The 57671-nt window shown below is 59.5% G+C and carries 34 protein-coding genes, 2 tRNA genes and 13 pseudogenes (2 of these 49 only partly in view); 15 read left to right on the top strand and 34 right to left on the bottom strand.

Translation table 11 applies throughout. The annotated features are described in order from the left end of the window. The 6 genes and pseudogenes from AB4N76_RS16850 to amaB all read right to left on the bottom strand — a co-directional run. Nucleotides 1-764 (bottom strand): annotated as a pseudogene (locus AB4N76_RS16850) (ATP-binding cassette domain-containing protein); it reaches 109 nt to the left of the window's first position. Further along, entirely contained in the window at nt 761-2044 is a 1284-nt protein-coding gene (livM, locus tag AB4N76_RS16845) for a high-affinity branched-chain amino acid ABC transporter permease LivM (RefSeq protein WP_046028439.1), read from the bottom strand. The pseudogene AB4N76_RS16850 and the gene livM overlap by 4 nt, the downstream one beginning before the upstream one ends. 3 nt (nt 2045-2047) lie before the next feature. Further along, nucleotides 2048-2962: pseudogene (locus AB4N76_RS16840) on the bottom strand (ABC transporter permease subunit). Between the two features lie 239 nt (nt 2963-3201). Next, a pseudogene (locus AB4N76_RS16835) lies at nt 3202-4334 on the bottom strand (branched-chain amino acid ABC transporter substrate-binding protein). 363 nt (nt 4335-4697) lie between these two features. Continuing rightward, nucleotides 4698-5982: pseudogene (gene amaA / locus AB4N76_RS16830) on the bottom strand (L-pipecolate oxidase). Between the two features lie 156 nt (nt 5983-6138). Beyond that, entirely contained in the window at nt 6139-7629 is a 1491-nt protein-coding gene (gene amaB, locus AB4N76_RS16825) for an L-piperidine-6-carboxylate dehydrogenase (protein WP_460163269.1), read from the bottom strand. A 175-nt stretch (nt 7630-7804) separates the two neighbouring features. Here amaB and AB4N76_RS16820 point away from each other — a divergent pair. The 3 genes and pseudogenes from AB4N76_RS16820 to nadE all read left to right on the top strand — a co-directional run bounded on the left by AB4N76_RS16820 (nt 7805) and on the right by nadE (nt 10838). Then, nucleotides 7805-8710 (top strand): annotated as a pseudogene (locus AB4N76_RS16820) (LysR substrate-binding domain-containing protein). Between the two features lie 69 nt (nt 8711-8779). Next, complete coding sequence (gene pncB / locus AB4N76_RS16815) at nt 8780-10006, top strand: nicotinate phosphoribosyltransferase (protein WP_046028433.1); 1227 nt, start codon at nt 8780-8782, stop codon at nt 10004-10006. Between the two features lie 4 nt (nt 10007-10010). Further along, nucleotides 10011-10838 carry an ammonia-dependent NAD(+) synthetase gene (gene nadE, locus AB4N76_RS16810; RefSeq protein WP_046028432.1) on the top strand — a complete coding sequence of 276 codons (828 nt, stop codon included), beginning with the start codon at nt 10011-10013 and terminating at the stop codon, nt 10836-10838. Between the two features lie 178 nt (nt 10839-11016). On the opposite strand, the gene azu is transcribed toward nadE, so the two are convergent. After that, entirely contained in the window at nt 11017-11463 is a 447-nt protein-coding gene (gene azu / locus AB4N76_RS16805) for an azurin (protein WP_046028431.1), read from the bottom strand. A gap of 343 nt (nt 11464-11806) precedes the next feature. Here azu and AB4N76_RS16800 point away from each other — a divergent pair, with 343 nt between their 5' ends. Together AB4N76_RS16800 and AB4N76_RS16795 are read left to right on the top strand one after the other, a co-directional pair. Next, complete coding sequence (locus AB4N76_RS16800) at nt 11807-12394, top strand: LOG family protein (RefSeq protein WP_109785448.1); 588 nt, start codon at nt 11807-11809, stop codon at nt 12392-12394. A gap of 68 nt (nt 12395-12462) precedes the next feature. Further along, a complete protein-coding gene (locus tag AB4N76_RS16795) occupies nt 12463-12651 on the top strand; it encodes a hypothetical protein (protein ID WP_046028429.1) in 189 nt (62 codons plus the stop codon). Nucleotides 12652-12889: 238 nt separating this feature from the next. On the opposite strand, the pseudogene AB4N76_RS16790 reads toward AB4N76_RS16795, so the two are convergent. The 11 genes and pseudogenes from AB4N76_RS16790 to rnr form a co-directional block, all read right to left on the bottom strand. Continuing rightward, a pseudogene (locus tag AB4N76_RS16790) lies at nt 12890-13781 on the bottom strand (transglutaminase family protein). Then, nucleotides 13781-16267, bottom strand: coding sequence for a circularly permuted type 2 ATP-grasp protein (locus AB4N76_RS16785; protein ID WP_077432376.1), 2487 nt, complete (start codon nt 16265-16267; stop codon nt 13781-13783). The pseudogene AB4N76_RS16790 and the gene AB4N76_RS16785 overlap by 1 nt, the downstream one beginning before the upstream one ends. Nucleotides 16268-16355: 88 nt before the next feature. Continuing rightward, nucleotides 16356-19631 (bottom strand): transglutaminase family protein, encoded by a 3276-nt coding sequence (locus AB4N76_RS16780; protein WP_046028425.1) that lies wholly within the window; start codon nt 19629-19631, stop codon nt 16356-16358. 308 nt (nt 19632-19939) lie between these two features. Then, nucleotides 19940-22243, bottom strand: a complete 2304-nt coding sequence (locus AB4N76_RS16775) for a YgiQ family radical SAM protein (RefSeq protein WP_046028449.1) — start codon at nt 22241-22243, stop codon at nt 19940-19942. Between the two features lie 185 nt (nt 22244-22428). Beyond that, nucleotides 22429-23823, bottom strand: coding sequence for a replicative DNA helicase (gene dnaB, locus AB4N76_RS16770; protein WP_007947521.1), 1395 nt, complete (start codon nt 23821-23823; stop codon nt 22429-22431). A 123-nt stretch (nt 23824-23946) separates the two neighbouring features. Then, nucleotides 23947-24393, bottom strand: coding sequence for a 50S ribosomal protein L9 (gene rplI, locus AB4N76_RS16765; RefSeq protein WP_046028423.1), 447 nt, complete (start codon nt 24391-24393; stop codon nt 23947-23949). A 19-nt stretch (nt 24394-24412) separates the two neighbouring features. Further along, nucleotides 24413-25306, bottom strand: a complete 894-nt coding sequence (locus AB4N76_RS16760; protein WP_046028422.1) for a YybS family protein — start codon at nt 25304-25306, stop codon at nt 24413-24415. 36 nt (nt 25307-25342) lie between these two features. Next, entirely contained in the window at nt 25343-25573 is a 231-nt protein-coding gene (rpsR, locus tag AB4N76_RS16755; RefSeq protein ID WP_002551829.1) for a 30S ribosomal protein S18, read from the bottom strand. 28 nt (nt 25574-25601) lie between these two features. Beyond that, nucleotides 25602-26024, bottom strand: a complete 423-nt coding sequence (rpsF, locus tag AB4N76_RS16750) for a 30S ribosomal protein S6 (protein ID WP_008035342.1) — start codon at nt 26022-26024, stop codon at nt 25602-25604. Between the two features lie 318 nt (nt 26025-26342). Continuing rightward, the gene (gene rlmB, locus AB4N76_RS16745) at nt 26343-27110 is read right to left on the bottom strand and encodes a 23S rRNA (guanosine(2251)-2'-O)-methyltransferase RlmB (protein ID WP_046028418.1); all 768 of its coding nucleotides are present in this window, start codon (nt 27108-27110) and stop codon (nt 26343-26345) included. Continuing rightward, nucleotides 27107-29741: pseudogene (rnr, locus tag AB4N76_RS16740) on the bottom strand (ribonuclease R). The gene rlmB and the pseudogene rnr overlap by 4 nt, the downstream one beginning before the upstream one ends. 226 nt (nt 29742-29967) lie before the next feature. On the opposite strand from rnr, the gene AB4N76_RS16735 reads away from it, so the two are divergent. From AB4N76_RS16735 to AB4N76_RS16720, 4 genes and pseudogenes are all read left to right on the top strand, one after another. Beyond that, a tRNA-Leu gene (locus AB4N76_RS16735) sits at nt 29968-30054 on the top strand. A 166-nt stretch (nt 30055-30220) separates the two neighbouring features. After that, nucleotides 30221-30307: transfer RNA gene (locus tag AB4N76_RS16730), tRNA-Leu, on the top strand. Between the two features lie 348 nt (nt 30308-30655). Continuing rightward, nucleotides 30656-31666: an extracellular solute-binding protein gene (locus tag AB4N76_RS16725; RefSeq protein WP_046028415.1), complete on the top strand. Its 1011-nt coding sequence runs from the start codon at nt 30656-30658 to the stop codon at nt 31664-31666. Next, a pseudogene (locus AB4N76_RS16720) lies at nt 31666-33227 on the top strand (ABC transporter permease). The gene AB4N76_RS16725 and the pseudogene AB4N76_RS16720 overlap by 1 nt, the downstream one beginning before the upstream one ends. A gap of 118 nt (nt 33228-33345) precedes the next feature. On the opposite strand, the gene AB4N76_RS16715 reads toward AB4N76_RS16720, so the two are convergent. The 12 genes and pseudogenes from AB4N76_RS16715 to AB4N76_RS16660 all read right to left on the bottom strand — a co-directional run bounded on the left by AB4N76_RS16715 (nt 33346) and on the right by AB4N76_RS16660 (nt 48357). Next, complete coding sequence (locus tag AB4N76_RS16715) at nt 33346-35280, bottom strand: methyl-accepting chemotaxis protein (protein ID WP_077432373.1); 1935 nt, start codon at nt 35278-35280, stop codon at nt 33346-33348. Nucleotides 35281-35430: 150 nt separating this feature from the next. Next, nucleotides 35431-36723 carry an adenylosuccinate synthase gene (locus AB4N76_RS16710; RefSeq protein WP_010464193.1) on the bottom strand — a complete coding sequence of 431 codons (1293 nt, stop codon included), beginning with the start codon at nt 36721-36723 and terminating at the stop codon, nt 35431-35433. 52 nt (nt 36724-36775) lie between these two features. After that, on the bottom strand, nt 36776-37963 hold the full coding sequence (locus AB4N76_RS16705; RefSeq protein WP_460163268.1) for an ATP phosphoribosyltransferase regulatory subunit: 1188 nt from the start codon (nt 37961-37963) through the stop codon (nt 36776-36778). A 314-nt stretch (nt 37964-38277) separates the two neighbouring features. Then, a pseudogene (hflC, locus tag AB4N76_RS16700) lies at nt 38278-39146 on the bottom strand (protease modulator HflC). Then, nucleotides 39146-40315, bottom strand: coding sequence for an FtsH protease activity modulator HflK (hflK, locus tag AB4N76_RS16695; protein WP_460163267.1), 1170 nt, complete (start codon nt 40313-40315; stop codon nt 39146-39148). Before hflK ends, hflC begins: the two are co-directional and overlap by 1 nt. 96 nt (nt 40316-40411) lie before the next feature. Next, a complete protein-coding gene (hflX, locus tag AB4N76_RS16690) occupies nt 40412-41713 on the bottom strand; it encodes a ribosome rescue GTPase HflX (RefSeq protein WP_046028404.1) in 1302 nt (433 codons plus the stop codon). A 12-nt stretch (nt 41714-41725) separates the two neighbouring features. Then, a complete protein-coding gene (gene hfq, locus AB4N76_RS16685) occupies nt 41726-41986 on the bottom strand; it encodes an RNA chaperone Hfq (RefSeq protein WP_007902656.1) in 261 nt (86 codons plus the stop codon). Nucleotides 41987-42079: 93 nt separating this feature from the next. Continuing rightward, nucleotides 42080-43050: pseudogene (miaA, locus tag AB4N76_RS16680) on the bottom strand (tRNA (adenosine(37)-N6)-dimethylallyltransferase MiaA). Continuing rightward, on the bottom strand, nt 43050-44960 hold the full coding sequence (mutL, locus tag AB4N76_RS16675) for a DNA mismatch repair endonuclease MutL (RefSeq protein WP_460163266.1): 1911 nt from the start codon (nt 44958-44960) through the stop codon (nt 43050-43052). Before mutL ends, miaA begins: the two are co-directional and overlap by 1 nt. Then, the gene (locus AB4N76_RS16670; RefSeq protein WP_046028399.1) at nt 44957-46399 is read right to left on the bottom strand and encodes an N-acetylmuramoyl-L-alanine amidase; all 1443 of its coding nucleotides are present in this window, start codon (nt 46397-46399) and stop codon (nt 44957-44959) included. Before AB4N76_RS16670 ends, mutL begins: the two co-directional genes overlap by 4 nt. Then, entirely contained in the window at nt 46400-46870 is a 471-nt protein-coding gene (tsaE, locus tag AB4N76_RS16665) for a tRNA (adenosine(37)-N6)-threonylcarbamoyltransferase complex ATPase subunit type 1 TsaE (protein ID WP_077432369.1), read from the bottom strand. It abuts the gene before it with no gap. Continuing rightward, on the bottom strand, nt 46858-48357 hold the full coding sequence (locus tag AB4N76_RS16660; protein WP_460163265.1) for an NAD(P)H-hydrate dehydratase: 1500 nt from the start codon (nt 48355-48357) through the stop codon (nt 46858-46860). The genes tsaE and AB4N76_RS16660 overlap by 13 nt, the downstream gene beginning before the upstream one ends. A gap of 63 nt (nt 48358-48420) precedes the next feature. Between AB4N76_RS16660 and queG the strand changes: the two genes are divergently transcribed. Then, a complete protein-coding gene (gene queG, locus AB4N76_RS16655) occupies nt 48421-49515 on the top strand; it encodes a tRNA epoxyqueuosine(34) reductase QueG (protein WP_460163264.1) in 1095 nt (364 codons plus the stop codon). A 76-nt stretch (nt 49516-49591) separates the two neighbouring features. On the opposite strand, the gene AB4N76_RS16650 is transcribed toward queG, so the two are convergent. Both AB4N76_RS16650 and orn read right to left on the bottom strand, forming a co-directional pair. Beyond that, on the bottom strand, nt 49592-50203 hold the full coding sequence (locus tag AB4N76_RS16650; RefSeq protein ID WP_027921991.1) for a trimeric intracellular cation channel family protein: 612 nt from the start codon (nt 50201-50203) through the stop codon (nt 49592-49594). Between the two features lie 181 nt (nt 50204-50384). Beyond that, nucleotides 50385-50927, bottom strand: a complete 543-nt coding sequence (gene orn / locus AB4N76_RS16645; RefSeq protein WP_046028395.1) for an oligoribonuclease — start codon at nt 50925-50927, stop codon at nt 50385-50387. 108 nt (nt 50928-51035) lie between these two features. On the opposite strand from orn, the pseudogene rsgA reads away from it, so the two are divergent. The 4 genes and pseudogenes from rsgA (at nt 51036) to AB4N76_RS16625 (ending at nt 54134) form a co-directional block, all read left to right on the top strand. Continuing rightward, nucleotides 51036-52066: pseudogene (gene rsgA, locus AB4N76_RS16640) on the top strand (small ribosomal subunit biogenesis GTPase RsgA). A gap of 213 nt (nt 52067-52279) precedes the next feature. Then, the gene (locus AB4N76_RS16635) at nt 52280-52687 is read left to right on the top strand and encodes a TIR domain-containing protein (RefSeq protein ID WP_046028393.1); all 408 of its coding nucleotides are present in this window, start codon (nt 52280-52282) and stop codon (nt 52685-52687) included. 2 nt (nt 52688-52689) lie between these two features. Beyond that, a complete protein-coding gene (locus tag AB4N76_RS16630) occupies nt 52690-53649 on the top strand; it encodes a caspase family protein (protein WP_046028392.1) in 960 nt (319 codons plus the stop codon). Continuing rightward, a complete protein-coding gene (locus tag AB4N76_RS16625) occupies nt 53649-54134 on the top strand; it encodes a toll/interleukin-1 receptor domain-containing protein (RefSeq protein WP_077432365.1) in 486 nt (161 codons plus the stop codon). Before AB4N76_RS16630 ends, AB4N76_RS16625 begins: the two co-directional genes overlap by 1 nt. Before the next feature lie 43 nt (nt 54135-54177). On the opposite strand, the pseudogene motB reads toward AB4N76_RS16625, so the two are convergent. Together motB and motA are read right to left on the bottom strand one after the other, a co-directional pair. Further along, nucleotides 54178-55214: pseudogene (gene motB / locus AB4N76_RS16620) on the bottom strand (flagellar motor protein MotB). Nucleotides 55215-55217: 3 nt separating this feature from the next. After that, nucleotides 55218-56070 (bottom strand): annotated as a pseudogene (gene motA / locus AB4N76_RS16615) (flagellar motor stator protein MotA). Between the two features lie 166 nt (nt 56071-56236). On the opposite strand from motA, the gene AB4N76_RS16610 reads away from it, so the two are divergent. Then, nucleotides 56237-57671: the 5' portion of an HDOD domain-containing protein gene (locus AB4N76_RS16610; protein ID WP_460163263.1), read on the top strand. 104 nt of this gene lie beyond the right edge of the window; only the first 1435 of its 1539 coding nucleotides appear in the window; it begins with the start codon at nt 56237-56239; the stop codon falls past the right edge of the window.

The following is a 57671-nucleotide window of genomic DNA, read 5'->3' as shown; positions in this document are numbered from 1 at the left end:
ACGATGTGGTCGGAAATACTCATCACCATGCCCATGTCGTGTTCAATCAGCACCACGGTCAGATCGTGCTCGTCACGCAGCAGCCGGATCATCGCGCTCAGCGCTTCGGTTTCCTGAGGGTTGAGGCCGGCGGCCGGTTCGTCGAGGCAGATAATTTGCGGACGGGTGCACATGGCCCGGGCAATTTCCAGGCGACGTTGCTGACCGTACGACAGTTCACCGGCCAGACGGTTGGCGCAATCCACCAGATCCACCACTTCCAGCCAGTAGAAGGCGTGGTCCAGCGCATCGCTTTCAGCCTTGCGGTAGCCCTTGGTATTGAGGATGCCGGCCAGCATGCTGCGGTTGACCCACATGTGCTGGGCCACCAGCAGGTTTTCCAGCACCGACATTTCCTTGAACAGGCGAATGTTCTGGAAGGTCCGCGCCAGACCGGCACGGTTCACCAAGTGGGTGCCGCCGAACGCCTTGTAGAACAGCCGACTGGCAAACGATCTAGGTGAGACGAAATCCGTCGGTTTGAATGATTCGCCGAGCAATTTGATGACGTTGGTCTGTTGCCCACGCACGTTGAGTTCGATCTTGCCGCCGGAGGCCTCTGTAGAAACCGGTCAGGCAGTTGAACACGGTGGTTTTGCCGGCGCCGTTGGGGCCGATCAGGGCGAAGATCGAGTTGCGGTGCACCTTCAGGCTGACATCGTTCAGCGCCTTGATGCCGCCAAAGTGCATCATCAGCTTCTCGACCGAGGTACGACTTCGCTCATGGCGCTACTCCTTTACGCGGGGTCACACCGGTACGGCTGATCCGGATCAGGCCGCGCGGTCGCCAGATCATCATCAACACCATCAGGATGCCGAACAGCAGCACGCGATACTCCGCGAAACCACGCAGCAGTTCCGGGGCGACGGTCAGCACGAAGGCTGCAATCACCACGCCGATGGTCGAACCCATACCGCCCAGTACCACAATGGCGAGGATCAGGGCCGATTCGAAGAAGGTGAATGAAGTCGGGTTGACGAAACCCTGGTAGGTGGCGAAGAACACACCGGCCAGACCGGCCGTCGATGCGCCGATGGTGAAGGCCGAGAGCTTCACCAGCACGTGGTTCAGGCCCATGGAGCGGCAGGCGATTTCGTCTTCACGCAGGGCTTCCCAGGCGCGGCCGACCGGCATACGGGTCAAGCGGTGCTTGATGTACAACACGGCCAGCACGACCATGAACAACACCGCGTAGATGAAGTAGTACTTCACGTCAGGGTTGTAGGCGATGCCGAAGAACTCGTGGAATGGTACCCCGCCGTCTTTCGCCCGTTTGCCGAACTCCAGACCGAAGAACGTCGGCAGCGGCGCCGGCATGCCGTTCGGGCCACCGGTCAGCGACAGCCAGTTGTTGAGGATCAAGCGGATGATTTCACCGAAGCCCAACGTCACGATTGCCAGGTAGTCACCGTGCAGACGCAACACCGGGAAGCCCAGGATGCAACCGGCAAGGCCTGCCGTAATTGCCGCCAGTGGCAGCACCGTCCAGAAGCCCAGGCCGAGGTACTGGTAACCGAGCGCCAAACCGTAGGCACCGATGGCGTAGAACGCCACGTAACCCAGGTCGAGCAGGCCGGCCAAGCCGACCACGATGTTCAGCCCCAGACCGAGCAACACGTAGATCAACCCGAGGATGACCACGCCCAGCAGGTAGGAGTTGGAGAAAAACGGAAACACCACGGCAATGACGACCATCAGCGGGATGATCCAGCGCAACCGTGATTTGTAATCGGGTGGCAGTACATGAACCCCGGAGCCCGTGGTTTCAAACCCTTCGAGAATTCTCAAACCCTTGGGTGTTTGCAGGAACAGGCTCAAAGCAAAGCGACCAGCCATGACGATGGCGACAATCCACGCCACGCGTGTTGGTTGCAGGTTGAAGCCATAGCCGTCGAGGACAATGCCAACAATCGGACCAAACACGATGAGCGCTACAAGGCCGGCAAGAATCGCGTCAACCAGGCTTCTTTTGATATCAATGGTTTTTTTAGTGGTTGAAGACATCGCTTACACCTTCGACACAAGAGGACGGCCGAGCAGGCCTTGAGGCCGAAGACCAGAACGAGAACAAGCAGCGAGAAGCTGAAAACGTCTTTGTAGTCGGAGTTGACCAGACCGGAAAACAGCGACTCGGAGATCCCCAGAATGATCCCGCCAAGCATCGCACCCGGCAGCGAGCCGATCCCGCCCAGTACCGCTGCGGTGAACGCTTTGATGCCGATGACGAAACCTGCGTAGAAGTCGAACGTGCCGTAGTTCATGGTGATCAGCACGCCGGCCAGGGCCGCCATCGCTGCACCGATGATGAACACGTAGGAAATGACGCGGTCGGTGTTGATCCCCAGGATTGAGGCCATCTTGCGGTCTTGCTGGGTCGCGCGGCACATACTGGCCGAGCTTGGTGTACTTGATGATGTAGGTCAGCAGGCCCATCCCGACAAACGCGGCGACCAGAATGAAGATCTTGGTGTAGGTGAGCTGGACGAAACCAGTCCCGACATCAACTCGCCATGCACCGGTCAGCAGTGTCGGAACGCCTTGTTGGCGGGCGCCCTGAGCGATCTGTGCATAGTTTTGCAGAATCAGGGAAATACCGATGGCGCTGATCAGCGGTGCCAGTCGGGTGGAGTTACGCAGCGGTTTGTAAGCGACTCGCTCGATGACCCAGCCATACACCGCTGTAACGACGATGGTGAAGATCAGTGTGCCGAGCATCAGCAGAGGGAAGGATTCGATACCGAAGTAAGCCAGCAGAGCCAGACTGATTGCCGCGAGGTAAGCGGAAATCATGTAAACCTCGCCGTGGGCGAAGTTGATCATGCCGATGATGCCATAGACCATTGTGTAGCCGATGGCGATCAGGCCATAGACCGACCCGAGGGTCAGGCCGTTGACCAGTTGCTGCAGGAAAATACCATCCATAACGCAATCTCACGCAATGAGAACCTGTACACCTGTGGGTGTGCGGCTCTTCTAAGGAAAATACAGATTTACGTCGGAGCAATGTCAGCCACGATCAGCCGACACCACCGCTCCCTGCAGGAGCGAGCCTGATCGCGATTGCGGTTCAACATTCAACAAATGTGTTGCCTGTCAGTCCGTCATCGCGAGCGGGCTCGCGCCTACAGGGAAACTGTGGGGTCAGCCGATTGGGTCAGCCCTTACTTCTGTTTTTCCAGCTGATGGTATTTGCCGTCCTTGTCCCACTGGTAAACCACGTAGTCGGAGACTTTCAGGTCGCCTTTGGCGTCCCAGGTCTTCTCGCCCATCACGGTTTTGACCGGGTTCTTTTTCAGCCAAGCAGCGGCTTCTTCGCCCTTGTTGGACTTGGCGCCATTGAAGCCAGCGGCCAGGGCCTGGACCGTTGCGTAAGCGTAGAGGGTGTAGCCTTCAGGCTCGGTGCCGGCCTTGCGGAATGCGTCTACCACGGTCTTGCTGTCTGGCAGCAGGCGTGGGTCGGCGCCGAAGGTCATCAGCACGCCATCGACGTATTGTGGGCCGCCAGCGGTGGTCACCAGTTCGTCGGTCACGATGCCGTCATCGGACATGAATTTCACGTCTTTCAGGCCTTCGGTACGCAGTTGTTTAACCAAGGGACCGGCTTCTGGGTGCAAGCCGCCGAAGTAGACCACGTCGGCACCGGCCGCACGGATCTTGGTGACCACGGCGCTGAAGTCTTTCTCGCCACGTGTCAGGCCTTCATACAGCACTGGCGTTACGCCGCGCTTGACCAGTTGAGCCTTGGTGGCGTCAGCCAGGCCTTGGCCGTAGGTGTCCTTGTCGTGCAGCACGGCAACTTTCTTGCCCTTGAGCACGTCGACGATGTAGTCGCCGGCCACGATGCCTTGCTGGTCGTCACGCCCGCACATACGGAACATGGCGCTCAGGCCGCGCTCGGTAACGGCCGGGTTGGTGGAACCTGGAGTCATTACGATGATGCCCGCTTCGTCGTAGATCTCGGAGGCCGGGATCGTCGACGAGGAGCAGAAGTGACCGACCACGCCAGCGACCTTCTGGTTGGTCAGGTCCTTGGCGACCGTCACAGCCTGTTTCGGTTCGCAGGCGTCATCGCCCTTGATAAGTACGATTTTTTCCCCGTTAACGCCGCCCGCCGCGTTGACCGCGTCGGCTGCAGCCTGTGCACCCTTCATGTACTGCAAGCCAAATGCCGCGTTGGCGCCTGTCATCGGGCCCGCCACACCGATTTTCACATCAGCTGAGCAAACGCAGAAACACCCAACGCAGCTGCCACTGCGAGGGCCAGAAAGCCTTTCTTGTAAAACGTCTGGGACATGAGGTGGTGCTCCAAGGTTTTTTTAGTTGGCACTGCGACTTCACTGAATGCTCAGAGCAAGGGCCGTGCCATCGGTTTTTTATTCTGAAAAAAGTCGCTGCATTATTGTTTTTACGACTGTTTTGTTCCCATTTTCATTGGGCGTGCAACCGTCTAAACCGCGGAAGGTGAAACCATTTATTTTTAAAGGCGCAACCCGCATGCGCCATCATTGCAACCGCGGCGTCAAACGACGTGCAACCAGCCTGTAACAACGTGCGTCACCGAAGTGCACACTGCTGGTGCGGGACTGCTACAACCCGCACCATTACAGGCTGAGACGCAAAGCCGAAAAGCGCCGCTTTCAGCAACAAATTTCAACAATCAGATAACGATCCGCAAGCACTGGCCTGCGTGATACAGCGAGAACCCCGCCTCGTATAGACAACTGCGCAATCCGACCCCGGCCAATGGCTGCATGGGCGCGAAGGGAATCGGCAAAGCGTGAGGATTTCCGTTACACAAGTAATCGGCAAAGGCTTTGCCGACGACCGTACCTGTCGTCACGCCCCGACCGTTGTAACCGGTGACTGCCACTAAACCGGGCGCCGGCTCGAACAGGCGCATCAAATGATCCGGCGTGAAGGCGATGCAACCGGTCCAGGTGCATTCCCACTCCACCGGTTTAAGGTAGGGAAAATAGTGTTGCTGAACACGATCGGCCCAGGCTTTCAGGAACCAGGCGGGTTTCTGGTTGCCATTGCCGAGGCTGCCGAGCAACAGGCGCCCGTCTTTGTCACGACGAATGCTGCTGAGTACCTGGCGGGTGTCCCAGGAGCCCTGGCCGCCGGGCAGAATCTGTTGCGCGGCGTCTTCGGTCAGCGGGACCGAGGCCACTTGATAGTAGTAACCGGGAAAGAAATTGCGCCGCAGTTCAGTCCAGTCGCCTTCGGTGTAGGCGTTGGAGGCGATCACGACTTTCTCGGCCATGACCGAACCCTGGGCGGTTTGCACCGACCAACGCTGGCCCTGACGTTCTGAGTCGGGTGACCGGAGAATGGTCGAACAATTGGCCACCGAGGCCAATGGCCGCCTTGGCCAGTCCGGTGGTGTAGGCCATCGGGTTGAGGGTGCCAGCACGGCGATCAAGCAGTGCGGCAGCGATTTTTTTAGTGCCCGTCGCCTGCTCGCAGGCTTGGCCCGTCAATAGTTCGACGGGCGCCCCGCGACGTTTCCATTGTTCTTCACGACTGCGCAAATCCGCTTCGCCACGGGCGTTGTGCGCCATGTGCAGCGTGCCTTCGCGGCGTAACTGGCAATCGATGTTGTATTTGTCCACAAGGCTGAACACCAGGGCAGGTGCCGCGCCAAGCATGCGATTGAGCTGACTGCCCACCGCTTCGCCGAACCCGGCTTCGATGTCGTCCGGTGGAATCCACATGCCAGCGTTGACCAGGCCGACATTGCGCCCCGAGCCACCGTGGCCGGCGCGATGCGCTTCCAGCACACAAACCGATTTACCTTGTTCCAGCAGATGCACCGCCGCCGACAGACCGGTGAAACCGGCACCGATGACGCAGACATCGACTGTTACTTCACCCTTGAGCGCCGCGTTGTCGGGCCTTTGCGGCGTCAGTTTTTCCCACAGACACTCTTCGCGTAACGGCATTGCCAGACTCCGAAAATGAAACCCAACCAACCCACACAAATCAGTGTGGGAGCGGGCTTGCCCGCGATAGCGTCAGCACCTGCAACATCTAAGTGACTGACAGCTTGCTATCGCGAGCAAGCCCGCTCCCACAGGGGATCTTGCTCGACTCGGTATTTAGTCGAAAGTGATGCCCTGTGCCAACGGCAACTCCAGCGAGTAGTTCACAGTGTTGGTCTGACGGCGCATGTAGCCGCGCCATGCGTCGGAGCCCGACTCACGACCACCGCCAGTTTCTTTTTCGCCACCAAACGCGCCACCGATTTCTGCGCCGCTCGGGCCGATGTTGACGTTGGCAATCCCGCAATCGCTGCCCACCGCCGACATGAATTGCTCGGCTTCACGCACGTCGGTGGTGAAGATGCAGGACGACAGGCCCTGTGGCACGGCATTGTTCAAGCGCAAGGCTTCGTTGAAATCGTTGTAACCGATCACGTACAGAATCGGTGCAAAGGTTTCATGGCACACGACGTCACTTTGCTCCGGCATTTCAACAATGGCCGGTGCAACGTAGTAGGCATTCGGGAATTTGTCTTCCAGTTGGCGCTTGCCGCCAAACACACGGCCGCCTTCGCTCAAGGCCTGCTCCAGCGCGTCCTGCATGCTGTCGAAGCTGTGTTTATCGATCAACGGGCCGATCAGATTGCCTTCCAGTGGATGGCCGATGCGCACTTCGGAGTACGCCGCCTTGAGGCGAGTGACGATCTCTTCCTTCACCGATTCGTGCGCGATCAAACGACGCAGGGTGGTGCAACGCTGACCGGCGGTACCGACGGCGCTGAACAGGATGGCGCGAACGGCCATGTCCAGGTCGGCGCTTGGGCCGAGGATCATCGCGTTGTTGCCGCCCAGTTCCAGAATGCTGCGAGCAAAACGCGCGGCAATTTTCGGCGCCACTTCGCGCCCCATGCGGGTGCTGCCGGTGGCGCTGATCAGCGCGACACGCGGGTCATCAACCAGCGCTTCGCCGGCATCACGACCGCCAATGATCACTTGGCTCAAGTGGGGTGGCGCGTCGCTGAAATTTTTCAGTACGCGATCGAACAGCGCCTGGCAGGCCAGCGCGGTCAGCGGGGTTTTTTCCGAAGGTTTCCAGATCACCGGGTTGCCGCAGACCAGCGCCAGCGTGGTGTTCCAGGCCCAGACCGCGACCGGGAAGTTGAACGCACTGATCACGCCGACGACGCCCAGCGGGTGCCAGGTTTCGCGCATGTGGTGGCCAGGACGCTCGGACGCAATAGTCAAACCGTACAACTGACGGGACAGACCGACCGCGAAATCGCAGATGTCGATCATTTCCTGAACTTCACCCAGGCCTTCCTGAGTAATCTTGCCAGCTTCCCAGGAGACCAACTCACCGAGGTCAGCCTTATATTCACGCAGAATGTCGCCCAGTTGGCGCACCAGTTCGCCACGGCGCGGCGCCGGGACCTTGCGCCACAATTCGAACGCATGATCGGCACGACTGATGTGCTGCTCGACTTCAGCGGCGCCTTCCCAGTTCACGGCGGCAATCCGGCTGCCATCAATCGGCGAATGCACCGGCACTTTGCCGTTCTGGTACAGGGCCGGGTTCACACCAAGACGATCAAGCAATGCGGCAACCATGGGTCACTCCTCAAGCGAAAAACACAAAGGGTGCAGCCGGAATAATCACGGCTGATCAGACCTGTAGTTTTAGCTTCCCGAAGGCTACCCAACAAACGACCTTTAAGAGAGATATCATTCCGTTTATTCATGCTGCGAATTGCTGGTCAGTAAGAAACAAGAAAAAGGACTACCCATGCTGAATAAACGCTACCTGCCGTCGATCACAGCACTGCAGTGTTTCGAGGCCGTGACCCGGCATTTGAGCTTCACGCGCCGCCGAAGAGCTGAACCTGACCCAGAGCGCCGTCAGTAAACAGGTCGCGCAACTCGAAGAATTGTTGCAGCACTTGTTGTTCCGTCGTGTGCGCCGACGCCTGCAAATGACCCCGGCGGGTGATTTGTACCTGGTGGAAGTACGAAAAATCCTCACCCAGGTCGAAATGTCGATCCATTACCTGCGCTCCTACGGCGGTGAAACCGAAGTCTTGCGCGTCTCGACCCCACCGACCTTCGGTGCGCGCTGGCTGGTCCCACGCCTGAAAGGCTGGCGCCTGCGCCATCCGTCGATCCATCTGGACCTGTGCAGCGAGCAGGAAGCCGACGATTTGCTGCAAGGTCGCAGCGACCTGGCGTTTTACTTCGGCCAGGGTTCACGGCCCGGCACTGAATGCCTGAAGCTGTTTGGCGAGGAACTGGTGCCGGTCTGCGCACCGGGCAGCCTGCCGGACACGCCGTTCACCGATCCGACGCAACTCACCGACCTGGTCCTGCTGCAAAACGCCTCCCGCCCCCAGGCGTGGCACGACTGGTTCGACAGTCAGGGCTACCACACCGAGCACAGCTACCACGGCCCGCGTTTTGAAACCTTTTATATGTGCATCCGTGCAGCGCAAGTCGGCTGCGGCGTGGCACTGTTGCCACGGTTTCTGGTGGAAGAGGAATTGGCCGACGGCAAACTGGTCATTCCTGGCAGCATGCAATGCCCAGCACGGATGCCTATTACCTGGCGTATCCCGAGCATTCGGCAGAAGTGCCCAAGGTGCGCGATTTTGTGAAATGGATGCTGGAGCAAATCGACAACCCCACCTCCCCCGACTGACACAGAAATTGCTGGCAATACCCACCACCGATATGCGCCACTACCCCTATTCAATGCGGAGAACCCGTTATGAGCGAGAGCGTGTTTGGCGATCGCATCGTGCAGAACCTGCTCGACACCGACTTCTACAAACTGACGATGATGCAGGCCGTGCTGCACAACTACCCGAACGTCGAAGTCGAATGGGAGTTTCGTTGCCGCAACAGTGAAGATTTGCGCCCGTACCTGGCGGAGATCCGTTTTCAGATCGAGCGCCTGGCCGAGTTGAGCCTGAGCCCTGATCAATTGAGTTTTCTGGAGCGAATCAGCTTCCTGAAACCGGATTTCCTGCGGTTTCTCGGATTGTTTCGCTTCAACCTGCGTTACATCCACACCGGCATTGAAAACGACGAACTGTTCATCCGTCTGCGCGGGCCGTGGTTGCACGTGATCCTGTTCGAAGTGCCGCTGCTGGCGATTGTCAGCGAAGTGCGCAACCGCTATCGCTACCGGGAAATCGTCCTGGAACAGGCGCGCGAACAACTCTATCGCAAGTTCGACTGGCTGACCGCCAACGCCAGCAGCGACGAATTGTCCGAGTTGCAGGTCGCCGATTTCGGCACGCGCCGCCGCTTTTCATACCGCGTGCAGGAGGAAGTGGTGAACGTGCTCAAGCACGATTTCCCCGGACGCTTCGTCGGTACCAGCAACGTGCACCTGTCCAGGGAGCTGGACATGAAACCGCTGGGCACTATGGCCCACGAGTGGATCATGGCCCATCAACAACTCGGCCCACGACTGATCGACAGCCAGATTGCCGCGCTCGATTGCTGGGTACGCGAGTACCGCGGCCTGCTCGGTATCGCCCTGACCGATTGCATCACCATGGATGCCTTCCTCGGCGACTTCGACCTGTTTTTCGCCAAGCTCTTCGATGGCCTGCGCCACGACTCGGGTGATCCGGTGCTATGGGCCGAAAAAGCCATCGCCCATTATCACAAGCTCGGCATCGACCCGATGAGCAAGACGCTGACATTCTCCGACAGCCTGACACTGCCCAAGGCGCTGGAGATATTCCGCGCGCTGCGTGGTCGGATCCATGTCAGCTTTGGGATCGGCACTAACCTGACGTGTGATATTCCAGGTGTCGAACCCATGAGCATCGTGCTTAAAATGGCAGCCTGCAACGGCCAGCCCGTCGCGAAAATTTCCGATGAGCCTGGCAAGACTCACTGCAAAGACCCGAATTTTGTCGCCTATTTGCGACACGTGTTCAAAGTACCTGCCGCCCTATCCAGCACATCAAGCAAGGAGTGAATTCATGCAAGCCGTACAGCGTGAGATTGCTGAGCAGCTCAAGGTTCAACCGCCATTTGCCGACGAGGCCGCCCTTGAGGCAGAAGTCGCCCGGCGGGTCAGTTTCATTCAGGATTGCCTGGTCAATTCCGGTCTCAAGACCCTGGTGCTGGGCATCAGCGGTGGCGTCGATTCCCTGACCGCCGGCCTGTTGGCCCAACGAGCCATGCGTGAATTGCGTGAGCGCACCGGCGACAAGAGCTACAAATTCATCGCCGTGCGCCTGCCGTACGAGACTCAGTTCGATGAACATGACGCTCAGGCCTCAGTGGATTTCATTGCCCCGGACGAGCGCCACACCGTGAACATCGGCCCCGCAGTCAAATCGCTGGCCAACGAAGTCGCCGCCTTCGAAGGCAAGCACGCGGTCTCGGTGGATTTCGTGCTCGGCAACACCAAGGCGCGGATGCGCATGGTCGCTCAGTACACCATCGCGGGCGCAGCCCACGGCCTGGTGATCGGCACCGACCACGCAGCAGAAGCCGTGATGGGTTTTTTCACCAAGTTCGGCGATGGCGCCTGCGACCTGGCGCCACTCAGCGGCCTGGTTAAAAATCAAGTCCGCAATATCGCCCGCAGTTTCGGCGCACCGGAATCGCTGGTGGAAAAAATCCCGACAGCCGATCTGGAAGACCTCTCGCCGGGCAAACCGGACGAAGCGTCGCACGGCGTGACCTACGCCGAAATCGACGCATTCCTGCACGGAGAGCCGGTGCGTGAGGAAGCGTTCAAGATCATTTGTGACACGTACAAAAAGACTCACCACAAGCGCGTGATGCCGTTTGCGCCTTGATGGGTGAATGAATGAAAAAGCCCGCTGAGGTGTTGAACCTCAGCGGGCTTTCTTGGCCTGGACATGCGTCGATGCTTATGGCCCCTTCGCGGGCAAGCCCGCTCCCACAGGTTTTGTGATCGACACAAAATACTGTGGGAGCGGGCTGCCCGGAAGAACGATGACGCGGTGTGTCTGATTACTTCAGGGTCACAGTGCCTTTCATCATCGAGATGTGGCCCGGGAACGAGCAGAAGAAGCCGTATTTTTCGGCTGCATCCAGCTTCGATACGTCAAAAGTCACCGAATCGGTTTCCTTGGCGCCGATGACTTTGGTGTGAGCGATAACACGTGCGTCACCTTCCTTCAGGTAGTTCTTGTCGATGCCGGCCGACAAGCCGTCGGTGGCAATCGGCTGCATGTCAGCCTCTTTGCTCAGCACCCAGTTATGGCCCATGACGTTCTTCGGCAGGCTGCCGGAGTGAGTCAGTTCGACAGTGAACGTTTTGCAGCTCTTGTCGATTTCAACAGCCTTGGTATTGAAGGACATTTGATCGGTGGAATCGATGGTGACTTTGCACTCTGCAGCCATCAATTGGCTGCTGGCCAGTGTCAGCAGGGATACCGCAACAAGTTTGGCAAACATGGTGAATCTCCAAGGCAGGGTTAACAAAAGTGCGAATGGACAGAAGACTGCCTGAAATCTTCGCAAGTTCCTATGACCTGAATCATAAATTGTATACAACTTTCAGGCTATGACACCTATCGACACAATCTACCAGCCAAGTGTCTGGTACGGCCCTATCATCAGGCCGTCATCACTCATCTGGAGCACCGGTCATGTCCTTCAATAGCCTGTTGTGCAGTTTGCTCGCCGCGTATGCCTGTGGCGCCAGCGGTACCTACGAAACTCCCAAACGCGAAGTTTAGACCTTGGAACGGTAGGTGTGTGCCTTTACTCTGTGGCCATCCTGACCATGGAGAGAAACATGTCTTTGAAGTCTGTTTGTGTATTTTGCGGCGCCAGCACCGGCACCAACCCGGCTTATCGTGAAGCGGCTGCCGCCCTGGGGCGAGCATTGGCTGAGCGCAAGCTGACCCTGGTGTATGGCGGCGGTGCCGTCGGCCTGATGGGGATTGTCGCCGATGCGGCATTGGCGGCCGGCGGCGAAGTGATCGGGATCATCCCGCAAAGCCTCAAGGATAAGGAAATCGGCCACAGCGGCCTGACGCGCCTGGAAGTGGTCGACGGCATGCACGCGCGAAAGGCGCGGATGGCCGAACTCAGCGACGCGTTTATCGCCCTGCCCGGCGGTCTCGGCACGCTGGAGGAACTGTTCGAAGTCTGGACCTGGGGCCAGCTCGGCTACCACGGCAAGCCGTTGGGGTTGCTCGAAGTGAACGGTTTCTACAGCAAATTGACCGGTTTTCTTGATCATATCGTCGGCGAAGGCTTCGTTCGCGCACCACACCGTGACATGCTGCAAACGAGCGAATCGCCGCAAACCCTGCTCGACGCACTGGACGCCTGGCAACCGTCGGTCCCGCCAAAATGGACCGATCAAAAACCCAGCTAACGGCTTGGCACCGATACAGGGCAGAATATGCGCCGCTCAACCTCAACTTCGACCCCAGAGGATCGCCCATGGCTAAACCTAATTATTCCTTCGCCAAACGTCAGAGAGACTTGGCCAAGGAGCAGAAGAAAGAGGAAAAGCTTCAGCGCAAGAAAGCTACAGCTGAAGAAGACGCCGCAGCACTGAACCCCGATGCCGAAGGCGACGTGGCTACAGACGAAACTGAAGCACCGAAAGATCAGGCGCCCGACGCCTGAGACCCTCAGGGCCGGATGATCTGATCGGGCCCACCGGATCTGTGTCCAGGGTCAGCAGTTACTTTGCTGACCCTCACAGTCCCCCTCTGAAATGCCCTCAAAAAACACTGCATATTCCCTGTGGGAGCGGCGATGCGGCGATCCGACTTGCTCGCGAAGGCGGTGTATCAGCTACATAAGTAACGACTGACACTCCGTCTTCGCGAGCAAGCCCCGCTCCTACATCTATGGATCTTTGTTACTCCAATGGCATCACGGTGACGCGGACTTCCGGGTCATGATTGCCGCCGCCCAGAATCACCCCACGCAACGGCGAAACATCAGAGAAATCCCGGCCCCATGCCAAGGTGATGTGTTCGAGCGCCGGTTGTATGTTGTTGGTCGGGTCAAAATCGACCCAACCCAGTACCGGGCAAAACACCGAGATCCAGGCATGCGACGCATCGGCGCCGATCAGCCGAGGCTGGCCCGGTGGCGGTTGTGTCAGCAGATAACCGCTGATGTAGCGAGCGGCCAACCCACGGGAGCGCACGCACGCCAGCATCAGGTGGGCGAAATCCTGACAGACGCCACGCCGGCGCTCCAGCACTTCCACCAACGGCGTCGCCACTTGGGTCGCTTCGGCGTCGAAAGTGAATTCGCTGAATATTTTCTCCATCAGCGCCTGTACACCCAGCAACAGTGGTCGGCCAACCGGAAAGCAGCTCTCCGGAAAACTCGACGAAATTGCGCTTCAAATGCACGTAGGGTGATTCGAATCGATAACGGCACGCTTCAAGCAGGTCAGACGACATTGGCTGACTGCTGTAAGTCAGCGCGTCGCGGGTAACTTCCCATGCGGGTGACTGAGTGAAATCCAGCGTTGGCCGGGCCAGGACTTCGACCGTGAGACTGGCATTGACCAGCAACTCATCATGCGGGCGCTCAAACGCCAACCGGGTCAGCGGATTGCCAAACACATCCAGCTCATCCCGGCGCGCGGTCGGGTCAGGACTGATCTGCAATTGTTGGGCGGTGCAGCGCTGCCAGGCACAGGGTCTCGGCCATAGATGCGCGAGCTGCTGGGCCAGCGACACCGGGCTGTCGTAGTGATAATGGGTGTCGTGGAAAATCTGGTAATGGGCACTCATCAGACGGACACCGTGCGCTGGCTGACATCATCTACATGGGCGAAATGGCGCAACGCCAGGCGATCCGACACTTGCCCACTGGCATCGGCGATTTCTTGCAGCAAATCGGCCAGACCATCGAGCGCGGCACGAACACTGGTTTCGCCAAACAACGAATTCTCCAGACACCCCAGATCAAACCGCGCCAGTCGCTCCACCAACAGCGGCAACCCTTCTTCACGAGGGGCACCAAAGTCGTCATTCAAACGTTTCAAGGTTCGAGTCACCAGCTTCAACTGGAACAGCACGGCGTGAGGGTTTTGCTCATCGAGCAGCAACAGATCGAGCACCGGCAGCAGTTGCGCCACCGCCAGGTACCGCGAACGGTAGGTGATGCTGCTGTTGCCCAACTCCAACAACCATTCCAGGCCCGCCTGATCGAAAGCCCCGGCACCGCGCAGAAACGCCGCCAGGCTGCCACTGAGAAACTGCAACCGCTCGATCCGCCGACCGATCATCAGGAAACGCCAGCCTTCGTCCCGGGTCATGTCGTCCAGCGCGAAACCTGAAAGCGCTGCCAGCGACATCACCAGGCGATTGAGGAAATCCAGCAGCTCACCGAAATCGGGCTCACGGGTTTCCAGCTCCATGGCCTCACGCTGCAACTCCACCAGCGCCTGCCAGTTTTCCCGCGAGAGTTTGCCGCGCACTTGCGAGGCGGCCCACTGCAAGCGTTGCAGATTGGAGCGCAGGCTGAAGGGCCAGTCTTCACCGAGCAACGCCGCCAACAGGCGTTCCGGCAGTTCGCCCTCATCGGGCAACAGGTTCAGCCGCTCACCGAGGTCAACGGCCGCCTGCAAGGCTTGCGGATCATCGCCGTCCACGTAGCGTGCGAGCATGATCCGCAGCAGTCGCGCACTGTCATCGCAACGTTCGCAATAGCGGCCAAACCAGAACAGGTTTTCCACCACGCGCGACGGCAGATACGGGTCTCGCCGCACCAGATCATGGACGCCAATGGTGCGTTGGGTTTTCCATTGCTCGCCGCTGGGAGGACGATCACCCAATACCCACGTGTCCTTGCTCGCACCACCGCGCTGCATTGACACCACTTCAGCATCCGCTTCGGCAGCAACCCGGGTCAGACCGCCGGGTAAAACCCGGTAGCCGTCACGGCTGGCCACTGCGTAAACACGCATGCCGATGGCTCGCGGTTGCAATTGACCGTCCTCGGCTTGCCAGACAGGCGCCTGGGACAACTGCGCCATTTCTTGCGCGACATAGGCATAAGGACGTGCCTGCATGCGTTCGGCCAGGGCTTCGCGCTGTTTTTCACTCAAATCGCCGCCAAATACAGGTGCGAAGCTTTGCGACGGGAAGGCCGGTTTGATCATCAACTCCGACAGTTTTTCCAGCGCCTGGGCCAGTACCGGCGCCTCGCCGCACCACCAGGTGGCGATGGACGGCAGGATCAGTTCTTCGCCGAACAGGAATTGATTGATCTTCGGTAGAAAGCCCAACAGTCCCGGCGACTCCAGCACACCGCTGCCGAGTGCGTTGGCCACCAAAACCCGTCCCTGCCGCACGGCTTCGAGCAATCCCGGTACACCCAGTGCGGAATCAGTGCGCAATTCCAGCGGGTCGCAGAAGTCATCGTCGAGCCGGCGCATGATCGCGTGAACCCGGCGCAAGCCGCTCAGGGTTTTCAGATAAACCGTGGCATCACGCACCGTCAGGTCGCCGCCCTCCACCAACGGATAACCGAGCTGACGCGCCAGATAAAGGTGTTCGAAATAACTTTCGTTGAACCGCCCTGGCGTGAGCAACACGATCAGCGGCGCGTCGTTATCACTCGGTGCCTGCCTGGCGAGCGTTTCCTGAAGCGTGCGGAAGAACCCGGCCAGATGCTGCACTTTCAAATCGCGGTACAACTCGGGAAAGGCCCGGGACACGATGGTGCGGTTTTCCAGGGCATAACCGGCGCCGGACGGGGCTTGAGTGCGGTCCGCCGTGACCCACCAGCGACCATCGGGTGTGCGCGCCAGATCCACTGCGTAAAGATGCAAAAAAGCCCCATCCGGGGGCGTAATGCCCTGACAGGGCCAGAGGAAATTGTTATGTCCGAACACCAGTTCCGCTGGCAGCAGTCCTTCGGCAATCAAACGCTGCGGGCCATAGAGGTCCGCCAGCACCGCATTGAGCAAACGCGCCCGCTGGGCGATACCCGCCGATAACTGCCGCCACTCATCCGCTGCGATCACATGTGGCAGCAGATCCAGTTCCCACGGCCGGTCTGCGCCTTTGGGGTCGGCGTAGACGTTGTAGGTCACGCCGTTTTCCTGGATCTGGCGGGTCAACAAGGCCTGACGCTGCACCAATTGCGAAGGCGTGCTGCGTTGCAATTGGTCGAGCAGCCGACGCCAGTGCGGGCGCACGGCGCCGCTGTCGTCGAGCAGTTCGTGGTAAGTGCCCGTTGTCAGCGGGTAGCGATCAAGCAGGTCAGGCATGGAAAGCTCGGCAGACAGCAAGGAACGGTCAGACTAGCGCAGGCACATGACGCCCGGATATACGAAAAGTCCGAGCGTCGTGTACGGTTTAGAAACGTCGCAAATCGAGTGTCATCGGCAGCTCGTCGCTCATTTCCACATTCGGTACAGGAAGTTTCCCTGGCGTGTGTCCGATGCGGAAAAACCGCGCCATTCGCCGGCTCTCGGCCTCGTTGGCGTTCACCGGCAGGCTGTCGTAGTTGCGCCCACCCGGATGGGCCACGTGGTACTGGCAGCCGCCCAGTGAACGTTGCATCCAGGTGTCGAGCAGGTCGAACACCAACGGCGCATGGACCGGGATGGTTGGGTGCAGGCAGTTGGCCGGTTGCCAGGCGCGAAAACGCACGCCGGCGACAAACTCGCCAACCCGCCCCGTGGGTTGCAACGGCACCGCAACGCCGTTGCAGGTCAGCAGATAACGTTGCGGCGCCAGCCCTGTGAGCTTGACTTGCAAGCGCTCCAGCGACGAATCCACATAGCGCACCGTGCCGCCGACCGCCCCCTCCTCGCCCAGCACATGCCAGGGCTCCAGCGCCTGACGCAATTGCAGCTCAATGCCACTGACCGCGTAATCGCCGACCTTGGGAAAACGGAACTCCAGATGCGCGGCGAACCACTCGGCCCGCACCGGGTAACCGGCCGCATTGAGATCAACGATCACATCGGCGAAATCCTGTTCGATGAAGTGCGGCAACAGGAAACGGTCGTGCAACTCCGTGCCCCAACGCGCCAGTTTCGGCGGCGCATAGGGCTCGCGCCAGAACCGCGCCACCAGTGCCCGCAATAACAACTGCTGCGCCAGGCTCATGCGCGCATGCGGCGGCATTTCAAAGGCACGCAACTCCAGCAATCCGAGGCGTCCGGTAGCACCGTCCGGCGAATAGAGTTTGTCGATGCAGAATTCGGCCCGGTGAGTGTTGCCGGTCACGTCGATCAGCAGGTTACGCAGCAGCCGATCCACCAACCACGGCGCGCACTCCTCGCCGGGGTCGGGCATCTGGGCGAAAGCGATTTCCAGCTCATACAACGCATCGTTGCGCGCCTCATCGACGCGCGGCGCCTGAGACGTCGGGCCGATGAATAACCCGGAAAACAGGTAGGACAGGGACGGATGGTTATGCCAGTAGCTGATCAGGCTACGCAGCAGATCGGGGCGGCGCAGGAACGGTGAGTCCGCCGGGGTCGCGCCGCCCAACACGAAATGGTTACCGCCACCGGTTCCCGTGTGCCGGCCATCGATCATGAATTTTTCGGTGGTCAATCGGGTCTGGCGCGCTTCTTCGTACAAAAATTCGGTGCGTTCGACCAATTCATCCCAGTTCGCGGACGGTTGCACGTTGACCTCGATCACGCCGGGATCCGGGGTGATCCGGAAATTGCTCAGGCGCGGATCGCTCGGCGGCTCATAGCCTTCCAGCAACACCGGGCAATGCAATTCTTCAGCGGTAGCTTCGATGGCGCTGACCAGCGCCAGGTAATCCTCGACCCGTTCCAGCGGCGGCATGAACAAGTACAACCGCCCTTCCCGGGCCTCAGCGCAGAAGGCCGTGCGGGTCAGCCAGTCGGCGGACTCGTCAATCTTTGGTTCTCGCTCTTCGGTGACCGCGCCAGTGCCCTGGCCTTGCAGTTGTGCGGTGTCGGGCAGCGCCGGGAAATCCTGATTCGGGTCCGCGGGATGAATGAACGGGTACTCCGCCGCTTTGACCCAGGGTTGCGAGCCGAGTGGCAAGCGGTAGCCCAGCGGCGAATCCCCTGGCACCAATCGGCAATGTTCCTCACGCAAATACCAGCGGCCGCTTTGCCATTGATCGCCCTTGGCAGTGCGCGCCAAAGGCAGGACATGACCGATGACTTTATCCAGGCCCTGGCTGAAGACCTTACGCAGTCGCGCACGCTCCAACGGTTCTTCCAGTCGTGAGTCTCCGGCGCTGACGTTTTGCGGCAACGTGCCCTCACGCCAGAGGTAATAGAAATTGTCTTCGTAGGCCGCAAATACATAGCGTGTGGGAATCTTCAAGCGCTCGGCCACACTTGCCAGAAACCGTCCGGCCAGTGCGCCATCGGCGCCGTAGTCTTCCTGTTCATCGGCAATCAACGCACCGTTGTGCCAGATCGGCACGCCATCACGGCGCCAATAGCAGTTCAGCGACCAGCGCGGCAGTTGCTCGCCGGGGTACCACTTACCCTGACCGAAATGCACCAGGCCTTTGGGGGCGTAATGTTTGCGCATGCGCTGGAACAGCTCGGCGGACAGGCGACGCTTGTCCGGCCCCAGCGCAGCGGTGTTCCATTCGGCGCCGTCCGGGTCATCGATGGACACAAATGTCGGCTCGCCGCCCATGGTCAGGCGCACGTCACCCTCCAACAAGTCGGCATCGATTTGCCGACCCAATGCCTGGATCGCCTGCCATTGATCGTCGGTGTAGGGTTTTGTGACCCGTGGCGCTTCCCAGATCCGTTCAACGGACATTTCGTGGGTGAACTCGCATTCGCACGGTTCGACCAAGCCACTGATCGGCGCTGCAGAGCCAGGATCAGGACTGCACGCCAACGGAATGTGTCCTTCACCGGCAAACAGCCCTGAGGTTGCATCCAGGCCGATCCAGCCGGCACCGGGCAAGTACACCTCACACCAGGCGTGCAGGTCGGTGAAGTCCACTTCTGTGCCTGACGGACCGTCGAGGCTTTTGACGTCGGCGGTGAGTTGAATCAGATAGCCCGAGACGAAACGCGCCGCCAGGCCGAGGTTACGCAGCAGTTGCACCAGCAGCCATGCCGAGTCGCGGCAGGAGCCGGAGGCCTGCTCGAGGGTGTGCTCGGGCGTTTGTACGCCCGGCTCCATGCGAATCAGATAGCCAATGTCTTCGCTCAGGCGCTGGTTGAGCGCAACCAGAAAATCCACGCTGGGCAGCGGCGTGCGGTCAATGCCGTCCAGGTAGGTTTTGAACGTCGGCGTCAGGGGCAAGGTTTCCAGGTACGGCGCCAGCTCTTTGCGCTCGTCGGCGGCGTAGGAAAACGGTATTTTTTCCGCGTAGGGCTCAAGGAAGAAGTCGAACGGATTGAAGACCGCCATTTCCGCGAGCAGATCGACTTCGATCCGCAGTTCATCGGTTTTCTCCGGGAACACCAACCGCGCCAGGTAATTACCCTGGGGGTCTTGTTGCCAGTTGATGAAGTGCTGCTCGGGCGAGACTTTCAGCGCGTAGGACAGTATCCGCGTGCGACTGTGGGCGGCCGGGCGCAGGCGAACGATCTGCGGCCCCAACTCGACAGCGCGGTCATAGCGGTAATGAGTGACGTGGTGCAATGCGACATGAATCGACACGGCGTGCCTCCTGCGAGCCTTAAGCGTATTTGAAAGCGCGCAAGACTTATGCCATCGCGGCAACGCTGGCGCTTTCTCCATTTGCTTGAGGCAGTACAGCACCAAAATCGGGCGATGCGGGAATTTGGTTGGGCGCAGTTGCACGCAAATGTTGCGAGGAAGGGGTGTGGGCGTGATCGTTCCCACGCTCCCGCGTGGGAATGTAGCCCGTGACGCTCCGCGTCACTGGACGCGGAGCGTCCCTAGAGGCATTCCCACGCGGAGCATGGGAACGATCAGGTTGGCGTTCTGTTCAGTTCAAGCGCGACTTAGCGCGGTACGACTGGCTTGCGGGCGGGTTTAGGACCTTTGCCTTTGGCTGCGTCCTTGCGCTCCTTGGCCGCCTGCTGGTTGCGGGCGAACGCCGCAGCCTTGGCCTGTTCACGCTTGTCCCACGGGTTAGCGCCATCGCTGGCACGCGGCGGCAGGCCGGTGTGCTGGGTGAGGATCTTGGTGGTCTTTTCACCTGCAACCTTGTGGCTACCGGCCGGTGTCGAGTTTTTGCGACGGGCGCTCTGGTAGCTGTCGGTCGACGGCTGGTGCAGCGGGATCAACTGGTTCTTGCCCGGTCCAATCAGATCGGCGCGGCCCATACGGGTCAGCGCTTCACGCAGCATCGGCCAGCCTTTCGGGTCGTGATAACGCAAGAACGCCTTGTGCAGACGACGCTGCTCTTCGCTCTTGACGATGGTAACCGCGTCAGACTTGTAGGTGACCTTGCGCAGCGGGTTCTTGCCCGAGTGGTACATCGCGGTGGCAGTAGCCATCGGCGACGGGTAGAACGCCTGCACCTGGTCGGCACGGAAGCCGTTGCCCTTGAGCCACAGTGCCAGGTTCATCATGTCTTCATCGGTGGTGCCCGGGTGGGCGGCGATGAAGTACGGAATCAGGTACTGCTCTTTCCCGGCTTCCTTGGAGTACTTCTCGAACATGCGCTTGAACTTGTCATAGCTGCCGATGCCCGGTTTCATCATCTGGTTGAGCGGACCTTCCTCGGTATGTTCCGGGGCGATCTTCAGGTAACCACCAACGTGGTGGGTCACCAGCTCCTTGACATATTCCGGCGACTCGACCGCGAGGTCGTAACGCAGGCCGGAAGCGATCAAAATCTTCTTCACACCCGGCAAGGCACGGGCGCTGCGATACAGCTGAATCAGCGACGAGTGGTCGGTGTTCAGGTTCGGGCAGATGCCAGGGAACACGCACGATGGCTTGCGGCACGCGGATTCGATTTCCGGGCTCTTGCAGGCAATGCGGTACATGTTCGCGGTCGGGCCGCCGAGGTCAGAAATGACGCCGGTGAAACCCGGCACCTTGTCGCGGATCTCTTCGATTTCGCGAATGATCGACTCTTCGGAGCGATTCTGGATGATCCGGCCTTCGTGCTCGGTGATCGAGCAGAAGGTGCAGCCGCCGAAGCAGCCACGCATGATGTTCACCGAGAAACGGATCATGTCGTAGGCCGGGATCTTTTCCTTGCCATACGCCGGGTGCGGAATGCGCGCATAAGGCATGCCGAACACGTAGTCCATTTCTTCGGTGGTCATCGGAATCGGCGGCGGGTTGAACCAGACATCGACTTCGCCGTGCTTCTGCACCAGCGCACGGGCGTTGCCCGGGTTGGTTTCCAGGTGAAGCACACGGTTGGCGTGAGCATAAAGAACCGCGTCGCCACGGACTTTTTCAACCGACGGCAGCCGGATAACGGTCTTGTCGCGAGTCATTTTCGGGCTGGCGAGGATCTGCACGACCTTGGCTTCGCTCGGATCTTCAACCGGACCTTTTTCCTGCTCGATCGCGCAGGCTTGGGTGTCCTGGGTGTTCACGTAAGGGTTGATGATCTTGTCGATTTTGCCCGGACGGTCGATGCGCGTGGAGTCGACTTCGTACCAGTCTTTCGGCGTATCGCGACGGATGAACGCGGTACCGCGCACATCGGTGATGTCTTCGATTTTGTGACCGTAGGACAGACGCTGGGCGACTTCGACGATGGCACGCTCGGCGTTGCCGTAAAGCAGGATATCGGCGCAGGCGTCGATCAGGATCGAGTTGCGAACCCGGTCCTGCCAGTAATCGTAGTGAGCGATGCGGCGCAGGGAAGCTTCGATGCCACCGAGCACGATCGGCACGTTTTTGTAGGCTTCCTTGCAGCGCTGGCTGTAAACCAGGCTGGCGCGGTCCGGACGTTTGCCCGCCATGCCGCCAGGGGTGTAGGCGTCATCGGAACGGATTTTCTTGTCGGCGGTGTAGCGGTTGATCATCGAGTCCATGTTGCCGGCCGCGACACCGAAGAACAGGTTCGGCTCGCCGAGTTTCATGAAGTCGTCTTTGGACTGCCAGTCCGGCTGGGCAATGATCCCGACGCGGAAGCCTTGCGACTCCAGCAGCCGGCCGATAATCGCCATGCCGAACGACGGATGGTCAACGTACGCATCACCGGTGACGATGATGATGTCGCAGGAATCCCAGCCAAGCTGATCCATCTCCTCCCTGCTCATCGGCAGGAATGGCGCTGGACCGAAGCATTCGGCCCAGTACTTGGGATAGTCAAATAACGGCTTGGCTGTTTGCATGACGATGACCGGTGTTGAGATGAAAAATCGCGGGCGCGGAATATAGCACAAAAAATAACCAATTCCGACGGCTATGGTCGGAAATTGTGGCGACGCCATCGCGGGCAAGCCCGCTCCCACAGGGAATTCAATGTCCTTGTGGGAGCGGGCTTGCCCGCGAAGAGGCCCCTAAGGCGCTACACAACTTACTCGTCGTCGAAGTTGTAGCTACCCGGCGCCAGGTTTTCGAAGCGGGTGTATTTGCCGATGAACGCCAGCCGTGACGTGCCGATCGGACCGTTCCGCTGCTTGCCGATGATGATCTCGGCGATGCCTTTGTGCTCGGTTTCCGGGTGATACACCTCATCCCGGTACACGAACATGATCACGTCAGCATCCTGCTCGATCGCTCCGGATTCCCGGAGGTCGGAGTTGATCGGGCGTTTGTTCGGTCGTTGTTCCAGGGAACGGTTGAGCTGGGACAGCGCCACTACCGGGCAGTTGAATTCCTTGGCCAGGGCTTTCAAGGAACGGGAGATCTCGGAAATCTCGTTGGTCCGGTTGTCACCGCCGGAACCTGGGATCTGCATCAATTGCAGGTAGTCGATCATGATCAGGGCGACGTCGCCGTGCTCACGCACCAATCGACGAGTCCGCGCACGCATCTCCGATGGGCTGATACCGGCCGTATCGTCGATGAACAGCTTGCGATCGTTGAGCAGGTTGACCGCCGAGGTCAGGCGCGGCCAATCGTCGTCGTCGAGGCGACCGGCCCGGACTTTGGTCTGGTCGATACGGCCCAGGGACGACAACATACGCATGATCAGCGATTCACCTGGCATTTCCAGCGAGTAAACCAGGACGCACTTGTCGCTGCGCAACACGGCGTTTTCCACCAGGTTCATCGCAAAGGTGGTTTTACCCATGGACGGACGGCCGGCGACGATGATCAGGTCGGAAGGCTGCAGGCCGCTGGTCTTCTCGTCGAGGTCGGTGTAGCCGGTGGACAGGCCGGTGATGGCGTTGTCGGTGTTGAACAGCGTATCGATGCGGTCGATGGCCTTGGTCAGCAGGTCATTCACGCTCACCGGGCCGCCGGTTTTTGGCCGGGCCTCGGCGATCTGGAAGATCTGCCGTTCGGCTTCGTCGAGAATTTCTTCAGCCGTACGGCCTTCCGGGTTGAACGCGCTGTCGGCAATTTCGGTAGCGATACCGATCAATTGTCGCAAGGTCGCCCGAGCGCGAACGATCTGTGCGTAAGCCTTGATGTTGGCGACGGACGGCGTGTTTTTTGCCAGCTCACCCAGGTAGCCGAGGCCACCGACTTGCGACGTCTGACCTTCCTTGTCCAATTGCTCGGCAAGGGTCACGACGTCGATCGGCGAGTTCTGGTCGGCGAGCTTGGCGATCGCACGGAAGATCAGGCGGTGGTCATGTCGATAGAAATCGCCGTCCGACACTTGATCGAGCACGCGTTCCCAGGCGTTGTTGTCCAGCATCAAACCACCGAGCACGGCCTGTTCGGCCTCGATGGAGTGCGGCGGCACCTTCAGGGAAGCGGTTTGCAGATCGTATTGCTCGGGTGCGGAGATATCGTTCATGGCCACTTGAATTTGATATGTGAAAAGCAGGGATTGCAGAAAGACAAAGGGCACGACCTGTAAACAGGATCGTGCCCGATGTTAACCGTCTGACGGACAAGCCGCCAGCCGATCAAGTGTTGCTTAAGCTGCTACCACGACAACGCGTACGGTGGCTTCAACTTCGGCGTGCAGGTGCACGGCTACGTCGAATTCGCCTACGTTGCGGATGGTGCCGTTCGGCAGACGAACTTCGCTTTTTGCAACTTCAACGCCAGAGGCGGTCAGTGCATCAGCGATGTCGTGGGTGCCGATCGAACCGAACAGCTTGCCTTCGTCACCAGCGGTGGCAGTGATAGTCACTTCCAGCTCAGCCAGTTGGGCGGCGCGGTTTTCAGCCGAAGTCTTACGGTCTGCTGCGGCTTTTTCCAGCTCAGCGCGACGCTCTTCGAACGCAGCCAGGTTGGCTGGGGTCGCAGCGGTAGCTTTACCGTAAGGCAGCAGGTAGTTACGACCGTAACCAGCCTTAACGTTCACTTTGTCACCCAGGTTGCCCAGGTTGGTGACTTTTTCCAGAAGGATCAGTTGCATGTGAAAATCCTCTTAACTTTTAACCTTCACCGTTCGCGCTATCGGCATCTTTCGGTGCCGAACGACCGCGAAAATCAATCAGGCTGTCGACGATGGCCAAGACCACCAGCAACGGATAGATCAGCTGCATGAACAGCAACAGCGTGACGTACAACCCCACCAGCCAGAACCTGGCCAGTCGCTTTTGCGCCACCAGCCCGTGAATCAGGGCCAGCCCGGCGAACACCAGCGGTACGCTGCACAACGGCGTTAACATGGCCATCTGTGGACCGATGTTCGGCCCCAGAAGCATGCACGCCAGCAGCAACATCGCCGGCAAAAACGGGAAACGGATGGCGCGAAACTCGCGACCAAAACCACCCGGGTTGTACAACAACGCCTGCCAGTAGCGCCCGACAATCAGGCTCAGCACACTGACGATTTGCAACAATGCCGCAATCAGGCCGGTCAGGACCGGTGCAATCAGGGACGCAAAATGCGCTTGCTCGTCTACCGATAACTTCTCGTAGACATCACCGAGTAGCGACGGCATGACTTTTATCAACGCCTGCGCCAGCATCTCGATTTGGGGACCAAAAGTCGCCCCCAGCACCACCGAAAACACCACTCCCATCGCTATGCTGACCAGCAGCACGCGGTCCCAGGATTCGCTTGCGCGCAAAACCAACGCAAGGCTCGAAGAACCCAACAGCACCAGAAGTGCCCGAGGGTCATCCGAGTAAAGCCACCAGATCAACGCCGGCAGCATTCCCAGGGCAAGAACGCCAAGGGCGTCCTTCAATCCGCGCCGCAGAAGCACAAGGCATCCTGCGGCAGCACCCAACCAATACAACAACGGCAATGTTACGCATCCAGCCACTACGAGAGTGGCCTGCATGCGGCCGCGCATGATGAACTCAGCTATGGCGCGCATGCATTCAATCCTTTGCTACGAGTCGACTGCCCGGTCTCAGCGGCCGTGGCTGTCGGTGTAGGCCAGCAGGGCCAGGAAGCGGGCGCGCTTGATAGCGGTGGCCAGCTGACGCTGATAACGTGCTTTGGTACCGGTGATGCGGCTTGGAACGATTTTGCCGGTCTCGGATACATAAGCTTTCAGAGTGTTGAGATCTTTGTAATCGATCTCTTTCACGTCTTCAGCGGTGAAGCGGCAGAATTTACGACGACGGAAGAAACGTGCCATTTGATAGGCTCCTTAAAAGGTCCGTGGATTACTCGTCAGCGTTATCGCTGTTGTCGCTGTCATCACCATCAACGCCTTCGGCGTCGGAGTGCTCAGGACGGTCGCGACGCTCACGGCGCTCACTGCGGTTTTCTTCAGCCTTGAGCATCTCGGATTGGCCGGTAACGGCTTCTTCGCGACGGATGACCAGGTTACGGATCACTGCATCGTTGTAGCGGAAGTTGTCTTCCAGCTCGGCCAGGGCCTTGCCAGTGCACTCAACGTTCAGCATCACGTAGTGAGCCTTGTGAACATTGTTGATTGCGTAGGCCAGTTGACGACGGCCCCAATCTTCCAGACGGTGGATTTTGCCGCCGTCTTCTTCGATCAGCTTGGTGTAACGCTCAACCATGCCGCCGACTTGCTCGCTTTGATCCGGGTGGACCAAAAAGATGATTTCGTAATGACGCATGAATGCTCCTTACGGGTTGTAGCCTGCCGCTCAAAAGCGGTCAGACAAGGAGTGAATGACACTTATGGACTTGCCTGCGATAGACACATGCGTGCCTGCCGTCACAGCAAGGGGCGCAATTGTAGAGAAGGGACAGAAGAGGTGCAAGGCAATTGGTGATTATTTGAACAGTTCGTTCGCGCCACCGATCTTTGGCTTAGCGAAGAACCAATGTGAGAGCGGGCTTGCTCGCGAAAGCGGTATCACATCCAACATTTCTACTGAATGACACACCGCTTTCGCGAGCAAGCCCGCTCCCACATTTGGATCGCGTACGACTTAAGGCTTTTTGCCGGCTGCGGCAGCTTTGACGCTACGCTGACGCTGAGCCTCGAACAGGCACACGCCAGTCGCCACGGAAACGTTGAGGCTGCTGACGCTGCCGGCCATCGGCAGGTGCACCAGGTAATCGCAAAGATCGCGAGTCAGGCGACGCATGCCGCTGCCCTCAGCCCCCATGATCAGGATGGTCGGGCCGGTCATGTCTTGCTGATACAGACTCTGCTCGGCTTCACCCGCCGTACCGACAACCCACAAGCCACGCTGCTTGAGTTTTTCCAGGGTGCGCGCCAGGTTGGTCACGGCGACCAACGGAATCACTTCCGCCGCGCCACACGCCACTTTTCGCACCGTCGGCGTCAGCGTCGCTGATTTGTCCTTCGGCACGATCACCGCCAGCGCACCGGCCGCATCGGCCGAACGCAGGCAAGCACCCAGGTTGTGCGGGTCGGTCACACCATCGAGCACCAGCAACAGCGGAGCTCCGTCGGTGCGATCCAGCAGCTCGTCGAGCATCGCCTCACCCCAGACCTGGCTCGGACTCACGTCCGCCACCACGCCTTGGTGCACGCCTTCAACCCAGGCATCCAGCTCACGGCGCTCGGCATTGCCGACGGCTACGCGGTTTTCGGCAGCGAGCGCGATCAGCGTTTGCACACGCGGATCACTGCGACCTTCAGCCAGCCAGATTTGCTTGACGCGTTTCGGGTGGTGACGCAGCAACGCTTCTACCGCATGCACGCCGTAGATCTTTTCCAACTGACTCATGACTTCGCCTTCGGTTTACGCGCCCCGCCACTTTTGGCAGCCGGGGCCGAACCCGCTTTTGGCGGGCCTTTACGGTGTTTGCTTGGTTTTGCTGGCTTGCCGCCGGGGGCCTTGTCAGGCGCCGACCGTCCGGTCTTTCCCCCAGACGCCGCTTTACCGCCGCTTTTCGCTTCAGACAGCAACGCCTGTTTCATTTCACGGCTTTTACGCAGCTCGGCATTTTTGCCGCCGCATCGCTTGGGCGATAGGCTTCTGGAGCCTTTTCCTTGGCAGGACGACGACCGGTTTTCGCCGGGGCCGGCTCTGCCGCTGATTTTGCAGAGGCGGCTGGCGCTGTAGCTTCAGTACCGCGCTTCTTGCGACCGATCGGTGCACTGATGGTCTTTTCAGCCATCTCGAAGTCGATCTTGCGTTCGTCGAGGTCAACGCGCATCACGCGCACTTCAACGGTATCGCCGAGGCGGAAGCTGCGACCGGTACGCTCACCGGCCAGGCGGTGATGCACAGGATCGAAGTGGTAGTAATCGCCCGGCAGCGCGGTGACGTGCACCAGGCCTTCGACATAAATGTCTGTCAGCTCGACGAACAAGCCAAAACCGGTCACGGCGGTAATCACACCCGGGAACGACTCGCCAACGCGGTCCTTCATGAACTCGCACTTGAGCCAGTTCACCACGTCGCGAGTGGCTTCGTCCGCACGGCGCTCGCTCATCGAGCACTGCTCGCCGAGTTGCTCGAGGGCCGCCTCGTCGTACGGATAGATACGCGCCTTCGGAATGCTCATCGCACCAGCACGGCGAACGTGCGGGGTATCCTGCTTGGAATGGATAACGCTGCGAATCGCCCGGTGCGTGAGCAAGTCCGGGTAGCGGCGGATCGGCGAGGTGAAGTGGGTATAGGCTTCGTAATTCAGGCCGAAGTGGCCCTGGTTATCCGCGCTATACACTGCCTGACTCAACGAACGCAGCATGACGGTCTGGATCAGGTGGAAATCCGGACGATCCTTGATACCTGCCAGCAATGCCTGGTAATCCTTAGGCGACGGGCCGTCCTTGCCTTTGTGCAGGGACAGGCCGAGTTCGCCAAGGAAGGCCCGCAGTTTTTCCAGACGCTCCGGTGGCGGACCATCGTGGACGCGGTACAGCGCCGGGATTTCGTGCTTTTTCAGGAATTCGGCGGTGGCCACGTTGGCCGCCAGCATGCATTCCTCAATCAGCTTGTGTGCATCGTTGCGAACGGTTGGACGGATTTCGGCAATCTTGCGCTCGGTCCCGAAGATGATCCGGGTTTCCTGCGTTTCGAAATCGATCGCGCCACGCACATGACGGGCCGCCAACAACACCTTGTACAGCGAGTACAGCTGCTTGAGGTGCGGCACAACGTCGGTGTACTCACCGCGCAGCTTGCGCCCTCGGTGGCTTTCGGCGTTTCGAGCATGGCGCTGACCTTGTTGTAGGTCAGACGGGCATGGGAGTGAATAACCGCTTCGTAGAAGCAGTAGTCGGTCATTTCGCCGGACTTGGAGATGGTCATCTCGCAAACCATGGCCAAACGATCGACTTGAGGGTTCAGCGAGCACAGGCCGTTGGACAGTTGCTCTGGCAGCATCGGGATCACGCGCTCGGGGAAATACACCGAGTTACCGCGAACCTGAGCCTCTGCATCCAGTGCCGAACCGAGTTTCACATAGCTGGAAACGTCGGCAATCGCCACGTACAACTTCCAACCGCCGGAGAACAGGCGCAGCTTGCCCGGCTTGGATTCGCAGTAAACCGCGTCATCGAAGTCGCGCGCATCTTCACCGTCGATGGTCACAAACGGCAGATGGCGCAGATCGATGCGCTTCTCTTTGTCTTTCTCTTCGACTTCCGGCTTGAGCTTGGCCGCTTCTTTCAAGACCGCTTCGGGCCAGACGTGAGGAATATCGTAGGTGCGCAAGGCAACATCGATTTCCATGCCCGGCGCCATGTAATTGCCCACGACTTCGACCACGTCGCCTTGCGGCTGGAAGCGTGGTGTCGGCCAGTGAGTGATCTTCACTTCAACGAACTGACCAATCTGGGCGTTGGCATTGCGGCCCGGCGTGACCAGCACTTCCTGCTGGATCTTCGGGTTATCCGCAACCACGAAGCCGATACCGCCTTCTTCGAAGTAGCGACCCACGATGCTCTCGTGAGCACGGGAGACCACTTCGACGATCATGCCTTCACGGCGACCGCGACGGTCGAGGCCTGAAACACGGGCCAGGGCACGGTCACCATCGAACACCAGGCGCATTTGCGCCGGGCTCATGAACAGGTCGTCACTGCCGTCGTCCGGGACCAGGAAGCCGAAGCCGTCACGGTGACCGCTGATGCGGCCCAGGATCAGGTCGAGCTTGTCCACCGGCGCATACGTGCCACGACGGGTATAGATGAGTTGTGCGTCGCGCTCCATGGCGCGCAGGCGGCGGCGCAGGGCTTCGATCTGGTCTTCCGTGGTCAGACCAAACTCTTCGACCAGTTGCTCGCGGTTAGCAGGCGAACCTCGATCAGCGAGGTGCTGAAGGATCAGTTCACGGCTAGGAATAGGGTTTTCATATTTTTCCGCTTCACGAGCGGCCTCGGGATCGAGGGACTGCCAATCGGCCATTAGAGAGTTTTCACCTTGTCTATATGCGGGTTAGTTTGGCATAGGCGTAATGAAACGGGAAATTTCAGGCTATGACAGCCCATCTAAAGCCCTTTATCGACACTGCAAAGCTGATTTGAAGACCACTGGCGAAATTTTCCAGGTTTTTTTGATTCCGGGGGTTTACAGTTAAAAAGACGCTCCGTATAGTGCGCGCCATCGACGACGCAGACGCGCTGTCGATACTGCCCAGATGGTGAAATTGGTAGACACGCCAGCTTCAGGTGCTGGTGACCGCAAGGTCGTGGAAGTTCGAGTCTTCTTCTGGGCACCAATTTCGAGCTTGAGATTAGTTCAATTTCAAGGCTCACACAAAAACCCGCGAAAGCGGGTTTTTGCATTCTAAGCGTTTGATTTATTAAATCTAAATCAGGGGTTTACAGATCAAAACGCTCTCCGTATAGTGCGCCACATCAACAGCGGCAACGCTTGTGATAAATGCCCAGATGGTGAAATTGGTAGACACGCCAGCTTCAGGTGCTGGTGACCGCAAGGTCGTGGAAGTTCGAGTCTTCTTCTGGGCACCAATTCAAATTCAAGGTTTCGACCTTGGATTTCACAAAAACCCGCGAAAGCGGGTTTTTGCGTTTCTGGCGTTTGAAAACTTATCTCAAACCGCGCAGACCTGTAGCAGCTGGCGAAGCCTGCGTCCGACTACGAAGCGGTCGTCAAAGCTGAGCTCACGTTATTTCTGGCACACCGCATCGCCTGATTTCACGACTGCTTCGCAGCCGAACGCAGGCTTCGCCAGCTGCTACAAGTGCCGAGACAGCCGCTCTAGCAGCCACTTCCCAGCACCGCAAGGCGCACTTGAGAAACAATATCGTTTATCATTGTTGCAAGATTTTGCAATGCGACAGTGAGGAACCCTGCGAATGATGTTTCAAAATACCCTGCGCCGCGGCCTGACCTTCACGCTTCTCGGCCTGGTACTCGCCTCTCCTCTCACCCAGGCTGCCGACCCGGTTTCCCTGACACTCTATAACGGCCAACACAAGGAAGTCGGTGACGCCATAGCCAAAGCGTTCGAAGCCAAGACCGGCATCCACGTCAATGTGCGCAAAGGCAGCAGCAACCAGCTCGCCAGCCAGATCATGGAAGAAGGCGATCGCTCCCCCGCCGACGTGATCTATACCGAAGAATCGCCGCCGCTGAACAAACTGGGCGAGCAAGGCGTGCTCGCCAAGGCCGACGACGCCACGCTGGCGGTTTTACCCAAAGAATATGTCGCCGGCAATGGCACCTGGATCGGCATTACGGCCAGAGTCCGGGTCGTTGCCTACAACCCCAAGCTGATTGAAGAGAAGGACCTGCCAAAGTCGGTAATGGAATTCTCCAACCCGAAATGGCAAGGCAAAGTCGGCTTCGTGCCTACCAGCGGCGCCTTTCAGGAACAGGCCGTCGCGATCATCAAAGTGCACGGCATGGATGCAGCCGAAGAATGGCTGACCGGCCTGCGCGCATTTGGCAAGACCTACAGCAACAACATGGTTGCCCTGAAGGCCGTGGAGAATGGCGAAGTCGCCACCGTGTTAGTGAATAACTATTACTGGTTCGCGCTGCAACGCGAGAAGGGTCAGCTCGATTCGAAACTGTATTACTTCACCGGCGGCGACGTCGGCGGGCTGATCACTGTTTCCAGCGCTGCCGTATTGAAATCCAGCAAACACCCCAAAGAAGCCCAGCAACTCCTTGCTTATATGGCCAGCGAAGAAGGTCAGCGCGTGATCACCCAGACCACCGCCGAATACCCGCTGCACAAAGGCATGGAATCGGATCGCGGCCTCAAGCCCTTCAGCGAACTGCAAGCGCCCGACGTCACGCCAGCCGATCTCGGTAACGCCGAACAAGCGCTGGACCTGGAACGCGATGTCGGCCTGAACTGATGAGCGCATCGTTATCCAGCCCCAACTCCGAGGGCTACGTGCCACGACGCAAACGGCCGTCAATCTGGCTGCTGCTACCGGTTCTGCTGCTGGTAGCGCTGAGCCTGCTGCCGCTGATGTACGTGGGACTCAAGGCCTGGCAAGCCGGTTGGGCCGAGGCGTTACATTTGCTGTGGCGGCCCTATGTGTTCGGACTGTTGCGCAATACGCTGGCACTGATGGCTGGCGTGACGCTGTCATGTAGCGTGATCGGTTTGTCGCTGGCCTGGCTGCTGGAACGCAGCAATCTGCGCGGGCGACGAGTGTGGGGCGTGATTCTCTGCTTGCCGTTCGCCGTGCCGGCGTTTGTCAGCAGCTTCACCTGGGTCTCGCTGAGCGCTCACTTCGAGGGGCTGGGCGGGGCAATTCTGGTGATGACCCTGTCCAAGTATCCACTGGTATTTTTGCCGGTGGCGGCGACCTTGCGCAATCTCGACCCCGCTCTGGAGGAGTCCGCACGAACCCTGGGACAGAATCGCTGGGGGGTGTTTTTCAGAATCACCCTGCCACTGCTCTGGCCCTCGCTGCTGGCGGGGGCCTTGTTGATTGCGCTGCACATGCTGGTGGAGTTCGGCGCCCTTTCAATCATTGGCCTGCAAACCTTTACCACGGCGATTTATCAGCAATTCGAGCTGGAGTTCAGCAATGCCAATGCCGCCATGCTCTCCGCCGTGTTGCTGGCGCTGTGCCTGGTCTTGCTGTGGCTCGAACTGCGAGTGCGCGGCAAAGGTCGTCACGTGCGCACCGGTCAAGGCGCGGCGCGGCATGCGGAACAGGTCCGACTGGGGCGCTGGGCGGGTGCTGGACAGCTTTACTGCTTGACGCTGGCGATCATCGGCAGTGGCATTCCCCTGGGAATGCTTGCGTATTGGCTGGCGGTCGGCTCTTCGGCCGCATTCCCGGTGGCGGCGATCGGCGAAGCCCTGCTCTCATCCCTGGCACTCTCTCTCGGTGGCGCCGCACTGTGCCTGATGCTGGCAGTACCGGTCGGACTGCTGGTGGTGCGCCATAAAGGGCAATTGGCAATCTGGGCCGAGCGCTTGCCATACTTGCTGCATGCGCTGCCGGGACTAGTGATTGCGCTGACGCTGGTGTATTTCGCCCTGCACTATGTGCCGGCGTTATACCAGACGTCGGCATTGTTGCTGATCGCTTATGCGCTGCTGTTTCTACCACTGGCTCAAGCGCCGATTCGCACGGCACTGAACAAGGCGGCGCCGCAGCTGGAAGAAGCGGCCCGCACGCTGGGAGCGTCGTCCTTCAGTGCGTTTTGTCGGGTGACCTTGCCGATTATCTTCCCGGCGCTGGGCGCGGCATTTGCGCTGGTGTTTCTGGACGCCATGAAGGAGCTGACGGCGACGCTGCTGCTCAGCCCGACCGGGCTAATACCCTGGCGACAGAGGTTTGGGCGCATACCGCGAACGTGGAGTTTGCGGCAGCGGCGCCTTATGCGGTGCTGTTGATTGTTGTGTCGGGATTGCCGGTTTATCTATTAACAACCCGGATGTATCTGAGCCGCTGAAATCGTTATCGCGGGCAAGCCCACTCCCACAGGTACTTCTGAGAACACACATGTTGTGCACAACAGATGACACCGCGGGAGCGGGCTTGCCCGCGATGGGGTCAGCCCAGACAACCCATTACGCCCTGAACTGCCCCAGGCTCGCCTTCAACTGCGCCGCCAGCCCATCCAGCACTTTGCCACTGGCCGTGGTTTCAACCACCGCTTGAGCCGCTTTCTCAGCCTGCGCATGAATGGTTTCCACTCGACCACGCACGGCCTGCGCCCCTTGCGCCTGATGGGCCGCGGCCTGAGTGGCCAGGCCAATCGCGGCATGCACCTGTTCGACCGACGCCTGCACCGACTGCTGCAACCGCGCACTGTCGCGCAACACCAGCAACCCTTCGCTGGCCTGACGCCCCGCCTGGCCAATCGCAGCCACCGCCTCACGCGCCCCCTGCTGCAAGGCAACGATGTGCGCCTGAATGTCGCCAGTCGAGCTCTGCGTTTTGCTTGCCAGCGCCCGTACTTCGTCTGCCACCACAGCAAACCCGCGACCGGTCTCGCCCGCACGCGCCGCTTCGATGGCGGCGTTCAGTGCCAGCAAGTTGGTTTGCTCGGCGATCCCGTGGATCACCGTCAACACCACTTCAATCTGTTCACTCTGCTGCGCCAGCCGCTCGATGACTTTCGCACCGGTGTCGACCTGCCCGGCCAGCGCCTCGATCAGGCTGCCGACTTTCGCCGAGGTCCGGGTGTTTTCATCAGTGGCCGAGCGGATGTCCACCACCTGCTGCAAAGCGGCCTGCATGGCGTGACTTTCAGACTGGGCTTCATCAGCCATTTGCGACAGCGCCCGCAGGCTCTCGGCCACTTCATCGCGCTGCATACCCGCCGCCTTGTCAGCCCCGGCATTGCGCAGGGTCATGGCGCCGATTTCCACACCGGTACGCTGAGCGACATCACCCGCCTCGCGCACAATCGGCTGCAACTTATCCACAAAGCGATTGACCGCCGAAGCCATGTCACCGATTTCATCTTTGCTGTTGATCTGCACACGCTTGGTCAGGTCACCCTCGCCCGCCGCCAGGTCATCCATGGCACTGATCAGCATCTTCAAGCGGTTGACCACCCGACGCCCGAGCACCACGGCCAGTAACAGCAGCACACCGCAACCGACCAGCGCCAGGAACATGCCGATGCGCCAGCGCAAGGTCGCTGCCGCTTCCTGCACCGTATTGGTGGTATTGGCTTTCATTTCGGAGGCGGTGGACTGAGCCGACTGCAATCGCGCACGCATGGCCGCCGCACTGTCTGCGGCCGCGCCCTTGAGGCTGTCGCCGACCAGTTGATCACTGCTGGCAATCAACGCCGAGAAGCGCTTGTCCAGGGCTGCCAGGTCGGTTTCCACCGAGGCAGTCGAAACCCCCATCACAACCTTGCCGATTTCCACGCCATTGGGATTGATCGAGGCTTCGAGGTAGTAAACCGAAGGATCGTTCTTCGCCGCATCCAGCACCTTGTCCAGCGCCCGCTCGCCCTGCCCCTTTTCCAGCAAGGCCTTGTTGATCGGGTTTTCACGGTTGAGGTAGCGCGTCAGGTGCTGCCCCGTTGCATCGTCGTAAACCACGAACAACACATTGGGATTACGCTGGGCCCGGCGGGCGAATTCAGACAGGGTTGGAACGTCGCTGTCCCACATTGCGCGGGGAGCGACCGAGGCCAGAAGCTGCGCCATGTCATTGGCGGAGTCCTTCAGATCCTTTTCCAGCGTCGCGCGCAACTGCGCCTGCTCCTCCTCCAAACGCGAGGACAAACCGGCCGTGAGCCGCTGACGTGTGCTGGTCGAGAGGCTGTCGAGGCTCGACGTGACTTCACGCCCCGCCTGCTCGAGCTCGCCAGAAAGTTTTTGACTGTCGGCCCCCAGACGCACACCCAAATCGGCTTCCAGCGCGGTCACTGTGCTCCGGGTCAGGGCAACAGCCACCAGCACTTGCACCAAAAGGGCGATACCAAGGGTAACGAACACGGGCCGCAACAAACGGCTTTGTAACAGTGAGAGAACGGCTGACACTTATAATCCCTCTGCTTTGGCGCCATTAAATTGTTGGCGCGCTGGAAGCGATGCTTTTAATCAACATCACAGCAAAGGTCATGCCGTCCCACAGGCAGAAACGACAAAGGGTCCTATTAAGGACCCTTTGTGTTTCACTTCAATGACTTATCAAGCAAACGGATGACGCAGAACGATGGTTTCGTTGCGGTCCGGGCCCGTCGAAATAATGTCAATCGGTGCACCGACCAACTCTTCAACGCGCTTGATGTAGTTACGAGCGGCTTGCGGCAGCTCTTCCAGCGTCTTGGCACCGACGGTGGATTCGGTCCAGCCCGGCATCTCTTCGTACACCGGCTCCAGGCCGATGTAGCTGTCGGCGTCAGTCGGTGCGTCGATCACTGCACCATCCTGGTTCTTGTAGCCAACGCAGATGTTGATGGTTTCCAGACCGTCCAGCACGTCCAGCTTGGTCAGGCACAGGCCCGAGATGCTGTTGACGTCGATAGCGCGACGCAGGATGACGGCGTCGAACCAGCCGCAACGACGGGCACGGCCGGTAGTCGCGCCGAACTCGTGACCACGCTTGGCCAGGAAAGCACCCACGTCGTCGAACAGCTCAGTCGGGAACGGACCCGAACCCACGCGAGTGGTGTAGGCCTTGGTGATGCCCAGGATGTAATCCAGGTACATCGGACCAAAACCCGAACCGGTGGCGATGCCACCTGCGGTGGTGTTGGAGCTGGTGACGTACGGGTAGGTACCGTGGTCGATGTCCAGCAGGGAGCCTTGGGCGCCTTCGAACATGATGTCTTTGCCAGCACGGCGCAGTTCGTGCAGCTCAGCGGTGACGTCGAGCATCATCGGCTTGAGCAGCTCGGCGTATTCCATGCACTCGTCCAGCGTCTTCTGGAAGTCGATGGCCGGCTCTTTGTAGTAATTGACCAGTACGAAGTTGTGGTAATCCAGCAACTCGCCCAGCTTGGCGGCGAAACGCTCACGGTGGAACAAGTCACCGATGCGCAGACCGCGACGTGCCACCTTGTCTTCGTATGCCGGGCCGATGCCGCGACCGGTGGTGCCGATCTTCAGCTCGCCACGGGCCTTTTCACGGGCCTGGTCCAGCGCTACGTGGTAGGACAGGATCAGCGGGCAGGAAGGGCTGATACGCAGGCGCTCGCGCACCGGCACGCCTTTCTCTTCCAGCTTGATGATTTCCCGCAGCAGAGCGTCGGGTGCAACCACCACGCCGTTACCGATCAGGCACTGCACGCCTTCGCGCAGCACGCCCGAGGGGATCAGGTGCAAGACGGTTTTCTCGCCGTCGATCACCAAGGTGTGACCAGCGTTGTGGCCACCTTGGTAGCGCACTACGGCGGCAGCATGTTCGGTCAGCAGATCAACGATCTTGCCTTTGCCCTCATCACCCCATTGGGTGCCCAGGACTACGACATTCTTACCCATAACACTTGTCCTCATTCGCGCAACTTGGTGCCGGCAGCGCCGGCGGGAAAACTCAAGAGGCCAGTGGCGATACTTGCCAAAGCCCGTTCTGCAGAATCAATTGCCGGTCGCAGTCCGCTTCACGGGCGGCGGCCAAAGGTTGTCCAGGCAACGCCTGAACGACACGCTGACCCTCACTGCGCAACTGACAAACCTGCTGCCAGAGTGCCGTATCCGTACTGTCAGGCATCCAGATACCGCCAGACGGTAGCTCGATTTCAGCACGCCCCAGGGTCACCAGGGTTTTCAAATCAGTAGAGAAGCCAGTTGCCGGACGAGCGCGACCGAAGTCGGCGCCGATGTCGTCGTAACGACCGCCCTGGGCAATGGACTGGCCAACACCCGGTACAAATACCGCGAACACCACACCGGTGTGGTAGTGGTAACCGCGCAACTCACCCAGGTCGAAATACAGCGGCAGCTCCGGGAAACGCACGGACAGACGCTCGGCAATCGCCAGCAGGTCGTCCAGAGCAGCCAGAACTGGAGCCGGCGCATGCGCCAGACGCTCGCGGGCAGCGCTCAACACTTCACGGCCGCCACACAAATCAACCAGTGCACGCAGCATGCCCGACAAATCGGCAGGCAGGCCTTCGGTCAAGGTAATGACCTCATCGATGGCCTTGCGTTGCAACGCATCGAACAACTGCTGCTCGACTTCACCGGACAAACCGGCGGCGCGGGCCAGGCCACGGTAGATACCGACATGACCGAGGTCCATGTGCACATCCGGCACGTCGGCCAGTTGCAGCATAGCCAGCATCAGACTGATGACTTCCACATCGCTGCTCGGGCTGCCATCACCATACAACTCGGCACCCAACTGAATCGGGCTGCGAGAGGACGACAAGGCGCGAGGCTGAGCATGCAGCACGCTACCGGCGTAGCACAGACGGCTTCGGCCTTCACGACGCAAGGTATGCGCATCAATGCGTGCCACTTGCGGCGTGATGTCGGCACGGAAACCCATCTGCCGGCCCGATTGCGGGTCGATGACCTTGAAGGTACGCAGATCGAGGTCCGAGCCCGCGCCGGTCAGCAGGGATTCCAGGTACTCGATATGGGGAGTCACGACAAACTCGTAACCCCAGCTCTGGAACAGATCCAACACCTGACGACGCGCTACTTCAATGCGCGCCGCTTCTGGTGGCAGTACTTCTTCGATGCCATCTGGCAGCAGCCAGCGGTCTACCGTCGCCATTACGCCATTCCCCTATGATCCGGGCGGCCAGCCCTCGGCCGAGCCTTGAGTGAAGCAGAAAATGATTGGCTCATTGCACAAACCACGCGCATGAACAACGAAGCGAAAAGCCTTTTACCGGCTTCGCTAACCACTTTCCTCGAAAAACTATCGAGCCATTCGACTCGGCGCCTGCCTAAAAACAGCAATCAAACGTGCAGACGCAAAAAAGCCGGGAATTTCCCGGCTGCCGCATCATACACACGTTTTCCCAAAGGATCACCCCGCCAGAGGCTTTAGCCGCCAGGCGGGGGACGATTCAGGTCAACGCGGTATCAAGGCTTGGCTTTTTCCAGGTAACGGAAGAAGTCGCTGCTTGGGTCCAGGACCATGACGTCGGATTTGTTCGCGAAACTTTCACGGTAGGCACGCAGGCTACGATAGAAACCGTAGAACTCCTGATCCTGGCCGTAGGCCTTGGAGTAGATCGCAGCGGCCTGAGCATCACCGTCACCGCGAACCTCTTCAGATTCACGATAGGCTTCAGCCAGCAGCACGCGGCGCTGACGATCGGCGTCGGCACGAATGCCTTCTGCCAGCTCGTTACCCTTGGCGCGATGCTCGCGAGCTTCACGCTCACGCTCGGTGCTCATACGCTCGAACACGCTGCGGTTCACTTCTTTCGGCAGATCGATGGCCTTGACCCGAACATCGACGACTTCGATACCCAGTTCTTTTTCCGCCATCTTGTTCAGCGAAGCAGTGATGTCAGCCATCAGCGCGTCACGCTCACCAGAAACCACTTCATGCAGCGTGCGCTTACCGAACTGGTCACGCAGGCCCGATTCCAGACGACGGGACAGACGCTCGTCGGCGATCTGCTTGAGGCCGGACGTTGCAGTGTAGAAGCGCTCGGCATCTTTCACGCGCCACTTGGCGAAGGCATCCACCATGACGGCTTTCTTTTCCAGCGTCAGGAAGCGTTGCGTCGGTGCATCCAGCGTCATCAGGCGTGCGTCGAATTTGCGCACCTGGTTAACGTAAGGCACTTTCACATGCAGGCCCGGCTGAACATCAGCCTGACCACGCGACCGAACTGCAGCAACACCGCACGCTCGGTCTGAGCCACGATGTAGAAGCAGTTCCAGGCAGCGATTGCCACGACGACGCCAACAATAAGGGCGATCAGCGATTTATTGCTCATCAGCGGGTCTCCCTTGTGCGCGTTTGCGGCAGGTCAGTGACATGCGGCGTGACATCCGTGTTGCTGGAGGCTGCGGCCGAACCGGTTACCGGCGCATTACCGCCCGAACTGTTTTGAATCATCTTGTCCAGCGGCAAGTACAGCAGATTGCTTTGGCCATTCTTGTTGCCGGTCACGAGAACCTTGCTGGTGTTGGTGAAGACTTCCTGCATGGTGTCCAGGTACAGACGCTCGCGGGTGACTTCAGGGGCCTTGCGATACTCGGCAACCAGTTTGGTAAAGCGATCAGCCTCACCCTTGGCACGCGAGACGGTTTCGTCACGGTAACCATTGGCATCCTCGAGGATACGCTGGGCCTGGCCACGGGCTTCCGGCACGACGCCGTTGGCATAGGTTTCAGCCTGGTTACGCGAACGCTGCTCGTCTTCACGGGCACGGATCACGTCATCGAAGGCTTCCTGGACTTCACGCGGTGCCGCTGCGTTCTGAACGTTGACCTGCGTTACGGTGATACCGGTGCGATAGGTATCCATGAAGCGTTGCAGACGCTCCTTGATCTCGCTGGCCATCAACTCACGACCTTCAGTCAGTACCTGGTCCATGGCGGTAGAACCCACCACGTGGCGCAAGGCACTATCTGTCGCTTGCTGCAGGCTGACTTCCGGTTGATCCACATCCAGCACGAAATCCTGCAGGTTGCTGATCTTGTATTGCACGGTCAGCGGCACTTCGACGATGTTCTCGTCTTCGGTCAGCATCTGCCCCTGCTTGGTGTACGAACGCTCTCGCGTAACGTTTTCCAGGTACTTCTTGTCGATCGGCGGGAAATAGATATTCAGGCCCGGGCCGACGGTTTCGTAGTACTTGCCGAAGCGCAGCACCACGGCTTGCTCCTGCTCGTCGACGACGTAAACAGCGCTGTACAGCCATACGGCCGCCAGCACGACAAGGCCGATGCCGAGCAGGCCGCCAAAGCCGCCACTCTTGCCCGGACCACCGCCGTCATCACCACGTTTTTTACCACCACCGAACAACCCGTTCAGGCTTTCCTGCAGCTTTCGGAAGGCCTCGTCGAGATCCGGTGGTCCCTTGCGGTCGCCGTTATTACGACGCTTGCCACCCCAAGGATCCTGATTATTCGAGTTGCCACCCGGCTCATTCCAAGCCATAGCGCTCTCCATCTGATAAAGCAAAGACGCACCCACGGCGCGCCGACCAATGCTACAGAATGCCTGTCACCACGACACAACCGCTTTCTCAGGCTTTTATTGCAAAGTGTGTTGCTCGATGAAGTCATTGGGCTGCAAACCTTCGCGGCTCACCAGTCGATTCAACTCGGCTCGTGGCAAACGAACGGCCAGCAAACTGATGCCTTCGTCATCGTGTTCTTCTTTCTGTACCGCACCGAGTTCGAAAAACTGTGCACGCAGTCGAGCAAAGCGGCTCGGCAAGCGCAAGGTACCGATAAACAATTCACTGCCGAGTAACTCGGCAATGGCTTGTTCAAGCAATTCCAGACCCGTGCCATCACGCGCCGACAGCCAGACCCGCTGGGGTCTGCCGTTTTCGTCGCGCTGGATTTGTGGCTCAACGCCTTCAAGCAAATCGAGTTTGTTATAGACCTCGAGTATCGGCAAGTCCTGGGCACCAATCTCACCCAGCACCACCATCACCTGCTCGATCTGCAACATGCGATCTGGTTCGGCCGCATCGATCACGTGCAACAACAGGTCGGAGTTGCTCGACTCTTCGAGGGTAGACCGAAATGCCTCGACCAGCTTGTGGGGCAAGTGGCGAATGAAACCTACAGTGTCCGCCAGGACAATCGGCCCCAGATCGTCTAAATCCAGACGGCGCAGGGTCGGGTCCAGCGTGGCAAACAATTGGTCAGCCGCGTAGACGTCGGATTTCGTCACGTTATTGAAGAGCGTGGATTTACCGGCGTTGGTATACCCCACCAGCGACACGGTAGGGATATCCGCACGCATGCGGCCACGTCGCGACTGTTCACGCTGGCTGCGCACTTTCTCCAGCCGGCCCTTGATCTGTCGCAGGCGAACCCGCAGCAAACGGCGGTCGGTTTCCAGTTGCGTTTCACCCGGGCCACGCATGCCGATACCGCCACCTTGGCGTTCAAGGTGGGTCCAGCCACGAACCAGCCGGGTGCTCATGTGGTCAAGCTGGGCCAGTTCTACCTGGAGCTTGCCTTCATGGGTACGGGCGCGTTGGGCGAAAATATCGAGAATCAGACCGGTACGGTCGATCACGCGACACTCGAAAACACGTTCGAGGTTACGTTCCTGACTGGGCGTGAGGACGTGATTGAAAATCACCAGATCGGCCTCTTCGGCCTTGACCAGGTCGCGTAGCTCCTCGACCTTGCCGCTGCCAATCAGGAATTTGGCGGTTGGCCGATGACGCGGCACGTTAAAAAACGCAACGGTCTCGGCGCCCGCCGAATTAGCCAATTCCTGAAACTCCTGCGGATCTTCGCGCGCCTCAGGGTCCTGTCCATCCAAGTGAACGAGGATTACTCGCTCACCACCACCGTGGCGCTCAAAGAACAAAGGAGACTCCTATCAGGCGTTACCTGGCTCAGCGTCACCCGCTTCGGATTCGGTTGCGCTTGGCAGACGAATTGGACGAACCGGCACCACTGTCGAGATAGCGTGTTTGTAAACCATTTGGCTAACGGTGTTTTTCAGCAGGATAACGAACTGGTCGAAAGACTCGATCGTGCCTTGCAGTTTGATCCCGTTGACCAGGTAGATGGACACCCCAACTTTCTCTTTACGTAAAGTATTCAAGTAAGGGTCTTGTAGCGAATGCCCTTTTGACATGTGCCGCACTCCTTTAAGGATTCAATATAAAAAATAGGTAAACAGATGGCTTTAGCCGTCACACCCCCAAGGATAGACGGCAATTGCAAGGACTCAGCTCAATATGGAGATGGTCCCCAAGTATTTCAAGGCGCGCGGCAGATTGTCGCAATCGAGGCTGTCCAACCAGTGTAAATCAGCCCAACTGCGCAGCCAGGTGAACTGACGCTTTGCCAATTGGCGCGTGGCAATGATTCCACGCTCCTGCATCTCGGCTTGTGTCAGCTTGCCATCCAGGTAATCCCAGACTTGTCGGTAGCCTACCGCACGTATAGACGGCAACCCTGAATGCAGGTCACTTCTCTTACGCAGGGCTACGACCTCGTCAATGAATCCCTGTTCCAACATTAAAGTGAATCTTTGTTTAATTCGCTCGTGCAATACCTGACGATTTGCCGGAGCAATGGCCAAGTTCGCGACAGTATAGGGCAATTGTTGCAGTCCCGAGGCGGCTGCTTCAGTACTTTGCACAGATTGTCGCAACCTGAGCTCAGTCATGCTCTGACCACTGACGCGATAAACTTCCAGTGCCCGACTGAGCCGCTGCGGATCGTTTGGATGAATACGCGCGGCAGACTCAGGGTCAATCGCCGCCAATTGCTCGTGCAGCGCTTGCCAGCCAAGGCGTGCAGCCTCTTCCTCGATCTGCGCGCGGACGTCGGGATCGGCCGCGGGCATGTCCGCCAGACCTTCGACCAAAGCCTTGTAATAGAGCATTGTGCCGCCCACCAGCAGCGGAATTTTCCCCGTGCGGTGATATCGGCCATCGCTTCCAGGGCATCACGACGGAAATCGGCGGCCGAATAGCTCTCGGCCGGGTCGAGAATGTCGATCAAACGGTGCGGAAATTCGGCCAGGATTTCTTTTGAAGGTTTGGCGGTGCCGATGTCCATGCCCCGATAGACCAGCGCCGAATCGACACTGATCAGCTCGCACGGCAGGACCTTGGTCAGCTCGATGGCCAAGTCGGTCTTGCCCGCAGCGGTCGGGCCCATCAGGAAAATCGCAGGAGGGAGCTGGCTCATCAACGACCGCGCAAGAACAGTTTGTCCAGATCGTCCAGGCCCAATTGGGTCCAAGTCGGTCGGCCATGGTTGCATTGACCGCTGCGCTCGGTGTTTTCCATGTCGCGCAGCAGGCCGTTCATTTCCGGGATCGCCAGGCGTCGATTCGCCCGAACCGCGCCGTGACAGGCCATCGTCCCGAGCAGCTCGTTCAGATGCGCCTGAATCCGGTCGCTGGTGCCGTATTCCATCAGATCAGCCAAGACATCACTGACCAAGCGATTGGCTTGCGCTTGCTTGAGCAAGGCAGGAATTTGCCGGATGGCCAGGGATTCCGGCCCCAGGCGTTGCAATTCGAAGCCCAGGCGCTGGAACCACGCGATGTGCTCTTCGGCACAATCGGCCTCACGCTGGCTGACGGCCAGCGATTCCGGCACCAGCAGCGGCTGGCCGCTCAGGCCTTCGCTGGCCATGGCTATTTTCAGGCGCTCGTACATGATCCGCTCATGGGCCGCGTGCATGTCCACCAGCACCAGCCCTTGAGCGTTTTCCGAAAGAATGTAGATCCCTTTGAGCTGCGCCAGTGCATAACCCAGCGGAGGAATATCGTCTTGCCCGGCCGGCAGTGCGACCGCATTGGCCTCGGGCAATGGCGCGAAAAATTCACGATAGGCAGCCTGGGCTTCCGCGACCGGCACGCCGGACTGAGGCCGTGGCGTGTATTGGTACTGATAACCGGCGCCGGCGCCCGAGCCCGCCGGGGGATTGAACGATGGCTGCGCCTGCGGCTGCTCCAGCAGCGCATTGGCGGCCAGACGCATTTCACCCTGCGGGCCGAACTCGCCGGCGTCGAGGCCGGTAGGTCGAACGATGGCCGTTTCAACCGGTGCGGCCAGATGGTCTTCCGGCCGCACATCGCCCAAGGCGCGGTGCAAAGTGCCATAGAGGAAGTCGTGAACCATGCGCCCGTCACGGAAGCGAACTTCGTGTTTGGTCGGGTGCACGTTGACGTCGACGCCCGCCGGATCCACTTCAAAAAACAGCACAAACGTCGGATGCCGGCCATTGAACAGCACGTCGCGATAGGCCTGGCGCACCGCGTGGGCCACCAGTTTGTCGCGCACCGCGCGGCCATTCACAAAGAAATACTGCAAGTCGGCCTGGCTGCGGTTGAACGTCGGTAGGCCGACCCAGCCCCACAAATGCAGGCCGTTGCGCTCGATTTCGATCGGTAATGCCTGCTCCAGGAAACCCGAGCCACAAATGGCTGCCACACGCCGGGCACGGGCCGCATCGTCGTGGGCTTCGTGCAGGCTGAGAATGGTCTTGCCGTTATGGCGCAGGTGAAAGGCAACATCGAAACGCGCCAGCGCCAGACGCTTGATCACTTCTTGCAGATGATCGAATTCGGTTTTTTCGGTCTTGAGAAATTTGCGCCGAGCCGGGGTGTTGAAGAACAGATCGCGCACTTCCACGGACGTGCCCACCGGATGGGCTGCCGGCTGCACGCGAGGCGCCATGTCCCGGCCTTCGGTTTCGACCTGCCAGGCCTGATCGGCGTCGCGGGTGCGGGACGTCAGGGTCAGGCGCGCCACGGAGCTGATCGAGGCCAGTGCTTCACCGCGAAAGCCCAGGCTCATGACCTGTTCAAGGTCTTCCAGGTTACGGATCTTGCTGGTGGCGTGTCGGGCCAGGGCCAGCGGCAGGTCATCGGCAGAAATGCCGCTACCGTCATCGCGCACCCGCAGCAGCTTGACGCCGCCCTGCTCGACATCGACATCGATGCGCTTGGCGCCGGAGTCGAGGCTGTTTTCCAGCAATTCCTTGATTACCGAAGCCGGGCGCTCAACCACTTCACCGGCGGCAATCTGGTTCGCCAGTCGCGGGCTGAGCAGCTCGATGCGAGCGCTGTTGATCACGACCTGATTCATTCTTTGGCCGCCAACTCAGTGCCTGGAATGGTCAAGTGCTGACCGATCTTGAGCTCATCACTGGACAGGTTGTTGGCGCTGCGCAGCGTGGCTGGCGAAACCTGATAGCGTACGGCGATCATCGCCAGGGTCTCACCCGGACTCACCCGGTGATCACGGGGGCCCTGGGCGATTTTGCCGGAGTCACGCAGCCAGGCAATGTAGGTGCCCGGTGGCGGATTCTGCTGGAAGAACTGGCGCACGCCGCTGCTGATCGAACGCGCCAGCGCCTGCTGATGATTCGAGGAGGCCAGTTTGGAAGCTTCGTTGGAGTTGGAGATGAACCCGGTTTCCACCAGGATCGACGGGATGTCTGGCGACTTCAGCACCATAAACCCGGCTTGTTCCACACGCTGCTTGTGCAGTGGAGTGACCCGCCCGATGTTGCTCAGGACTTTCTGGCCGACGTTCAGGCTGGACGTCAGCGACGCGGTCATCGACAGGTCGAGCAGCACACCCGCGAGCATGCGGTCCTTGTCATCGAGGCTGACGTTGCCGGCACCGCCGATCAAGTCGGAGCGGTTTTCACTGTCCGCCAGCCAGCGTGCCGTTTCCGAAGTAGCGCCACGATCAGACAGGGCAAACACCGACGCACCAAAGGCGGCGGCCGACGGCGCGGCATCGGCGTGGATCGAAACGAATAGGTCGGCGCCTTTCTTGCGGGCAATTTCAGTACGTCCGCGCAACGGGATGAAGTAGTCGCCGGTACGGGTCAGTTCGGCACGGAAGCCTTTCATGCCATTGACCTGACGCTGCAATTCACGGGCGATGGCCAATACCACGTCTTTTTCCTTCTGGCCGCGAGAGCCTGAAGCGCCAGGGTCTTCACCACCGTGGCCGGCGTCAATCACCACAAGGATGTCGCGCTTGCCAGCCGGTGCCGGTGGAAGCTTGATCGCAGGCTCAACCGGCGTGACTGGCACTGCCGGCATCGTGGCGACCGAAGGGGTTGGAGTCGGTGTCGGCGTGGGAGACGGCGCGGCATCGGCGGCGCTATCAAACAGATCCACCACCAGTCGGTTGCCGTACTGAGCGTTCGGTGCCAGGGAGAAGCTTTTCGGGGTCACGGCCTTTTTCAGGTCGATGACCACCCGCAAGTCGGTCGGCGTGCGTTGAGCCGAGCGCATGGCAGTGATCGGAGTATTGGAGGTGTTGACGTTCAGCGGCGCGCCGAGTGTCGCACCATTGATGTCGATTACCAATCGATCCGGGGCAGTCAGCGTGAACACGCTGTGTTGCACGGGCCCTGTCAGGTCGAACACCAGCCGTGTGTTGTCTGGCGCCCGCCACAGGCGAACACTGTTGACCTTCGCATCGGCCAAAGCGTCGACGGTCACCGCCAAAAACAACAATCCTACGGCAGCTACCATCGCGCGAAAGCGCATACCTGACCCCATCATTTAATTGGATTCCAATGCCAAAGCGGCACACCAAATCTCGCCACGCGAGCCTTGGGATAAAATTTTCAGCGAACGCCCGCTGTCTTGCGGGCTAATGGTAATGGTCAGGTCGGGCTTTGGCAAAAAGCCTGCACCTTTATCGGGCCATTCGATCAGGCACAGGGCGTCGTCCTCGAAATAGTCGCGAATACCGAGGTACTCCAGCTCTTCCGGATCGACCAAACGGTACAAGTCGAAATGGAAGGCACGAATGTCGCCGATCTCATAGGGTTCAACCAGGGTAAAGGTCGGACTTTTCACCGCGCCTTCATGCCCCAAACCGCGAATGATGCCCCGCGACAGCGTGGTTTTCCCCGCCCCCAGGTCCCCTTCCAGAAAAATCAGACCGTGCCCTTCGGTGGTTTTTGCGATACGTGCGCCAAATGCAGTCATCGCCTCTTCATCAGCCAGGTACAGGGTTACTTCAGACACGGTGCTTGCTCCTCCAACAACTGACGAATGGCCGGGATCAGATCACTGGCCGCCAGCCCACGGCCGAATTTACCTTGTTGCTCACCCGCATTGGCATGCAGCCAAACCGCCAGGCAGGCGGCGTCGAACGCCTGCATGCCTTGGGCCAGCAACGCCCCCACCAGACCGGCCAATACATCGCCCAAGCCCGCAGTGGCCATGGCCGGATGGCCTTGATGACACACGGCAAGGCGTCCATCGGGATTGGCGATCAGGCTGCCAGCGCCTTTCAACACCACGACAGCTGTATATTTTTTGCTCAACGCATGCGCCGCCGCCGGGCGATCAGCCTGCACCTGGGCAGTGCTGACCCCAAGCAATCGCGCCGCTTCGCCTGGATGCGGGGTGATCACGCAATCCTTGGGCAGTCTCACGTGTTCTTCGGCCAGGAGGTTCAGCGCATCGGCGTCCCAGACTTGCGGCAACGCTGCATTGGCGGCCGCCGACAGCAAACTGCGCCCCCAGGCAGCCTGCCCCAAGCCCGGACCGACCACCAGCACGGACACTTTTTGCAGCAGTTCCATCAACTGATTGGCCGACGAAGTGCCCAACACCATGGCTTCCGGAATTCTCGCCAGCGCGGCTGGCACATGTTCACTGCGGGTTGCCACCGAGACCATGCCGGCACCGCTGCGCAGCGCGGACTGTGCGCTCAGCAGGATCGCGCCACCCAAACCGCGATCACCACCGATCAGCAACACATGGCCGAATTTGCCCTTATGAGAAGTCGGGGATCGGGGCGCAGGACGCGGCAGGTTACCGGCCGTCAGACGACGAGCGCTGATCGCCGCAACTTCAATGAGCTGTGGATCGGCGTGCAAATCATTGAAAACCAGGTCGCCGACCACATCCGCGGCATCGCCGGTGAACAGCCCCAGCTTCAATCCAATGAAGGTGACGGTGAGCTCGGCTTGTACTGCAATACCGAGGACGCGACCGGTATCGGCGCACAGACCGGAAGGGATATCCACCGATGCCACCGGCAACGCACAGGCATTGATCGCCGCGATGGCGTCGGCGTAGAGCGCTCGCACCTCACCCGTCAGACCGGTGCCCAGCAATGCGTCCAGCACGATGCCGCTCAGTTGGGCTTGTGCCGACCAGGCGTCGATAGAGACGCTCTCGGACACTGCCTCGGCATGCGCCAACGCCGCATCACCCTGCAATCGCTGGGGATCACCCACCGCCAGGATGCGAACCGACCAACCCGCACGCTTGGCCAGCACCGCGACCAGATAACCATCGCCAGCGTTATTGCCGTGACCGGCCAGCACAGTGAGTTCATTGGCCGACGGCCATTGACGGACCAGCGCACGCCAGGTCGCCCGTGCGGCGCGCTGCATCAATTCGAAGCCCGGTGTGCCGGCCGCGATCAGGCTCGCATCGAGCCCTCGGACCTGCGCGGCGCTGTACAGCGCGTCGGGTAAATCATCTTTAGTGTGCGGCATGCGTCTTCAGGCTCCGATGTCTGGCAGAATTATACGCACCTCAGCTCCGGTTTCTCTCGCCTCATGCCCGCAATTACTACAGACCTGCCCGCCCTCGCCCAATCCATCAAGGACTGGGGCCGCGAGCTGGGCTTCCAGCAAGTCGGCATCAGCGGCCTCGACCTGGCCGAGCATGAGCAGCACCTGGAGCGCTGGCTCGCCGCCGGCTACCACGGCGAAATGGACTACATGGGCGCCCATGGCAGCAAACGCTCGCACCCGGAAGAGCTCGTCCCTGGCACCTTGCGCGTGGTTTCCCTGCGCATGGACTACCTGCCGGGTGACACCCAGATGGCGCAATTGCTGGGAAAACCGGAAAAAGCCTATGTGTCGCGTTATGCCTTGGGCCGCGATTACCACAAGTTGATCCGTAAACGCGTGCAACAACTGGCCGATAAAATTCAGGCCCAGATCGGCCCGTTTGGTTTCCGCGCCTTCGTCGACAGCGCCCCGGTGCTGGAAAAAGCCATCGCCGAACAGGCCGGTCTTGGCTGGATCGGCAAAAACACCCTGGTCTTGAATCGAAAAGCCGGCAGTTACTTCTTCCTCAGCGAACTCTTTGTCGATCTGCCGCTGCCGGTCGATCCACCCCATGCCACCGAACATTGCGGCCGCTGCACCGCGTGTCTCGACATCTGTCCGACCAACGCGTTCGTAGGCCCCTACGTGCTGGACGCCCGGCGCTGCATTTCCTACCTGACCATCGAACTGAAAAGCGCGATCCCGGAAGATTTACGCCCCTTGATCGGCAACCGCGTGTTCGGTTGCGATGACTGCCAGATCGTCTGCCCGTGGAACCGCTTCGCCCGCCCCTCCGGCGAAAGCGACTTCAAGCCACGGCACAACCTGGACAACGCCGAACTGGCCGAACTGTTCATGTGGGACGAAGACAAATTCCTCAGCAGCACCGAAGGCTCGCCTTTACGCCGGGCCGGTTACGAGCGCTGGCTGCGTAATCTGGCGGTAGGGCTGGGCAATGCGCCGTCGAGCATTCCGGTGCTGGAAGCTTTGAAAGCACGCCGGGATTACCCGTCGGAGTTGGTGCGCGAACACGTCGAGTGGGCGCTCGACAACACGGACTCCTGTAGCAGCTGCCGAAGGTTGCGTCCGGCTGCGTAGCAGTCGCCTTCCCGGAAAGCGAGTCCTGCGGCCTCGGACGCAACCTTCGGCAGCTGCTACAGGGACCGTGTAGGCCTTAAGCCTCGTCGTTGTAGACGAACTTCGGCATTTCCCAATGAAAACGAATTGCCAGCAATCGCAGCAGGAAGCCACCAAACAGCGTGATCAAAATCGCCTGTTCACCGGGTAATTGCAGGTAGATGCAGAGCATGTAGCACCACGCCGCCGCGAACGAGACGCTGGCGTAGAGCTCGCGGCGAAAGATCAGCGGGATGTCGTTGCAGAAGATGTCGCGCAGGATGCCGCCGAACACCCCGGTAATCACGCCGCTGACCGAAGCCACCAGCATGCCGTGGCCCATTTCCAGCGCGGTCATGCAGCCGATCAGGGTGAACGCCACCAGGCCCACGGCGTCGAGCACCAGGAACAGGGAACGCAGGTGGCGCATCCAGCGCGCGGTGAACACCGTGACCATGGCCGCGACCGAGGTCAGCACCAGGTATTCCGGGTGCTTGACCCAAGTCAGCGGGTAGTGCCCGAGCAATACGTCACGCACCGAACCACCGCCCAGCGCCGTGATGCAAGCGATCAACACCACACCAAACCAGTCCATACCGCGACGGCCGGCAGACAGCGCGCCCGTCATGGCTTCGGCGGTGATGGCGATCAGGTAAAGCATCAGCAACATGGCGGCGGTCCTTGCAGAAAGGCGCGCAGTCTACTCACTTCACCGAGGCACCAAAAGAGGGCGATCATCGCGCAGGACCGCGTCGCCTGCATCGCGGGCAAGCCTTGCTCCTACAAAATCAGCGCGGACAACGCACTTGTAGGAGCAAGGCTTGCCCGCGATGGCGTCACCCGAGACTCAATCAGAACTTGATGAAGTTCTTGCGGTAGTGCTGCAACTCGGCAATCGATTCGCGGATGTCGTCCAGCGCCAAATGAGTGCTACCTTTTTTGAAGCTGTCGCGCACGTCCGGCGCCCAGCGTGCGGCCAGCTCTTTGAGGGTCGATACGTCGAGGTTGCGGTAGTGGAAGTAGCTTTCCAGGGATTTCATGTGCGTATAAAGGAAGCGGCGGTCCTGGCAGATGCTGTTGCCGCAAATCGGCGACTTGCCTTTCGGCACCCACTGTTCCAGGAAGGCGATGGTCTGGGCTTCGGCTTCAGCCATGCTGATCCGGCTGTCACGAACGCGCTGGGTCAAGCCCGAGCCGCCGTGTTGGCGGGTGTTCCACTCGTCCATGCCGGCGAGGATTTCGTCGCTGTGGTGAATGGCGATCACCGGACCTTCGGCCAAGGTGTTCAGGTCACTGTCAGTGACGATGGTGGCCATTTCGATGATGACGTCGGTATCAGGGTTCAGACCGGTCATTTCCAGGTCGATCCAGATCAGATTTTGCGAGTTTTGCATGTGTCGGCTCCTAGGCAATGCTGCGCAGTTTAGCCTAGGCAACCGGCGGGGCGTGCTAAACTCGCGGCCGTTTTACCTAATCGCTGCATTCTTTGATACGGAACACCCATGGCCAAACGCCAACTCAATCGTCGTCAAAACTGGCGCATCGAAAAGATTCAGGGCGAACGCGCTGCCCGCGCCGCCAAACGCGAGTCCTCGGCTGTCGAGGCACTTGAGGGTGGCGACCTGGGTCCGGAACAGACCGGCCTTGTGATCGCGCACTTCGGTGTGCAGGTCGAAGTCGAGGCGCTGGATGGCGAACTGGCTGGCCAGGTGTTCCGCTGTCACTTGCGTGCCAACCTCCCGGCTCTGGTAACCGGCGATCAAGTGGTCTGGCGCGCCGGCAACCAAGGGATCGGCGTGATCGTGGCGCAACTGCCGCGTAAAACCGAACTCTGCCGCCCGGACAGCCGTGGCCAGCTCAAGCCTGTTGCCGCGAACGTCGACATGATCGTCATCGTTTTCGCCCCGCTGCCCGAGCCTCACGCCAACCTGATCGACCGGTACCTGGTCGCCGCCGAGCACGCCGGTATCCGGCCGTTGCTGCTGCTGAACAAATTCGACCTGATCGACGAGCAGAACGCCCCGGCGCTGAATGCCTTGCTGGCGGTCTACCGCACGCTCGGTTACCCGGTGCTGGAAGTATCGGCGCACCACGGCAATGGCATGGAGCAACTGCAGGAACAACTGGACGGACGCATCAGCGTGTTCGTCGGCCAGTCCGGTGTCGGCAAGTCGTCGCTGGTCAACAGCCTGCTGCCGGAAGTCGAAGCCCGTGTCGGCCCGCTGTCCGAGTTGTCCGGCCAAGGCACCCACACCACGACCACCGCGCGGTTGTTCCACTTCCCCGGTGGCGGTGAGTTGATCGACTCCCCGGCATTCGTGAATTCGGCCTGGGCCACGTCAGCCGTGCCGATGTCGAAGCCGGTTTCATCGAGTTCAACGACCTGATCGGCACCTGCCGCTTCCGCGACTGCAAGCACGACCGCGAACCGGGTTGCGCGCTGCTCAAGGCCCTCGAAGAAGGCCGCGTGCAGCAACAACGGATGAACAGCTACCGCTCGATCATCGCCAGTTTGCCTGAAACCAGTTACTAAACAGACGTATCGGCAGCCTCACGCCTGAGAGGCTGCCGATTACAAATCCCCCGCCCTGCAAAACTCCCCGCGTTTTAAACGTCAGACCTTTCGGTCAGCCTGGCGCCTACCTGCTTGCAGGATGTTTCTCTTTATCCGCGCAGGTCTTGCGGGGGCAATTCAGACGCCTAAATTCGGTTCCTCTTCGCACTGTCGCGATACCGAGGGACAACCATGCAAACCTACCATTTGTTCATCAGCCATTCGTGGAACTACTCTGACGCGCACGACAATCTGGTGCGACTGCTCACTGCGCAACCATCGTTCCAATTCAAAAATTTCTCAGTTCCGCCGCACAACCCGATTGTCGGCGCACAAACCGACAAACAACTTGAAGAAGCCATCGAGAACAAGATCCGTCCCTGCTCGGCGGTGCTGATCATGGCCGGCATGTATTCCACCTATAGCAAGTGGATCAACAAGGAAATCGAGATCGCCAAGCGCATGGGCAAGGTGATTATCGCGATCAAACCATTTGGTGCCGAGCGGATCTCCACGGTGGTGCGGGACGCGGCACATGCTGAATGCGCGTGGAACACCAACAGCATCGTCAGTGCGATTCGCCTGCATACGGCGGGGTGATCATGCGCAAGGGACTGTTTATCGGCATCAATCATTACACGCATGTCGCGCCGCTCACCGGCTGTAACAATGACGCCATCGCCATGGCCTCGATATTGGAGCGGCATGCGACGGGCAAACCCAACTTCAAAAACCTGGTGCTGACATCTGCCGAGGAGTACCTGAGTCGCCAGATGCTGGAAGAGAACATCAAGCAATTGTTTTCCGGCGACTGCAATGTGGCACTGCTGTACTTCGCCGGACATGGCCACTTCGAAAGCGGTATCGATGAAGGCATGCTGATTCCCCAGGATTATCGCTGCAGCAACGATGGGATTCGCATCAGCGACATCCTTCAGTGGGCGAACGCCGCCGACAAGATCAAAAACAAAGTCATCATTCTCGATTGCTGTGAAGCGGGTGCTGCGGGCGAAATGCGCAGTCTGCGCGGGGGCGCCAGCATGATCGGCGAAGGCATGACGATATTGACCGCCTGCAAGAAAGCCCAATCAGCCCTGGAAGAATCCGGCCACGGCGTGTTCACCGGCCTGCTGCTGCAAGCGCTTCACGGCGGTGCCGCCAACGTATTGGGCCAGATTACGCCCGGCAGCCTGTATTCGTTCGTAGACAACGCGCTGGGCGCCTGGGATCAACGTCCGGTGTTTAAAACCAACGTGTCGCAATTCATCGCCCTGCGCGACGTCCCGCCGCTGATCCTGGAAGAAATACTGAGCCAGTTACCCGAATGGTTTCCCGAGGCCCAGTCTGTGTACGCCCTCGACCCCAGCTACGAGCCCACCGAAGCCACGTATGACCCGGACCACGGTCACATCTTCAAGCAGCTGCAAAAGTGCAATCGCCATAGCCTGATCGAACCGGTGGATGCCGAACACATGTACTACGCGGCCATCAACGCCACCGGATGCCGCCTCACCGCCCTCGGTGCCTATTACCGCGAACTCGCGCTCAAAGGACATTTCTGATGCCCGTGTTTATCAGCTACCGCCACACCGACCGCGCCTATGCGATGGCCATTAACACGCGCCTGACGCAAGCGAACATCAAGACCTACCTCGACGTGCTGGACCCGGAGTCGCAGACCACTGAAGACATCACTACTGTGATCACACGCAATATCACCGAATGCACGCACCTGATGGCCGTGGTCTCGGAGCAGACTGCACAGTCGTGGTGGGTGCCGTTCGAAATCGGCGAGGCCACCATCAGCAATCGAAGGATCTGCTCGTACAAGATCGGCCCCAGCGCACTGCCGCAGTACCTCGATAAATGGCCGAAATTGAGCGGCGAGAACGACATCAACTTCTTTATCGATGCCTATCGCGAGGAGCTGGTCTCCAAACGCTCAATGGGGCTGGAGTCGTTCAGCGAATCCGTTCGCGGCACTCACCGGCGTGATGCCGAACTGTTCCATGACCAGCTCAAGAACCGCATTCGACGGGGTTTCTGACTGGCACAAAAAAGCCGACATCGCTGTCGGCTTTTTTTGTGGGTCACTGCTTCGGCGGTTCCGCCGGTTTCGGTGGCGGGTTTTCGAAGAGATTCAAACGTTCGCGAAGCTCATGGGCCGGCAGCGGTTCTTTATCCGCCGGCAATGCGATTGGATCGACCGGTTTGGCCGGCACTTCGCCCGGGCCGCCCTGCCCTTGGGCTGGCGCCTGCTCTGGCGCAGGTTCTGCACCTTGCGAACCTTCAATGGCCTTTTGGGCTTTCTTGGTCAGCACCACGATGTCGATCCGGCGGTTGACCGGATTGAACGGGTTTTCGCGATCGAACAGCGCCGACGAGGCATAACCGACTACCCGCGCCACTTGCTGATCGGGATAGCTGCCGGCCACCAGCGCACGGCGAGCGGCGTTGGCACGGTTGGCCGAGAGTTCCCAGTTACCGAAATCACCGGTGCCCGAGTACGGTTTGGCATCGGTGTGGCCGCTGATGCTGATCTTGTTCGGCACCGCTTTGATGGTGTCGGCCATGGCCAGCAGGATGTCTTCGAAATACGGCTTCAGGCGCGCACTGCCGGAATCAAACATCGGCCGGTTTTCGGCGTCCATGATCTGGATGCGCAAACCGTCCGGTGTGGATCTCGAACAGGATCTGGTCCTTGAATTTCTGCAGCTGCGGATTTTCATCGACCTTGTTCTGCAATTCTTGCAGCAACAGTTCCAGGCGCTCCTTTTCAACCAGCTCGGCCATCCCTTCGATCTGCTCGGTGTCGACGGTGACTCTGTCTGGCTGAGGCTGGGACTTCACCCTCAGGGTTGAGGGTCTTCTCCGGCGCCAGGGTGGGCGAACCACCCAGATCAATGATGAACGGGGTGCCACTTTCGGTGAAGCCGACCGGGTCCTTGAAGTAACCGGCGATGGCAATCTTCTGTTCTGGTGTTGCGGTGGAGAGCAGCCACAGCACCAGGAAGAACGCCATCATCGCCGTCGCGAAGTCCGCGAAAGCGATTTTCCAGGAGCCCCCGTGATGCCCGCTCGCGTATTTCTTGACGCGCTTGATGATGATCGGCTGGTTATTTTCCATGACTTAGCGACCGCGAACCGCTTGTTCCAGCTCAGCGAAGCTAGGGACGGTGCGCCGGATACAGAACCTTGCGACCGAATTCCACGGCCAGCGATGGCGGCATGCCGGATGCCGAAGCCACCAGCGACGCCTTGATGGCCTCGTAGACGTTCAGCTCTTCCTTGGCATCGTGGGCCAGGGCGTGGGCCAACGGGCCAAAGAAACCGTACGCGGCGAGAATACCGAAGAAGGTACCGACGAGTGCCGCACCGACGTGCACACCGATCATTTTCTGATCGCTTTCGCCCAGGGAGGCCATCGTCACCACGATACCCAGTACCGCCGCCACGATACCGAAACCCGGCATGGCGTCGGCAATGCCGTTTACCGCGTGGGAAGGGTGATCCAGGTCTTCCTTGAGGCTGGTCAGCTCCATGTCGAACAGGCCTTCCAGCTCATGGGGCGCCATGTTGCCGGACGACATGATGCGCAGGTAGTCGCAGATGTACGCCGTCATGCGGTCATCTTTGAGCACCGCCGGGTACTTGGCGAAGATCGGGCTCGCCGCGGCATCTTCGATGTCGCCTTCGATGGCCATCATGCCTTCGCGGCGGCTTTTGTTGAGGATCTCGTAAATCAGCCCCAGCACTTCAAGGTAGAAGGTGTGGTTGAAACGCGAGCTGAACATCCCGAAAGCTTTCTTGAGAACGTGCTTGACCATATGGCCCGGGTTGGCCTGCAGGAATGCGCCAAGTGCCGCACCACCGATAATCATTACCTCGAAAGGCTGAATAAGGGCGGCAATCTTGCCGTGGGAGAGCACGTATCCGCCGAGCACGCTCGCGAATACGACAATGATGCCGAGAATTTTAGCCATAGGTAGGAGAGCACTTACTGAGTCGGGTTCCAGGTCATATTCGGAGGTCGAAAAATCTCTTCTTCTCCTTATCGGCAAAACTGCGCCAGACTATAGCCCGTTCAAGCGAAAAGCTAATTTAGCCTACTCCGGGCATAGGTAATGCAGACGAAGATTGCGTCCAACCATGGCTAACCAAACGAACATTCCAACTCAAAAACCGACCACGCTTGAAGGCTGGGTCAAGCTGCTCGATGGCGTGCGTCTGCCGGTTCCGCAGGACAGTCACGATCGTGTGTGCAGGGCCATAACTGACAGCCGCAGTTCGCTTCGCGACATTGCGGAATTGATGCAAGACAGCCCGGCCCTGGCCTTGAGCATCATTCGTGAAGCCAATCGGCACACCCACGGCAGCATGACCGAGCCTGCGGAAAACCTTGAAGTGGCGATCAATCGCCTCGGCTCGAAACGCACCGAAGAACTGCTCGCCCGCCTGCCCGCGGAGCCGCAATCGCAGATTCCGGTTGCCTTGCGCCAACTGCAATTGATCAGCCAGCACGCGACGCAGCAGGCCAATGGTTTTTTTGCCGGTCGACTGGCGCGGCTGTGGCAGGACATTCACTGGGGCAGCCTGCTGTTTCTCTCGCCGCTGTGGCCGATGGCACTGACCCATCCGCAGTTGCTTGAAGAGTGGGAACTGCGGGTCATCCATCAAGGTGAATCGGCGCGAAAAGTCGAGAAGCAGTTGTTCGGCGTACGTTTGCTGGAGATTTGCCAGGCACTGGTGAGCATCTGGCGCCTGCCGATCTGGGTGGAACAAGGTTATCGCCTGCTGCTGACCGAGCAGCGCGAACTGGTCCAGGTCTTGCGCATTGCCCGCGACAGCGATCATCCGTTGCGCCAGCAAAACCGCCTGGATGACGATCCGACGCTGCGCCGCTGGCTCAATCAGCCGGCCAATACCGTGCTGCTGGCCAACGGCCTGGCACTGTCGGCGCAACAGGCGTGGGACAGCCCTCACAGCGAGCGCTGGCAGTACCTGACCAGCCTTTATCTGCAAATGCCGATGGCCGAGGTGCAGCAGCAATTGCACCAACAAGCCGCCAACAGCGCCCGACTGCATGCCATGCCGGACCTGTGGCACCCCGCCGCCTCGCTGCTCTGGCCAACAGGCACGAATCGTGTCCACGCCAGGTTGCTTCCGGCAGCGGCACCGACCACCGAAGACCTGGCGAAGTGGCGCAGCCAATGTGCCGAGTTGCTGGTAGAACCCAGCCCCTTCACCAACGCCATGCACTTGACCACCTCTGCTCGGGACGCCCTGGTCGCGTGCGGGATGCGCCGAGTGATGATTTTGATGGCCGACCGCACGCACGCCAATCTGCGGGCGCATCAGGTCGCCGGGTTGCCAACAGAAACGGCCGGCCTGAACCTGATGGTCAGCCAAAGCTCGGTGCTGCAACGGCTGCTCTCGCAACAGGCTCAGGTGCGCCTGACACCCGCCAATAACGCCCAGTTTTCGGCCTTGTTGCCGGCCAGCCTGCGTGCGCAATTCCGTGGCGAACACCTGTTGCTGCGCTCGCTGGTCAACAATGGGCGGGTGATCATGGTGGTGGTGGCGG

Source organism: Pseudomonas sp. S2_F03 (assembly GCF_054668335.1).
The sequence above is the reverse complement of the archived record's forward strand: the minus strand, read 5'-3'. Positions and strand labels throughout refer to the sequence as shown.

Coding starts and splice junctions, on each gene's coding strand:
- AB4N76_RS16760 (WP_046028422.1), bottom strand. CDS start 25,306: ATGCGCGCCATAGCTGAGTTCATCATGCGCGGCCGCATGCAGGCCACT.
- AB4N76_RS16670 (WP_046028399.1), bottom strand. CDS start 46,399: ATGATGGGGTCAGGTATGCGCTTTCGCGCGATGGTAGCTGCCGTAGGA.
- AB4N76_RS16775 (WP_046028449.1), bottom strand. CDS start 22,243: ATGCAAACAGCCAAGCCGTTATTTGACTATCCCAAGTACTGGGCCGAA.
- azu (WP_046028431.1), bottom strand. CDS start 11,463: ATGTTTGCCAAACTTGTTGCGGTATCCCTGCTGACACTGGCCAGCAGC.
- rlmB (WP_046028418.1), bottom strand. CDS start 27,110: ATGAGTCAGTTGGAAAAGATCTACGGCGTGCATGCGGTAGAAGCGTTG.
- AB4N76_RS16635 (WP_046028393.1), top strand. CDS start 52,280: ATGCAAACCTACCATTTGTTCATCAGCCATTCGTGGAACTACTCTGAC.
- dnaB (WP_007947521.1), bottom strand. CDS start 23,823: ATGAACGATATCTCCGCACCCGAGCAATACGATCTGCAAACCGCTTCC.
- AB4N76_RS16710 (WP_010464193.1), bottom strand. CDS start 36,723: ATGGGTAAGAATGTCGTAGTCCTGGGCACCCAATGGGGTGATGAGGGC.
- rplI (WP_046028423.1), bottom strand. CDS start 24,393: ATGCAACTGATCCTTCTGGAAAAAGTCACCAACCTGGGCAACCTGGGT.
- AB4N76_RS16625 (WP_077432365.1), top strand. CDS start 53,649: ATGCCCGTGTTTATCAGCTACCGCCACACCGACCGCGCCTATGCGATG.
- AB4N76_RS16705 (WP_460163268.1), bottom strand. CDS start 37,963: ATGGCGACGGTAGACCGCTGGCTGCTGCCAGATGGCATCGAAGAAGTA.
- rpsF (WP_008035342.1), bottom strand. CDS start 26,024: ATGCGTCATTACGAAATCATCTTTTTGGTCCACCCGGATCAAAGCGAG.
- AB4N76_RS16660 (WP_460163265.1), bottom strand. CDS start 48,357: ATGCCGCACACTAAAGATGATTTACCCGACGCGCTGTACAGCGCCGCG.
- hflK (WP_460163267.1), bottom strand. CDS start 40,315: ATGGCTTGGAATGAGCCGGGTGGCAACTCGAATAATCAGGATCCTTGG.
- AB4N76_RS16785 (WP_077432376.1), bottom strand. CDS start 16,267: ATGCCTGACCTGCTTGATCGCTACCCGCTGACAACGGGCACTTACCAC.
- queG (WP_460163264.1), top strand. CDS start 48,421: ATGCCCGCAATTACTACAGACCTGCCCGCCCTCGCCCAATCCATCAAG.
- amaB (WP_460163269.1), bottom strand. CDS start 7,629: ATGGTTGCCGCATTGCTTGATCGTCTTGGTGTGAACCCGGCCCTGTAC.
- rpsR (WP_002551829.1), bottom strand. CDS start 25,573: ATGGCACGTTTCTTCCGTCGTCGTAAATTCTGCCGCTTCACCGCTGAA.
- pncB (WP_046028433.1), top strand. CDS start 8,780: ATGAGCGAGAGCGTGTTTGGCGATCGCATCGTGCAGAACCTGCTCGAC.
- AB4N76_RS16630 (WP_046028392.1), top strand. CDS start 52,690: ATGCGCAAGGGACTGTTTATCGGCATCAATCATTACACGCATGTCGCG.
- AB4N76_RS16725 (WP_046028415.1), top strand. CDS start 30,656: ATGATGTTTCAAAATACCCTGCGCCGCGGCCTGACCTTCACGCTTCTC.
- nadE (WP_046028432.1), top strand. CDS start 10,011: ATGCAAGCCGTACAGCGTGAGATTGCTGAGCAGCTCAAGGTTCAACCG.
- hfq (WP_007902656.1), bottom strand. CDS start 41,986: ATGTCAAAAGGGCATTCGCTACAAGACCCTTACTTGAATACTTTACGT.
- AB4N76_RS16650 (WP_027921991.1), bottom strand. CDS start 50,203: ATGTTGCTGATGCTTTACCTGATCGCCATCACCGCCGAAGCCATGACG.
- orn (WP_046028395.1), bottom strand. CDS start 50,927: ATGCAAAACTCGCAAAATCTGATCTGGATCGACCTGGAAATGACCGGT.
- livM (WP_046028439.1), bottom strand. CDS start 2,044: ATGTCTTCAACCACTAAAAAAACCATTGATATCAAAAGAAGCCTGGTT.
- AB4N76_RS16800 (WP_109785448.1), top strand. CDS start 11,807: ATGTCTTTGAAGTCTGTTTGTGTATTTTGCGGCGCCAGCACCGGCACC.
- AB4N76_RS16795 (WP_046028429.1), top strand. CDS start 12,463: ATGGCTAAACCTAATTATTCCTTCGCCAAACGTCAGAGAGACTTGGCC.
- mutL (WP_460163266.1), bottom strand. CDS start 44,960: ATGAATCAGGTCGTGATCAACAGCGCTCGCATCGAGCTGCTCAGCCCG.